The following is a 43,758-nucleotide window of genomic DNA, read 5'->3' as shown; positions in this document are numbered from 1 at the left end:
CGGCGGGTCAGGCTCATGCCGCCGCGGGCCGCGCCCGGCCCAGCAGCCCGCGCTGCGGATCATAGGCCAGAGAGGCGAGCAGGAAGGCCGCGAGCCCGGTGCCGGCCACCACCACCAGCGCGACGCTATCCACCCTGCCATAGGCGGCGAAGCGGATCAGCTCGACGGCCTGGGTGAAGGGGTTGACGAGGCAGAGGTAATAGACCGGCGCCGCCGCCGCCTCGCCGATCTTCCACAGGGGATAGAGCGCGCTCGACAGGAAGAACATCGGGAAGATGACGAAATTCATCGCCCCGGCGAAATTCTCGAGCTGGCGAATGGTCGCCGACAGCAGCAACCCGACCGCCCCCAGCATCAGCGCCGCCAGGATCAGCGCCGGCAGCACCGTGAGATAGCCGAACCAGGGTAGCCGCACGTCGAGGAGCGCCGCCACCCCGAGGAAGACATAGACCTGCACGAGGGACAGCACGACCCCCGCCACCAGCTTGGCGAAGAGCAGCCACCAGCGCGGCAGGGGCGCGGTCAGCAACAGCCGCATCATGCCCATTTCCCGGTCGTAGACGAGAGAAAGCGAGGACTGCATGCCGTTGAACAGCAGCACCATGGCGGCAAGCCCCGGCAGGACATAGACCTGATAGGTGACATAGGTCCGGTAGGGCGGAATGATCGAGACGCCGAAGACATTCTGGAAGCCGGCGGCGAAGACCATCAGCCACAGCAGCGGCCGCACCAGCGCCGAGACGAGGCGGCTGCGCTGCAGGATGAACCGGCGCAGGTCGCGCCGGATGATCGCCAGACCCGCGTCCAGCCGATGACCGATGCCGCTCATGGCCGCCCTCCCTTGCCGGTCAGGGCGAGAAAGGCCTCGGTCAGGCTGGCCCGTCCCGAGGCGGCGACGACATCGGCGGGCGCGCCGGTGGCGACCACGCGCCCGTCGTCCAGGATCACCACCCGGTCGGCGTTGCCCACCTCCTCGACCAGATGGGTCGCCCAGAGCACGCCGCAACCCGTCAGGTGACGCAGCCGGTCGATTTCGGCGCGCAGCGCGATACGGCTGGCGGGATCGAGCGCGTCGCTCGGCTCGTCGAGGAGGAGAAGCGCGGGATCGCCGATCAGCGCTCGCGCCAGCTCGACCCGTCGGCGAAGCCCGCCCGAAAGTTCACGCGCCTTCGCCCGCGCCCGGTCGGCGAGGCCAAGACGGCTGAGCGCCTGCCGGATCGCGGATTTGCGCCGCAGCCGGGGCACGCCCCGCAGCGCGGCGTAATAGGCCAGATTGTCGAAGACCGAAAGGTCGAGATCGAGGGTCGTTTCCTGAAAGACGATGCCGAGGGCGGCCAGCGCCGCGACCGGCGCGGCCGCGACATCGAAGCCGGCCACGCGCACCTCGCCGCCATCGGCCGGGATCAGGCCTTCGATGATGCGGAACAGCGTCGTCTTGCCGGCGCCATTGGGGCCGAGCAGGGCGACGATCTCGCCCGGGCCGACGGTCAGGTCGACGCCGGCCAGGGCCTGACGGGTGCCGTAATGGCGGCTGACGCCGGTGGCGCTCAGCACACCGGCCCCGGCATTTCGGCGCGGCAGGGTGACGAGATCGCCCACGCCCATGCCCCGCCTATTTCAAGGTCGCGAGATAGGCGATGATGGCCGCCCGATCCTCGGCTTTCTTCAGGCCCATGAAGCTCATATGCGTCCCCGGCACCGCCTGTTTGGGATTGAGCAGATAAGGGTCGAGTTCCGCCTCGGTCCAGGCGCCGCCCTTGGCTTTCATCGCTTCGGAATACTTGAAGCCTTCGACCGAGGCAACGGGCCGGTCGACAATGCCGAACAGGCTGGGTCCCACCTTGTTTTCACCCGCCTTCACCGAATGACAGGACATGCATTTCTTGAAGACCTTTTCGCCGTCCGTCACATCCTGCGCCACGGCAAGGGTGGGCGCGACGAAAACGGCGGCAAAGGCGAGCGAGCGAATGGCAGGCACGGAAACATCCTCCCCCGGGGACTGTCGTTGGCGCCGACGCTAGGGAGGATCGCCCGCAGGGCCAATTGCACTTTCGATCAGTAGACTTGGCGGAGCCGCGCGCGCCATGATCACGACAAGACGCGGGCCGCGCAGACGCCCGCGACCGGGGAGAGCATGTCGACACACGCAACGGAAGACGGGGCAACGGAAGACGGGGCACCCCAGGGCGGACAGGCCATCCGCCGGGCGACGAGCGAGGCGATGGATGTCGATACCGCGGTCGCCGATATCGTCGCCGGCATCGGCCGGGCGCCGGTCGCGCTGCTGCTCCTGTTCTGTTCGCCCAGCCACCCGCTGGCCGGGGTCGCCGCCGGGATCGAGGACGAATTGCCGGGCATCGCCATCGCCGGCTGCACCACGGCCGGGGAAATCACGCCCTTCGGCTATCGCACCGGCACCGTGACCGCCGTCGCCTTTTCGGCGCCGCAGTTCATCGCCACCTCGCGCCTGATCGAACCCATGTCGGCCTTCAGCTTCGAGGAAGGACACAGTCTCGTCCGCTCCCTGCGCCAGATCCATGCCGAGGCCTGTTCGGGCCGCGGCGGCCAGACCTTCGCCCTTCTCGTCTCCGACGGCCTGTCGATGAGCGAGGAGCGGCTGGTGTCCGTCCTCGGCGATGCCCTCGACGAAATCCCCCTGGTCGGCGGCTCGGCCGGGGATGACCTGATGTTCCGCGAGACCCGGGTATTGCTTGGCGATGTCACGCGGAAGGACGCGGCGATCGTCACCCTGATCACCACCGACCTGCCGTTCCAGGTGTTCCAGACCCAGCATTTCGTCTCGTCCAGCGAGAAGCTGGTGGTCACCAGGGCCGATCCCACCCGCCGCCTGGTCGCCGAGATCAACGCCGAACCGGCGGCCGAGGAATATGCCCGCCTGATCGGCCTGAAGACCGGCGACCTGACGCCGCCCGTCTTCGCCGCCCGGCCGCTCGTCGTCCGGGCCGGCGGGCGGGACTATGTCCGTTCCATCCAGCGCGTCCATGGCGACGGTAGCCTGTCGTTCTTCTGCGCGATCGACGAGGGCATCGTGATGACCGTCGCCAATTCGATCGATCTCGTCGCCAATCTGATCGACACTTTCGACGGGCTGAAGCGCGCGGTCGGCGGCAGGATCGAGGCGGTGCTCGGCTTCGACTGCGTCTTTCGCTATCTCGAGATGGAACAGCGCCAGTTGCTCGGCACCGTGTCGCGGCTTTTCATCGAGAACCGGGTGATCGGCTTTTCGACCTATGGCGAGCAGTTCGGCATGATGCATGTGAATCAGACCTTCACCGGCATCGCCTTCGGCGGCGGAGGCGAATGATGAATGACGCCGCCAGGATCGCCGAACTCGAGAAGCGCGTCGCCAAGCTGACCGAGATCAACCGCGCCCTGATGGGCCGGGTGGAGCGCAGCCTCGATTTTCACGGCAATGCCTTCGCCCTGTTCGAATCGGCGATCTTCCTCGATCGCAAGGTGAACGACCGCACCCGCGAGCTGACCGAGGCCATGCGCTCGCTCGAGACGACGAACAACGAGCTGAACGCGGCGATCATCACCAGCCAGACCGCGCAGAACCGCCTGCACGACGCGATCAACTCGATGTCGGAAGGCTTCGCCCTGTTCGATCGCGATGACCGACTGATCCTGTTCAACCAGAAATTCCTCGATTACTGGCCGTCGATGCGCGAGCGGATCCGCGCCGGCATCACCTATCACGAAATCCTGACCCAGGCCTTCCGCCACGGCGACATCGCCATGGCCCAGGAACTCGCCGCCGACTGGATCAAGACCCGCCTCGGCGAGCGGGTGAACGTCCGCCGGGGCCAGCAGGCGCGCGGCATCCACGCGCTGCGCGACGGCCGCTGGGTGCAGATGAACGACCGCCTGTCGGCGGAAGGCGGCATCGCCTCGGTACTGACCGACATCACCGACCTGAAACGGGCCGAGCGTGAGATGCGCGAACAGGCGCTGGCCGAGCGGTCGCTGCATCTTCAGGCGACGATCGAGAGCATGTCGCTCGGCGTCGCCGTCTTCGATGCCTCGGGCATGCTGGTCCATGCCAACGAGAGGTTCTGGCGCCTGCTGGACCTGCCGCCGGTCTTCGCCATGCCGGGCGCGACCTTCGAGGAATTCAAGGCCTACAACCGGCGCCGGGGTTCCGCCGCGCTGATCCCCGAGGGCGGCGCCACCGACGAGCGGCACTGGGCCGGGCGCTGGTTCTCGATCAAACGCGACCGCATGCCCGACGGCGGCTTCGTCTGCTCCTTCGACGACGTGACCGTGCGGAAGGAGGCCGAGGTCGCCCTGATCGACAGCGAACGCCGCATCCGCCTCGTCACCGACGCCATGCCGGCCATGATCTGCTATGTCGACGCCGGGCTGATCTACCGCTTCACCAACCGGCCCTACCGCGAGGCTTTCGCATCCGGGCGCGACCCCGTCGGGCTGCATGTCGCGCAGATCCTGGCGCCGGCCGATTTCGGCGCGCGCAAGAGCCACATGGAAGGCGCCCTCGGCGGGCGTTTCACAACCTTCGAGCTGAACCTGCCGGGCCAGGGCCGCTTCGGCATCGCGACCTATGTCCCCCATATCGCCGACGACGGCAGCGTGATCGGCTTCTTCACCCTGATCCAGGACATCACCGAACGCCGCCGCGCCGCCAGTCTCCTGGCGGAGGCCAACGAGATGCTGGAGCGGCGCGTCGCGGAGCGGACGGCCAGCCTCGTCACCCTGAACGAGACCCTGCGCAGCGAGATCGCCGAGCGCGAGCGGGTGACGGTCGAATTGCAGCAGGCCAAGCTCGACGCCGAGCGGGCGAACCAGTCGAAGACCAAATTCCTGACCGACGCCAGCCACGACCTGTTGCAGCCGCTGAACGCCGCCCGTCTCTTCGTCTCGTCGCTGACCGATCAGGCCCTGCCGGCGCAGAGCGCCAATCTGACCCGCAAGCTGGACAATTCCCTGACCGCGGTCGAGGACCTGCTGGGCACGCTGCTCGACATCTCGAAATTCGATGCCGGCCGCGTGACCATCGAGGAACAGGTGGTGTCGCTCGATTCGCTTCTGTCCGGCCTCGTCGACGAGATGGCGCCGGTGGCGCGCAGCCGGGGCCTCGATCTGCGGCTGGTGCCGACCTCGCTCTTCGTGCGGACCGATCCCCGGCTGTTCCGCCGCATCCTGCAGAATCTCGTCTCCAACGCCATCCGCTACACGCCGCGCGGCCGCATCCTGCTGGGTGTTCGCCGGGGCCGCAACCAGGCGCGGGTGATCGTCCTTGATACCGGCGTCGGTATCCCGGCCGACCGCATGGAAGACATCTTCGAGGAGTTCAAGCGCCTCGACCAGCCGGAAGGCATGGTCAACGGCTTCGGCCTCGGCCTGTCGATCGTGCGGCGCATCGCGCGTCTGCTCGGCCATGGCATCAGGGTCCACTCCACCCTGGGCCATGGATCCGCCTTCTCGATCGATCTGCCGGTCGCGGCGGCCCGGCCGGCGCTTCGGCCCATTGTCGTCATGCCGGCGGTCGCGCCGGTCGCCCGCATCGGCACCCGCGTTCTCGTCATCGACAATGAACAGGCGATCCTCGACGGGATGCGCTCGCTGCTTGAAGGCTGGTCGTGCGAGGTTTCAGTGGCAAGAGGCCTGCGCGACGCGATGAATGCCATCGGCCAGCGCCCGCCCGACATCGTCCTCGCCGATTTCCACCTCGACCGGGGCGAAACCGGCATCGAGGCGATCGGCGCCTTGCGCCGCCGCCTCGGCGGCACCGTGCCCGCCGCCCTGCTGACCGCCGACCGCAGCGCCGAATTGCAGCAGAACATCTCGGCGATGGAGCGCTGCGCCCTCCTTTACAAGCCGGTGAAACCCGCCAAGCTGCGCGCCCTGATGACGGCCTTGCTGGACGGCTAGGCGTCCGCCTATGCCCCGACGTCCTGCACTTCCTTCATCCGGCGCAGGGCCAGCACCGCCTGGGTGCGGCTGGCGACGCCCAGCTTGTGCAGGACGGCCGAGACATGGGCCTTCACCGTCGTCTCGGAGACCGTGAGGATATGGCTGATTTCCTTGTTCAGCCGGCCCTCGCCCATCAGTTCCAGCACGCGCATCTGCTGCGGTGTCAGGGTGCCGATCTTGGCGAAGGGTTCGTCGGTGGTGCGGCCCTTGGGCACCGGCCGCGTCGGCGCCGCGAGATGGGCGGCGTCGGGCACGAAAATGCCGCCGGCCAGCACCTGCTCGACCGCCGCGCGGATCTTCTCCCGCCCCAGGGATTTCGGGATATAGCCGGCGGCACCGCAGGCCAGGCAGCGCGCCACCGTGTCCTCGTCGGCCAGGGCCGAGACGATGACGATGGGCAGGTCGGGCCGCACCTTGCGCAGGTTGACGAGGCCGGCGAGCCCGTCCATGCCCGGCATCCGCAAGTCGAGGAGCGCCAGGTCGAAATCATCGTCGTCCCGCACGAGATCGAGAACGCCGCCCAGACTGGCGGCCTCGACCACCAGGGCATCGCCGCGCACCGCGACGACGGCCCCCTGCAGTGCCTCGCGGAACAGCGGATGGTCGTCGGCGATCAGGACTTTCAGCATCAGGCATATCCCCCCGGGTATCGACATGAACGCCGGCTTCTTGCTGGCCGGCCTTTTCGTCATTTGAACGCTTGCCGCCCCGCTTGGCAACGGGACCAAAGGCAAGGACCGGGGTGGCGGCGCCACCCCGGTCCAAACGCGCGTGACTGTAAGATCAGGACTTCCTGGGCAGTTTGAAGACCCAGAGCATCCCCCCCTGGTTGAAGCTCTTCACATAGTCGGCGACATCGCCACCCCACAGCGGCACGGCGCCGCCCCAGCCCGAGACGACGGCGATATATTGTTCGCCATCCATGTCCCAGGTGATCGGGCTGGCGACGACGCCCGAGCCCGTGTTGAAGCTCCACAACTCCTTGCCGGTCTCGTCGTCGAAGGCCTTGATATAGCCCTCGGGGGTTCCGGTGAAGACGAGGCCGCCGCCGGTGGTCAGCACCCCGCCCCAGAGCGGCGCGCGGTTCTTGTATTCCCACTTGATCTTGCCGGTCGCCGGGTCCATCGCGCGCAGCACGCCGATGTGATCCTCGTAAAGCGGCTTGATGGTGAAGCCGGCGCCCAGATAGGCCGCGCCCTTGCGATAGGTGATCGGCTCGTTCCAGATATCCATGCCCCATTCGTTCGACGGAATGTAGAACAGGCCGGTGTTCTGGCTGTAGGCCATCGGCATCCAGTTCTTGCCGCCGAGGAAGGACGGCGCGGTGAACACCGACTTGCCCTTGCCATCCGCACCGCCGCCCTTGGAAGGATCGCCCGGACGGAAGTCGGGATTGTAGATCGGCCGGCCCTTGTCGTCATAACCGGAAGCCCAGTCGTGGCGGGTCACGAAGGGGCTGGCGCTGATGAATTTGCCCGTGGTGCGGTCGAGGACGAAGAAGAAGCCGTTGCGATCGGCGGTCGCCGCCGCGTCGATGGTCTTGCCGTCGGCGCCCTTCAGCGGGAAGGAGATCAGCTCGTTGACGCCGTCGAAATCCCAGCCGTCATGCGGGGTGGTCTGATAGGACCATTTGATCTCGCCGGTCTTGGGATCGATCGCGAGGCGGGACGACGAATAGAGATTGTCGCCTGGGCGCAGCCAGGAGTTCCAGGGCGACGGATTGCCGGTGCCATAGAACAGAAGGCCGGTCTTCGGATCATAGGTGCCGCCCAGCCAGGTGCCGCCGCCGCCGGTCTGCCACTGGTCGCCTTCCCAGGAGGCATTCTTGGTACCGGTCATGGTCGAGGGCTTGCCATCCACCGTGCCGACATTGCCTTCGATCACCGGACGGGTCCATTTGGATTCGCCCGTCTCGGCGTCGAGGGCATAGACCTTGCCGACGATGCCGAATTCGCCGCCGCCGATGCCGGTGATGACCATGCCGTTCACGATCAGCGGCGCATTGGTGATCGAATAGCCGGCCTTGTAATCCTCGATCGCCTTCGACCACACGACCTTGCCGGTCTCGCGGTTGAGGGCGACGACCTTGGCATCCAGCGTGCCGAAATAGACCTTGTCGCCATAGACGGCGGCGCCGCGATTGATCACGTCGCAGCACGGCATGATGCCGTCGGGCAGGCGGTGGTTATATTCCCAGAGCTCCTTGCCGGTCTTGGCGTCGATCGCCCACATGCGGCTGTAGGAGCCGGTGACATAGATCACGCCGTCGACCACCAGCGGCTGGCTTTCCTGGCCGCGCTGCTTCTCGCCGCCGAAGGAGAAGGCCCAGACCGGGACCACGCCCTTCACCGTTTCCTTGTCGATCAGTTTCAGCGGGCTGAAGCGCTGGCCCTGCGAGCCAAGGCCATAGGTCAGGACGTCGCCGGTCGATTCGACATCGCCCAGGATATCCTTGTCGGTTACAGGCTTGGCGTGGCCAAGGCCCGCGAAGCCCATGGCTGCGATCGCGAGCGTTGCCGCCGCGACCGACCGCCTGAATGTCGTTGCCATCCCAGTCTCCCTTGCGTCATGGCGCCCCTGCGGGGCATCTCCAGCTTCCGGCGGAGTCCTCCCCTCCGATCGAAAGCCTGCGAATACTGGGCTTTCGGCCAGAACGCGCCTATTGCCCAATAGTACGACACCAATATTGTTACTTGTCCGAAAGTACCGATCGTTCGAAAGTCGGATAGAGATGCGCGACCGTGCGGGCGAATTCGGCCCGGGCGACGGCGAGACCCGCGAATTCTTCGGGCAGTTTCATGTCGATGACTTCGGGCGCGTCCAACCCCCTGGCCGCCGCCGCGAAGAGAGCCTGGCGCAGCCAGGTCAGATAGGCCGCGGTCTGATCGAAGGCCTGGGGCGGCGGCGCCACCGGGCCATGGCCGGGCACGACGAGTTTCGCCGGCAAGGCGCGCAGGCGATCGAGCGCCGCCAGCCAATGGTCGATATCGGCCTGGGGCGTCGTCGGCGTCCGGTCGAGAAAGGCGATGTCGCCGGCGAAGAGAGTGCCGGTGGTCCGGTCGAAGACCGCGAGATCCGCCCTGGTGTGACCATCGAGGGCGAGCAGCTCGAGGTCATGATCGCCGACGACGAGCGGCCCTTTGGCCACGACGCCCGTTGGCGGAATCAGCGTGGTTCCCGCCATGGCATCGCCCACCAGCCGGTAAATGCCGTCGAGCAGGGCGGGCGGCGTTCCGGCGATCTCGGCCCTGGTGCCGTCGAGGGCGGATATGGCGACGTCGCCGAAGGCGCTATTGCCGAGATAATGATCCGGATGGGCATGGGTGATCAGCACGAGCCGGACGGGCCGGTCGGTGACCGTGCCGATCAGCTGGCGCAATTGCCGCCCGTAATCGAGGGACGGGCCGCTGTCGATGACGACGACGCCCGCCGAGGTCACGACGAAGCCCGTGTTGACGATATTGCCGCCATTGGCGCGGTTGAAATGCTCCATCCGGCCCGGCACCACATAGGTATCCGGGGCGATTTCCCGCGCCGTCAGCTGGTAATCGAAAGCCAGCGCCTGAAGCGGCGCCAGCATGAGGGCGATGCCTGCCGCCAGCGCCCTCATGACAGGGCGACCTTTCGCCGGAAGATATTGCCGTTGTTGTCGCGCGCGGTGACCGTGATGTCGCCGCCGATGCCGGCGGGAACCTCGAAGGTCAGCAAGGGATTTTCCGACACCGGCTCGAAGGTCGCCAGCTCGCCCAGCAAAATGCCGCCCGCGTCCTCGACCATCACCTTCTCGATGAAGAAGGCCGGAATGCCGGCGGCGAGGCCGGTATCCATCGGATGGCGGATGGACAGGCGGACGCGGCGGCGGCCGTCGCGGTCGAAGACGCGGGCCTCGGTCTCGCCGAGACGGGCGGTCCAGTCCGCTTCGCCATGGGCGAGGGCGGGCGTGGTGCAGCCGCCGCCCATGGCATCGACCCATTGCCCCGCGACATGCCAGATTCCCTTCAGGTCGAGGGCGGCGGCGCGCAGGGGCGTCGCCTGCTGGATCTTGAAGCGGGTGGCGATCAGCGGCGCCAACCGGCCGGGGGCGAAATCGAGGATCAGCGGAATGGGGTTGAGATCGGCGAAGACGAGGATGCGCTGAACCCGGCCAAGGCCCCCCGCGTCGACGAGAAAGGGCACCTGCAGCGCGTCTTCGGCCGCTGTTGGCGCGGCGACGGCGATCCTGTCGTCGAAGACGACGGGCCCCTTGCCGAGCAGCAGCGCCCGCATATCCTCCCAGGCGACCGATTGCAGCGGATCCATGGGCGCGGCGCCCCACGCCCGGCCAGCCGCCAACGCGGCGACGCCGGCCCCATGGCCAAGGAGGGCGCGGCGCGTGATCATCGCTGGGGCGCCAGCCAGGTGACGCCGGCCTCGGCGAATATCCGCGCCATCGTCCCGTCCCCGGCCATGGCGCCGAGGGCATCGCCCACCTCGTAGACGAAGGGCCGGCAAGTCTCGCGCACGGCGCAGCCGACGGTCCAGCGCGAGCGGAACATGCCGCCCATCAGGAAGGGTTTCACGCTGGCCTTTGGCGCATGATGGGGCGCGAAAGCCTCGATCTGCGCCGCCTGCAGGATGATCGCGTCGACCTCGCCCGCGCCGAGCGCCTTCACCGCGTCGAGCGGGCGGGCGAAATGCACCGCCGCGTTGCGCAGGCGCCCGCCATTGGCCGACGACAGCCAGAAATCCGGCATGGTGTCGATCTCGACCCCGATGCGCCGTCCCTCGTCGCTTTCCGGATCGAAGCCGCCGGGCAGGACCTCCGGGTTGCTGGCGATCGCGAAGCCTTCCTCGAAATAGGGGCCGAACAGGACGACGAGGTCATTGTTCAGCTGGATCTGGCGGTCGTAGGGCACATGGAACATCAGGTCGCCGACGCTGCGGTCGATGACATTGCCGCGCCAGATGCCGTTGCGCAGGTCGTCGTCGATCTTCTCGCCGGCGACCAGCGGATAAAAGTGGGGCTGGAGGCCGATCCGCTTCGCCACCTCGCGCGCCACGTCGATATCGATACCCCGCGGCCCCTCGGCCGTGGTGATCGAATAGGGCGCGAAATCCTCGTAATAGGGAATGCGCAGGATGCCGCGCTCGCGGATCGTGTCGTAGCGCAAGGGGCCGACGGGATCGTCGTCGGACCGGGCGCTCCGGCCCCCCAGCACGAGGCCGGCGCCGAGGGCGCCCGCCAGCTTCAGGACATCGCGGCGGCGCGGCATCTCAATCCTCGTGCACGCTTTCGATGTAGCTGCGGATGGCCCAGAGCGCTTCCTGGCTGAGCACGCCATCGAACACCGGCATGTAGACCTTGCCGTCGCGCACCGCGCCATGTTTCATCCGCTCGACGAACCAGGCATCGCCATCGGGGCCGAGATCGAGCAGGCGCAGGTCCGGCGCGATACCGCCCGACTTCGCCTCGAGGCCATGACAACGCGCGCAGTTCTGATTGTAACCCGAAGCGCCAATCTCGATCGCGCGCTTGTTGCCGGTATAGGGGTTGGTCTCCAGCCATTCCTTGCCGACAGGGTCAAGGCCGGCGGTATCGACAGGTTGCGGCGTCACATCGCCATGAGCGAAGGCGCCCGAGACGGCGCCGATGGCGATCCCCGCGGCGCCAAGGGCCGCCAGGACAAGAGTGCGCGATGGATGCCGGTACGCGGCCATGGTGGTCATTCCTCCCCAGGAGCTGTTGCAGGCAAGCTAGGAGGGGAAGGGACGAGGCACCATTGTACTTTGGATCGATCGTCATCCGCATCTCGTCCTAAAGTGCGATGGCGCCCCCGCCGGCCGCCGCTATCGTCGATCGCAGGAAAAAGGGGGAGGACAGAATGCCGGATCGCCGAATCCGGGCGGGGCACTTCGCCGTGGCCGCCCTGGCCGCGTTCATGATGCCGATGACCGCCGGGGCCGAGACCATCTATGTCACGAACGAGCGCGACAACACCATCAGCGTGATCGATGGCGCGACCCTGGCCGTGACCGGAACCATCAAGGTGGGCAAGCGTCCGCGCGGCATCCTCGCGGATTCGAAATTCACCCGACTTTACATCTGCGCCAGCGACGACGACACGGTGCAGGTCCTCGACCTCGCGACCGGAAAGATCATCGGCGAATTGCCCTCGGGCGACGATCCCGAGCAGTTCGCCCTGCACCCGGACGACCGCCATCTCTATATCTCGAACGAAGACGACAATATCGCGACCGTCGTCGATGTCGAGACGAGGTCCGTGGTCGCCCAGATCGAGGTCGGCGTCGAGCCGGAGGGCATGGCAGTCAGTCCCGACGGCGCCTGGGCGGTGAACACATCCGAGACCACCAACATGGTGCATTGGATCGACACGGCGCAGCAGAAGCTGGTCGACAACACGCTGGTCGGCCAGCGCCCGCGTCACGCCGAATTCAGCGCCGATGGCAAGACCCTGTGGGTCTCGTCCGAGATCGGCGGCACGGTGACGGTGATCGACGTCGGCACCCGCAAGGTGATCAAGACCATCGATTTCGCCGTCAAGGGCGTGCCGGCGGACCAGATCCAGCCCGTCGGCGTCAAGCTGACCAAGGACGGCAGCCTCGCCTTCGCCGCCCTCGGCCCCGCCAACCGGGTCGCCGTCATCGATGCCCGGACCTTCGCGGTGAAGGACTATCTGCTCGTCGGCCGCAGGGTCTGGCACCTCGCCTTCAATGGCGACGAAAGCCGGCTCTATACCACCAACGGCGTCAGCAACGATGTCTCGGTGATCGATGTCGGCGCGCTCGAGGTCGTGAAGTCCATTCCCGTGGGGCGTGCCCCATGGGGGGCCGTGGTCGTGCCCTGACCCCGGTCAGGCCGCGGTGATGCTCCCATTCCGCACGGCATCATCGCAGCCCCCCGCCTGACCCCTCGTCGCAAGCCGAGGGGTCTCTTTTTTGGCAGACGCCCACCTCACCCCCTCAGCGGGTGTTCATCCGGCGATAGGCCCGCACCACCGCCTCGCCGGCCGAAGCGCCGCGGGCGAGATCGAACAATTCGGCATGGGCGGGCGAGCGGTCGCAGGCGGGATCGATGGCGCCGGCATCACCGGTCAGGGCCAGGGCCTGGCAGCGGCAGCCGCCCCAGTCGATCTCGCGCCGGTCGCAGGCGCGGCAGGTCGCCGGCATCCAGTCGGTGCCGCGAAAGGCGGCGAAGGCGGGATCGCCGGCCCAGATCTCGGCCAGGCTGTGCTGGCGGAGATTGGCGAAGACGAGGTTGGGAATGGTCTCGGCCGCGTGACAGGGCAGGACATGGCCCGAGGGCGAGACATTGATGAAGCGACGGCCCCAGCCGCCCATGCAGGCCTTGGGACGCCGGGCGTAATAGTCGGGGATCACGTAATCGATCACCAGCCGGCCGCCCAGCCGCGCCCGCTCCGCTTCGACAAGGGCGGTCGCGGCATCGAGCTGGTCGAGGGTCGGCATCAGGAAATCGCGGTTCTTCAACGCCCAGCCGTAATATTGGACATGGGCGACCTCGATCCGCTGCGCCGCGACGCTTTCCGCGAAGGCGATCATCTCGCCCAGCCGGTCGAGATTCTGGCGGTGGACGACGGCATTGATGGTCAGCGCGAGGCCCGCCTCGCCGACCAGCAGCGCCGCCGCGCGCTTCTTGGCGAGACCGTCCGGATAGGCGCTGATGCGCAAGGCCCCGGCGGGATCGGTGTCCTGGACCGAGATCTGCACATGATCGAGCCCGGCCGCCACCAGCGCATCGCATTTCGCGCGGTCGAGCATCACGCCCGAGGTGATGAGATTGGTATAGAGCCCGGCCGCCCTCGCGTGGGCGACGAGACGCGGCAGGTCGCCCCGCGCCATCGGCTCCCCGCCCGAGAAATGGATCTGCAGGATGCCGAGGGCCGCCGCCTCGTCGATGAGGCGCAGCCATTCGTCCGTCGCCAGTTCGTCCGCCGCCTTCACCAGCTCGACCGGGTTCGAGCAATAGGGGCATTGCAGCGGGCAGCGATGGGTGATCTCGGCCAGCAGCGCCAGCGGCGGCTCGACCCCCGCCCCCGCCGATGGCATGACAGGGGTCACGGGCGCCACGCGCCGGGCGCGATCAGGCCCGGCTCGACATAGGCGAAATGCAGGGCATCGAGCTGGGCCCAGAGCACGTCGCACTTGAAGGTCAGGGCGTTCAGCACCGCCTGCTGCTGGTCCGGGCGGCGGGCTTCGCGCTTCACGTAATCTAGGGCGAAATTGGCGTCGCGCGGCGCCTGGGTCAGGCGCTTGTCGAAATAGGCCAGGGTCTCCTTCGAGACGAAGTCGTAATGCGACAGCATGCCGGCGACCCGCGTGGTGATGATGCCGGGGGCGAACATCTCGGTCAGGGACGAGGCGATGGCGTCGAGCAGCGGCTTTTCCGCGACGAAATGGACATAGGCTTCGACGGCGAATTTGGTCGCCGGCAGGATGCCCCGGCCGGACATGACGTAATCCCGGTCGAAACCGAAGGAATCCGTCAGCTTCAGCCAGCGCTCGATGCCGCCGTCGCCTTCCCGCTCGCCGTCATGATCGACGATGCGCTGGCGCCAGGCGCGGCGCAGCGCCGGGTCTTCCAGCCGGGCCAGCAGGGCGGCGTCCTTCAGCGGGATCCGGCTCTGGTAATAGTAACGATTGAGGGCCCAGGCGGCGACCTGATCGCGGCTCAGATGGCCGCTGTGCAGCAGGCCGTGGAACGGATGCTTGTCGTGATAGCGCGCGGCGCCGATCGCCCGCAGCGCCGCTTCCAGCTCGTCCGGTGTCATGATCGCGTTCATGGGTGAAGTTCCTCCCCGTCGACGGGAATGTGCCAGCCTTCCGCCTCGGCCGCGGCACGCTCCGGCGTGTCGGCGGCAAGGACCGGGTTGGTCGTATTGATATGGATGAAGACGCGGCGACCGATGTCGAGGCCGGCGAGGCGGGCCATCGCCCCGCCCGGCCCCGACATGCTGACATGGCCCATGCGCTGGCCGGTCTTGGCCGAAACGCCGAGGGTCACCATCTCGTCGTCGCGCCACAGCGTGCCGTCGAACAACAGGAGGTCGCAACCATCGATCCGGGCGCACAGATCCTGGTCGATCGCGGCGCAGCCCGGAACGAACAGCACGCGGCGCCCGCCGCCCGTGATCTCGAGGCCGACGGTGGTGCCCCTTCGCCCGGCCAGCGAGCCCTGCCCCTCGAGATAGAGCGGAACCTTGCCCGGCACATCGAAGGCCGTGATGGCGAGACCGGGCAGCACCTCGAAGCCGGCGTCGAGCTCGAAGGCATGGCGCGGCACCCGGTCCCTGGGCAGGGCGCCGAAGATCGGGTTGGCGTCGATCGTCGCCAGCGTCTCGGCCGAGCCGTGCAGGGTGAAGGCATGGCCTTCGCGCAAGGTCAGCAGACCGGTGATGAAATCGATCTCGCCCCCGGTCAGCACCACGTCGGTGATCGGCGAATGACGAAGCCCCTGCGCCGGCCACAACGCGGGATTGGCCAGGATCTGGCTGCGCAGGTCCGGGGAAGCGTTGATCAGGACCCAGGATTTCCCGTCCAGCGTGACGGCGATGGAGGTCTGGGTACGGGCCGGCGCGGCGGGGTCACCCGACCAGGCGCGCAGCGAATTCGGCGTGCGGCAGTTCCACTGGGGAAAGCCACCGCCGGCCGCGGTTCCAAGAAGCAGGATGCGCATGGCGCCTCACGGCCGGCGATGGTCAGGAAGCTCAGCGCTCGGCGCAGGCGTAGCAGTTGATTTCCATGCCGACGCGGACTTCGGAAATCTTGGGCTTGGTCCACTTCTTCATTCGTTCTACTCCCTCGTTTGCGGGTTCTGTCGCCTCACGACGCCAAACTCTAGCCGTGATGCCGACCCTTTTGGATTGTCCTTTAGGACGAGCACCGGGCGCGCGGCCCGATGCCGTCAGCCATACACCATTCAGATCGCGCTTTCAGCCCATTCCTCGCCGGTCGCGGGCAGGGTCAGGCCTTCCGATTCGTCGTCGGAAAAGACCCGGCTGCGGGTCAGGAAACGCACGCCTTCCGGCGCCTCGAGCGAGAAGCCCGAGCCGCGCCCGGGCACGACATCGATGATCAGCTGGGTATGGGACCAATATTCGAACTGGGCGGCGCCGATGAAGAAGGGTGTCCCGGCGATGGTGCCGAGATAGACATCCTGCGCGCCCACCCGGAATTCCTTGCGCGGGTAGCACATGGGGGCGGAGCCGTCGCAGCAACCGCCCGACTGGTGAAACATCAGGGGCCCGTGCAGGGCCTTCAATTTTTCGATGACCGCCTCGGCGGCCCCGGTCACTTCGACACGAGAGACCATTGTTGTTCCTTTCCTGGACATGTCCTCCTGGCCCCACATTAGGGAGAGGCCAGGAGGCTCGCCGATCAAGGATTATTTTCGCGGTCTCGTCGCGAGGCCCCGGCCTTGGCCGGGACAGCGCCGTTACAGGGCGACCTCGAAGGGTGCCTGCGTCTTGGAGGTGATTTCGTCGAGGGTGACGCCCTCGGCGAGTTCGATCAGGGTGAGGCCGGTGCCGCCCTGCTTGTCGATCTTGAAGACGCCGAGGTCGGTGACGACCATATCGACGACCCTGGTGCCGGTCAGCGGCAGGTCGCAGGCCTTCAGCAGCTTCGGGCTGTTGCCGGCGACATGTTCCATGACGACGACGACCTTCTTCACCCCGGCGACGAGGTCCATGGCGCCGCCCATGCCCTTCACCATCTTGCCCGGGATCATCCAGTTGGCGAGATCGCCGTTCTCGGCCACCTGCATGGCGCCGAGGATCGACAGATCGATATGGCCGCCGCGGATCATCGCGAAACTGTCGGCCGAGGAAAAGAAGGACGAATCCGGCAGCTCGGTGATGGTCTGCTTGCCGGCGTTGATCAGGTCCGGGTCTTCCTCGCCCTCGAAGGGGAAGGGCCCCATGCCGAGCATGCCGTTCTCGGACTGCAGGGTGACATGCACGCCTTCGGGAATGTAATTGGCGACCAGCGTCGGAATGCCGATGCCGAGGTTCACGTAGAAACCGTCCTGCAGCTCCTTGGCGGCGCGGGCGGCCATCTGTTCACGGGTCCAGGCCATGGCGGTCTCCTCAGATCTTCTTCCGGGTGGTGCGCTGCTCGATGCGCTTCTCGTAGGTCGCGCCCTTGATGATGCGCTGGACGAAGATGCCGGGCGTGTGGATGTGGTCGGGGTCGATGGTGCCGGGCTCGACCAGGTTTTCCACCTCGGCGACGGTGACCTTGCCGGCGGTCGCCATCATCGGGTTGAAGTTCCGGGCGGTCTTCCGGTAGACGAGATTGCCGGCGGTATCGCCGCAATGGGCCTTCACGATGGAAAGATCGGCGACGAGGCCGGTTTCCATCACATAGGTCTCGCCGTTGAACTGGCGCAATTCCTTGCCTTCGGCGACCAGGGTGCCGACGCCGGTCTTGGTGAAGAAGGCGGGGATGCCGGCGCCGCCGGCACGGATCCGCTCCGCGAGCGTCCCTTGCGGGTTGAACTCGAGCTCGAGCGCGCCCGAGAGATATTGCTGGGCGAAGAGCTTGTTCTCGCCGACGTAGGACGAAATCATCTTCCTGACCGACTTGGTCTCGAGGAGGACGCCAAGACCGAAACCGTCGACGCCCGCGTTGTTCGAGATGAAGGTGAGGCCCTTCACGCCCGCGAGGCGGATGCCCTCGATCAGGTTTTCGGGAATGCCGCAGAGGCCGAAGCCCCCGGCCATGATCACCATGTCGTCGCGCAGCAGCCCCGCAAGGGCCGTTACCGCGTCCGGGTAGACCTTTTTGCTCATCGTCGCCTGTTTCCCGTCCATCTGCCTTACGCAGGGGATTCCTTCCCCACCGACAGGATGCAGCGCGGGGAGATTTCGCGCAACGCGGCAAAGGTCATTGCTCGATCGGGCAATTGAGTGTTGCGAAACAGCGCCAGTTGTGCTGCCTGATGCTTCGTTTTCGCGAGGGGTGAATCCCCTCCCTTCCCCGTGTCCTGGAGATCCATGATGGCAAAAACTCCCGTCCGCGTAGCGGTGACCGGCGCCGCCGGCCAGATCGCTTATTCGCTGCTGTTCCGCATCGCCAATGGCGACCTTCTCGGCAAGGACACCCCGGTCATCCTGCAGCTTCTCGACCTGCCCCAGGCGATCAACGCCGTCGGCGGTGTCGTCATGGAGATCGAGGACTGCGCCTTCCCGACGCTGGCCGGCGTCGTCATCACCGATGATCCGGAAGTCGCCTTCAAGGACGCCGACATCGCCATCCTCGTCGGCGCCCGTCCCCGCTCCAAGGGCATGGAGCGCGCCGACCTGCTGGCCGCCAATGCCGCCATCTTCAAGGTTCAGGGCGCGGCCCTGAACAAGGTCGCCTCGCGCGATGTCAAGGTCCTGGTGGTCGGCAACCCGGCCAACACCAATGCCTATATCGCGATGAAGTCGGCCCCCGACCTGCCGGCCAAGAATTTCACCGCCATGCTGCGCCTCGACCACAACCGTGCCCTGTCGCAGCTCGCCGCCAAGGCCGGCGTCGCCGTCTCCTCGCTGGAGAAGCTGGCGGTGTGGGGCAACCATTCCCCGACCATGTATGCCGACTACCGCCTGACCACCTCGAACGGCGAATCGGTCAAGGCCAAGATCAACGACGAAGCCTGGAACCGCGACACTTTCCTGCCGACCGTCGGCAAGCGCGGCGCCGCCATCATCGAAGCGCGCGGCCTGTCCTCGGCCGCCTCGGCCGCCAATGCGGCGATCGACCACGTGCATGACTGGGTGCTGGGCACCAAGGGCGGCTGGGTCTCGATGGGCGTGCCCTCGGACGGTTCCTACGGCGTGCCGGAAGGCATCATCTTCGGCATGCCCTGCGTCTGCGAGAATGGCGAATACAAGGTCGTGAAGGGCCTCGAGATGGACGACTTCTCGAAGGAGCGCTTCAAGATCACCCTCGACGAGCTGCTGTCGGAAGCCGAAGGCGTCGCCGACCTGCTGAAGTAAGCGGAGACGGGCCGGGGCATCCCCCCGGCCCCTGTCCCGGCCATGATCTATCTGCCCGCGCTCGACGGTCTGCGAGCCATCGCCGTCCTGATGGTCATGGTCTTTCACGCCGGGGCACCGCTCCTCCGCGGCGAATTTTACGGCGTCGATGTCTTTTTCGTCCTCAGCGGCCTGTTGCTCGGCGCGGCGTTGCCCGCCTATCTCGGGCGCTTGTCCTATGGACTTTACCTGTTCCACGATCCGGTGATGCTCTACCTGCGGCAGACGGCGGGCCGGGAGGTCGCGCTGATCGCCCTGTCCTTCCACACCCTCGAAGCCTGGATCAGGCCTCGGCGACGAGCCCTTTGATCCCCCGTACTTTAGTTGCATTGCAGAAAACGATTGTGCACCGCGACAAAATGGCTGTTGTCGCGGCGGCGTCAAAACCTACCTAATGGACCCATTACGCTTGTTCAGGTGATGCCATGTCCATGTTGCGTCTCTTCGCCAATCGTGCCGACGACGCTTTGTTCGGCAATTTCCTCGCCCGCGCGGGCTGGGCGCTGGTCGGCCTCGCGCTCGGCCTGTGGCAGGGTCCGCTCGGCCTGATCGGCCTGACGGTCGGCCTTGTCCTGCTCAGCAGCCTGCTCGGCCTCATCGGCAGCCTGCCGGCCGCGCCGCGCCTGGCGCGGACCGGCCATGCCGCCATGGGCCTCGCGCGGCCGCACGGCGCCTGATCGCAGGCTTTGGCCGCCGTCCCTTGACAGCGGCCTGTCGCCTCAGCGCAGCAATTCGCCGGCGATGATCAGCTTGCGCACTTCCGACGTGCCGGCACCGATTTCCAGCAGTTTCGACGCGCGATAGAGGCGGTTCACCTCGGACTCGCGCATGTAGCCGGCGCCGCCGAAGATCTGCACCGCGTCCGAGACCACGCGGGTGCAGCCCTCCGCCGCATAGAGGATGCAGGCGGCGGTCAGCTTGTGAATATCGCCTCGGCCGCCGGCGCCTTCCTCCAGATCATTGGCTTCCGCCAAGGTCCGGTAGCAGAAGGTCTTCATCGTCTCGATCGTCGTCCACATTTCGGCGAGCTTCGCCTGGATCATCTGGAACTGGCTGATCGGCTTGCCGAACTGCTGGCGCGTCTTGGCATAGTCGAGGGCGAGGTCGAAGGCCCGCTCCGCCATGCCGAGGTTGATCATGGCGACGATGGCCCGTTCGAGATCGAGGCCGGACATGACGACGGCGACACCCCGGTTCTCGACCCCGACCAGGTTTTCCGCCGGCACGCGGCAATCCTCGAACACGAGTTCGGCGGTGGTCGAGCCGCGGAAGCCCATCTTGTCCAGCTTCTGGGCGACCTTGAAGCCGGGGAAATGCTTCTCGATCACGAAGGCGGAAATCCCCTTGGCGCCCGCCGCCTTGTCGGTCTTGGCATAGACCAGCAGGTAATCGGCGACCGGCCCGTTGGTGATATAGAGCTTGCTGCCGTTCAGGACATAGTGGTCGCCGTCGCGCCGCGCCGTCGTCGCCATGGAGCCGAGGGCATCGGAGCCCGCGCCCGGCTCGGTCAGACCGAGGGCGCCGATCTTGCTGCCGTCGATCAGCCCGGGCAGGTAGCGCTTGCGGATGTCCTCGCTGCCGTTGCGGGCGATATTGTTCAGGCACAGGTTTTCATGGGCGACATAGGACAGCGCGACCGCGTGGTTCCAGCGCGCCAAACCTTGCGCGATCAGGCCCGAGGTGAAGAAATCGCTGCCGGCGCCGCCCAGATCCGGCTCGGCGGTGACGCCGAGGAAGCCCATGCGGCCCAGCGCCGGCATCACCTGCGGCGGCCACCATTCCTCATTGTCCATCCTGGGCGCGAGGTCGAACAATTCACCCTTGGCGAACCTGTCGGCCTGATCGAGGATTTCCTGCTGGTCCGGGGTCAGGCGGTATCCGTTCAGGCTGCTGCTGTTCACGCGCAGGTCTTCGGCGGCGGCACTCGCGCTCATTTCTATCTCCTCCCGTCCCGGGGCGACGGCTTTACCGCATGTCCCCGGTTGACATGTCTAAAATGAAGCATATTCAATATGGCGACGGAAACAAGGGGGGACATGCACGCCATGCCCGTGATCAGCGCCGAGAGAATGCAGAGTCGGATCGACGCCATCGTCGAGGCCGCGTCGGCGACTTTTTCCGCCAAGGGCTTCGAGGCCGCCTCGATCGCCGAGATCGCCCGTGCCGCCGAGGTCTCGGACGGCCTGATCTACCGCTATTTCTCGAACAAGCGCGACCTGCTGCTGCGCGTGCTCAAGGTCTTCTACGAGCGGGTCGTCGCCGATCTCGAGGCCGAATCGGCCAAGGGCGCGAATTTCCGCGAGCGCCTGCACCATCTGATCCGCCGCCATCTGGGCAATTTCGTCGCCGACCGGGAACTGTGCCGCCTGTTCCTGTCGGAGGTTCGGGTCGCCGGTGATTATAAGGGCTCGGACATCCAGGCTCTGAACCGGCGTTACGCCAATGTCCTGAAGACCCTGATCGAGGAAGGCATCGCCCGGGGCGAGGTGCGGCCCGACGTTTCCCCCCGCCTGGTGCGCGACGTCATCTTCGGCGCGGTCGAGCATATCAGCTGGCCCTATGTCACCGGTGTCGGAACCCTCGATGTCGCGGCGACGGCCGATACGGTCACCGCCCTGATCTGCGGCGGCATCTGCCTGCCGGCCCCCGTCTGACCAGAATATTCCGACAAGAAAAAGAAAGTCCGAGGCGATGCCCCAGTCCTTTCCCTTCGATACCGTCCTCGTCGCCAATCGGGGCGAGATCGCGCTGCGCATCCTGCGCACCCTGCGCCGGCTCGGTCTCAAGGGTGCGATCGTCTATCACGCCGCCGACAAGGGCGCGCCGGCCATCGCCGCCGCCGATATCGCGATCGAGATCAAGGGCGTGACGCCGGTCGCCGCCTTCCTCGACGGCGCCCAGATCATCGCCGCCGCCAGGACGGCCGGGGCCGGCGCGATCCATCCCGGTTACGGTTTCCTGTCGGAAAACGCCGGCTTCGCCCGGGCGGTCGCCGCCGCCGGCATCGCCTTCGTCGGCCCCCTGCCCGATGCCATCGAATTGATGGGCGACAAGGTGCGCGCCCGCAGGTTCGTCGCCGACCGGGGCTTTCCCGTCGCCCCCTCGGCGATCGAGGACGACGATCCCGCCAGCTTCAATGCCCGTGCCCGGGCGGTCGGCACGCCCTTGCTGATCAAGCCGTCGGCCGGCGGCGGCGGCAAGGGCATGCGCATCGTCCGCGACCTTGCCCTCCTGGACGAGGAGATCGAGCGCGCCCGTTCTGAAGGCCAGCGCTATTTCGGCGACGGCCGGCTTTACGTCGAGCGTTTCGTCGAGAACCCGCGCCATATCGAGGTGCAGGTGATGGGCGACGGCCATGGCAACGTCATCCATCTGTGGGAACGCGAATGTTCCGTCCAGCGCCGCTTCCAGAAGGTGGTGGAGGAGACCCCATCGCCCGCCCTGACGCCTGAACAGCGCCGCGACATCTGCGAGACCGCGGCCGGCATCGCCCGGGCGGCCAACTATCGCAACGCCGGCACGGTCGAATTCATCTATGGCAACGGCGAGTTCTTCTTCCTCGAGATGAATACCCGCCTGCAGGTCGAACATCCGGTAACCGAGGAGGTTACCGGCCTCGACCTGGTCGAGGTGCAATTGCGCGTCGCCGCCGGTGAGGTTCTGCCGCTGACGCAGAGCGAGGTGCCGTCCAGCGGCCATGCCATCGAATTGCGCATCTACGCCGAAAGCCCGTCGCGCGGCTTCGTGCCGACCACCGGGCGCCTGCTCAGCCTCGACTGGCCGGAGGGCCCCGGCATCCGCGTCGATGCCGGCATCGCCAGGGGCCAGGCCGTCACCACCGCCTTCGATCCCATGCTGGCCAAGCTGATCGTCCATGGCGCCACCCGGGCCGAAGCCATCGCCCGCGCCCGCAAGGCGCTGGCCGAGACTGTCGTGCTGGGCTGCGAGACCAATATCGCCTTCCTCGACCGGCTGCTGGCCGACGCGGTCTTCGCCGCGGGGGAGGTTCATACCGGCACCCTCGACGCAAGGCCCGACCTCGCCGCCGAACCGGCGCTGGACGAAGGCTTGCGCCGCCGCCTGCTGGCCGCCGCCGCCCTCACCATCCGGCCGGTGCGCGACGCCGCCGATCGTATTCCCGCCCTGCACGCCGCCATGGGCGGCTGGCGGAACTAGCGTCGCTTCGCGGGCCATGGACGCTCTCCCCAATTCTCGTCATGCCGGCGAAGGCCGGCATCTTGTGAAGGCCTGGGCGCCCTGCTCGGCACAAGGTCCCGGCCTGCGCCGGGACGACGATCTTCAATATTCAATCATTCGAACATCAGCTTCGGAAAGACGCGGGAAACGCCCATGCGCCATCTCTTCCTGATCGACGAGGCCGAGCATGAAGCCGGACTCGTCCCGGCCGGCGACGGTCTTCACCATCTGCTTGTCGGCGATGACACCTTGGCCGTCGCCTTCGACGGCACGCAGCTCGTCACGGACGGCCGGCGCGACCGGGTCCATGTCGCGGTCGAAGGCAATGTCGCCCATATCCACCTGGACGGCCGCGCCTTCCGCGTCGAATTCCGCGAGGCCATGGCCCGCTTCGCCAAGGGGGGCGCCGAGGGCGGTGCCGACACGCTGGTCGCGCCCATGCCCGGTTCGGTCGTCGCCGTCAATGTCGAGCCGGGCGCGAATGTTTCCGCCGGTCAGATCATGATGGTGATCGAATCCATGAAGCTGGAGACCGCGATCAAGGCCCCGCGCGACGGCATCGTCGCGACGACCCATGTCGCCGCCGGCAAGACCTTCAACAAGGGCGCCGCCCTGATCACCCTCGCCCCCCTCGAGGAGTCTTAAGCCATGCGCCTCATTCACAGCCAGATCGACACGACCTCGGCCGAGTTCCAGGCCAATGCGATCCACAACCGCAACCTCGCCGAAACCTTGCGCGACAAGCACCGCAAGGCCCGCTTCGAGCGGCCGCAGCGTGACCTCGATCGTCTCGCCCGCCAGCACAAGCTGTCGGTGCGCGAGCGGATCGAGGCCCTGCTCGATCCCGGCACGCCCTTCTTCGAACTCTCGACCCTCGCCGCCAATCAGGCTTACGGCGGCGACGTGCCGGGGGCGGCCATCGTCACCGGCATCGGCATCGTCGCCGGCCAGGAGGTGGTGATCCACGCCGACGATCCCAGCGTGAAGGGCGGCTCCTGGTATCCCCTGTCGGTCAAGAAGATCGTCCGCGCCCTCGACATCGCGATCGAGAACCGCCTGCCGGTCGTTCATCTGTGCGATTCCGCCGGCGGCTTCCTGCCGCTCCAGGCCGATCTCTTCGCCGACAAATATCTGGCCGGCCGCATTTTCCGCAATCAGGCCACCCTGTCGAAACTGGGCATTCCCCAGGTCGCCATCGTGCTCGGCCATTGCACCGCGGGCGGCGCCTATATCCCCGCCCTGTCGGAATATAATGTCATCGTGCGCGGCACGGGCGCCATCTTCCTGGGCGGCCCGCCGCTGGTGAAGGCGGCGACCGGCGAGGTCGTCACCGTCGACGAGCTGGGCGGCTGCGACACCCATACCCAGATTTCCGGCACCGCCGACTATCCGGCCGATACCGAGATGCACGCCATCGCCATCGCCCGCGACATCGTCGGCACCTGGAAGCGGGTGGAGAAGCTGAAGATCGAGCGGATCGCGCCGGAAGCGCCGCTCTACGACCCGGCCGAGCTTTACGGCATCATCCCGCGCGACATCAAGGTGCAGTTCGACATGCGCGAAGTGATCGCCCGCGTCGTCGACGGCAGCCGCTTCCACGAGTATCAGCCAGCCTATGGCACCACCCTCGTCTGCGGCTTCGCCCATCTCTGGGGCATGCGAGTCGGCATCATCGGCAACAATGGCGTCCTGTTCAACGACAGCTCGCTGAAGGGTGCCCATTTCATGCAGCTGTGCGACCAGAACCGCACGCCGATCCTGTTCCTGCAAAACATAACGGGTTACATGGTCGGGCGCGAATACGAGCACCGCGGCATCACCAAGGACGGCGCCAAGATGATCATGGCGGTCTCGGGGCTGGAGGTGCCGAAGATCACGGTGATCGTCAACGGCTCCTTCGGCGCGGGCAATTACGGCATGTCGGGCCGGGCCTTCGACCCCCGCTTCCTATTCATGTGGCCGCAGAGCCAGATTTCGGTCATGGGCGCCGACCAGGCGGCCAATGTCCTGACCGAACTGAAGGTGAAACAGGCGACGCGGGGCGGCGGCGAGCTTTCGGCCGAGGCGATCGCGGCGATCCGCGAGCCGATCCTCGACGACTACCGCCGCCAGTCCAGCGCGCTCTACTCGACGTCTGAAATGTGGGACGACGGCATCCTCGATCCGGTCGACACCCGCAACGCCCTCGGCGTCGCCTTCAGCGCCACCCTGAACCGCCCGATCGACCGCCCGCATTTCGGCGTCTTCCGGATGTGAGGGCAACCCGGCCCGCCTCGAAAGGGGCGGGCCGGGGGCAAGATCCCGGGGCTCGCGCCCCCCCTCATTGATGCGTCTCGGGTTGCCCCGCGCCTTGGGCCTTGTGTAAGCTGATCAGGCCAGTTCGATGCGCAATGTGCGGCCGACGGCGGATGCGGCTCGCTGTACGGTATCGAGTTGCACTTTCTCGTTGTTCGGGTCCAGCAGACGATCCAACTGGGCCCGGCTGGTCTTCATGCGGCGCGCCATGGCGGTCTTCGTGAGGCCTTCGGCATCCATGGCTTCGGCAATCTGCGTTGCCAGCACACGCTTGAGGGCGTGGGCGGCGGCTTCCTCGAACATTCCCTCTTCCTTCAGGAAGTCGTCCAGGGAGGAGCCAATGTGCTTGTTGGTCACGCCATTACATCCTTTTGACGGGTTTTGGCCGTGTTCAGGTCTCCGGCCGGTGTCTTCTGCGTCTTCTTGATGAAGCCGTGCAGCAGCACCATCCGGCCTTCCGCGATACAGAAAATTACCCGCGCGATGCGTCCCCGCGGCAAGTTGCTACGAACTTCCCAGAGACCGCTTCCCAGGGAGCGACAAACGGGCATACCGATCGGCCAGCCGAATTCCACGGTGGCAAGATCGAAGCCAACGACCCGCCGATCCTCGAAAGCAAGATCCTTCAGCCATTCGCGCACCGGCTCGGCACCGCCAGAGGAGCGATAGAAACTGGCATTGATCTTCTTCGCTTGCCGGTCCATTTCGTACCGTACATGATACAGATTGCCTCAGGCGACCGCCCCGGTCAACCGGCCGGCTTCGACAATCCGCAGGCAAAATGTCCTGAGTGTCCGGGCCGTCAGGCCCCACCCAATACCTCGCGGCCCACCGAAGACCGCGCCGACCTCAAACCGGCTCGAAGCGGGCGACCAGCTGTTCGACCCGGGCCGCGGCCTTTTCGAGCCCCTGGGCAGAGCGCGTCTCGTAGGAAGAGACGCGGTTGCTGTGCTCGTGATGCAGACGGGAGATTTCGCCGCGGAGTTGCTCGACCTCGGCCTGCAGGGCCTCGATCTCGTTCAGCCGGTCCGACAGATCGTCGGCGGCGAGAAGTCCGACGAGCAGCAGGACCTGCGCCTCGGCGACCGGGGTATTGGCGGGAATGCCGAGGGATTCGACCTTGGCCTGGAGATATTCCGCGAGGTCGGCGATCTTGGCTTCGTCGCCCTGGGCACAGGACACGCGATAGTCGCGGCCGTTCACCCGCACCTTCATCTGCCGCATGGGCATCCTCACTCGGCAATGGCGCGGTCGAGCCGCCCGATGGTCTGGTCGAGCCGCTTGGTGGCGGTCTCATTGGCGGTCTCGAGCCGGAACAGATCGGCCTGGCGCTGCGCCCCGAGCTTTTCGGCCTGGACGAGGGCGGCCTTCAGCTCGGCCATTTCCTTCCGCGCGAGGTCGAGCTCATTCAGGGCTTCATCGGCGAAGGCCTCGGCATCCATGAGGCGGCGTTCCATCTCGGCATCGAGGGTGGGGGTGGGAACCGCGCCCTGCTCCCTGAGGGCGACATTCTCGGCCGCGAGCTCGGCGATGCGGGCTTCGAGCTGGCGATTGTCCGACCGGGCATCCTCGAGCGCCTGGGCCAGTTCGTCGATATCGCGGGTCAGGCGGTCGTATTCGTCGACCAATGTGGCGTGCACCATCGGGTCGACCGCCGACGGCATGGCGCCGGTCGCCGCCTCCAGGCGATCGAGGGCGACGGCAAGTCTTGCTTCGGCGGCGGCCAGACGGTCCATGGGCGACCTCAAATCAATATGTGCGAAGGGTTGCGCACGAATCATTCTATAGAATGTGCCTGCTTCGATTCCGGGTCAATTCCCGCGCGGCCGAAATCGGCGCTTTCCATACCTTGTCATGGCCCTTGCGCGCCCATGATGGTTGACAGTCGCGCGCCTGTCTGTAATGCAACGCCGCGATCCGTCATCGCGCGCGCGGGGCACGGAATTTCGCGAATTTCGCAAGTAATCGGGCGATTTCCCCATGAACGAGACCAGCACCCCCCTTTCGTCGTCGGCGCCGACCAAGAGGGACATGGCCAATGCGATCCGCGCCCTGGCGATGGATGCGGTCGAGGCGGCGAAGTCCGGCCATCCGGGTATGCCGATGGGCATGGCCGACGCGGCGACCGCGCTCTTCACCGAACATCTGCGCTATGACCCGAAGAACCCCGGCTGGCCCGACCGCGACCGTTTCGTGTTGTCGGCCGGTCATGGCTCGATGCTGCTCTATGCCCTGCTCTATTTGACCGGCTATCCGGACATCGACCTCGACGAGATCAGGAAATTCCGCCAGCTCGGCGCCCGCACCGCCGGCCATCCGGAATATGGCCACGCCGATGGCATCGAGACGACGACCGGCCCCCTCGGCCAGGGCATCGCCAACGCGGTCGGCATGGCGATGGCGGAGGCGCATCTGCGCGCCCGTTTCGGCGACGCGCTGATGAGCCATTTCACCTATGTCATCGCCGGCGACGGCTGCCTGATGGAAGGCATCTCGCAGGAGGCGATCTCGCTCGCTGGCCACCTGAAGCTGAACAAGCTGATCGTGCTCTGGGACGACAACAAGATCACCATCGACGGCGCGACCGATCTGTCCACCTCGGAAGATACGCCACTGCGCTTCAAGGCGGCCGGCTGGGCGGTCGACGCGGTCGACGGCCATGACGCCGCCGCGGTCTCGGCCGCCATCGCCAGGGCGAAGCTGTCGGCCGACAAGCCGACCATGATCGCCTGCCGGACCACGATCGGTTTCGGCGCGCCGACCAAGGCCGGCAAGTCGTCGGCCCACGGCAGCCCGCTCGGCGCCGCCGAAATCGAAGGCGCGCGCAAGGCGCTGGGCTGGCCCCATGGCCCGTTCGAGATCCCGGACGCCATCCTGTCGGCCTGGCGGGATGCCGCCACCGCCCGCGCCGCCGAGGGCAAGAGCTGGGGCGACCGTTTCCTGGCCGCGCCCAAGGCGGTGCAGGAAGACTTCGAGAATGCCTTCTCGGGCTTCGTGCCCGGCGCCCTGATCGGCGAGATCAATGCCTTCAAGGCGAAAATTTCCGAGGGCAAGCCGTCGGTCGCCACCCGCAAGTCGTCGGAAATGACGCTTGAGGTGATCAACAAGGTGGTGCCGACCACGATCGGCGGCTCGGCCGATCTGACCGGCTCCAACAACACGCTGACCAAGGGCCTCGGCACCTTCGCGCCCGGCTCCTACGAAGGCCGCTACGTTTACTGGGGCGTGCGCGAACATGGCATGGCCGCCGCGATGAACGGCATGGCCCTGCATGGCGGTGTCATCCCCTATGGCGGCACCTTCCTCGCCTTCGCCGACTATTGCCGGCCCTCGATCCGCCTCGCCGCCCTGATGGGCATCCGCTCGATCTTCGTCATGACCCATGACTCGATCGGCCTTGGCGAAGACGGCCCGACCCACCAGCCGGTCGAGCAGATTGCCTCGCTGCGCGCCATTCCGGGGCTCAATGTCTTCCGCCCCTGTGATACGGTCGAGACGGCGGAAGCCTGGGCGGTCGCTGTCGCCTCGCAAACAACGCCGTCACTGCTCGCCCTGTCGCGCCAGAACCTGCCGACCCTGCGCACCACCCACACGGACGTGAACCTGACGGCCAAGGGCGCCTATGAACTGCTGCCGGCGACCGGCGGCATCGCGCGGGTCAGCCTGTTCTCGTCGGGCTCCGAGGTCGAAATCGCGGTCAAGGCGCGCGACATTCTGGCGCAGGAGGGGATCCCCGCCCGCGTCGTCTCCGTGCCCTGCATGGAGCTGTTCGCCGCGCAGGATCAGGCCTATCAGGAGACCGTGGTCGGCAGCGCGCCCTGCGTCGGTGTCGAGGCTGGTATCGCGATGGGTTGGGAACCGATCCTGGGGGTACCGACTTACTTCGTCGGCATGGACGGGTTCGGGGCCTCTGCGCCCGCATCCGACCTTTACAAGCATTTTGGCATTACCGCGGAAGCGGTCGCCGAAGCGGCCAAGGCCGCGATCGGCAAATGACCGGCGGCCTTTGCCGCCATCCGCAAGTGATAGGCTGACAGGAGGATTGAATGACGGTTCGGGTAGCGATCAACGGTTTCGGGCGTATCGGCCGCAATGTTCTGCGCGCCATCGCCGAATCCGGCCGTAAAGATGTCGAAGTCGTTGCCATCAACGACCTCGGCCCGGTCGAGACCAACGCGCATCTGCTGCGCTTCGACTCGGTGCACGGCCGCTTCCCGGGCGAGGTTTCGGTCGACGGCGACTTCATCGTCGTGAACGGCCAGAAGATCCGCGTGACCGCCGTGCGCAATCCGGCCGAGCTGCCGCACGCCGAACTCGGCGTCGACATCGCCATGGAATGCACCGGCATCTTCACCTCGAAGGACAAGGCCTCGGCGCATCTGACCGCCGGCGCCAAGCGCGTCCTCGTCTCGGCCCCGGCCGACAACGCCGACCTCACCGTCGTCTATGGCGTCAACCATAACGCCCTGAAGGCCGAGCATCTGGTGGTCTCCAACGCCTCCTGCACCACCAACTGCCTCGCCCCGGTGGCCAAGGTCCTGAACGATGCCATCGGCATCGACAAGGGCTTCATGACCACGATCCACAGCTACACCAACGACCAGCCGTCGCTCGATCAGATGCACAAGGATCTGTACCGCGCCCGCGCCGCCGCCCTGTCCATGATCCCGACCTCGACCGGCGCCGCCAAGGCCGTCGGCCTCGTGCTGCCGGAGTTGAAGGGCAAGCTGGACGGCGTCTCGGTCCGCGTGCCGACCCCGAACGTCTCGGTCGTCGATCTGAAGTTCGTCGCCAAGCGCGCGACCACGGTCGAGGAAGTGAACAACGCCATCATCGCGGCCGCCAACGGCCCGCTGAAGGGCGTTCTCTGCTTCACGGCGGCGCCGAATGTCTCGATCGACTTCAACCATGATCCGGCGTCCTCGACCTTCGCCCTCGACCAGACCAAGGTCATGGACGGTACCCTCGTCCGGATCCTGACCTGGTACGACAACGAATGGGGCTTCTCGAACCGCATGAGCGACACCGCCGTCGCCATGGCGAAGCTGATCTGAGGAGCATCCGATGAGCGTGCAAACCGCCAAGCGTGACGAGCCCGCCGCCACGGCGGGGAGCCGCTTTCTCGGCATCGACGATCTCGGCGACCTTCACGGTCGCCGGGTGCTCCTTCGGGTCGACCTGAACGCCCCGATGGTGGACGGCGTCGTCACCGACCTGACCCGCCTGCAGGCCAATGCCGTCACCATCAAGGCCCTGGCCGCCAAGGGCGCCAAGGTCATCGTGCTGTCGCACTTCGGCCGGCCCAAGGGCTGGGACGCCTCGCAGAGCCTGCGCGCCGTCGCCGACGCCCTGCCGGTGATCATCGGCCTGCCGGTCGCCTTCGCCGCCGATTGCGTCGGCCCCGTGGCCAAGGCCGCGGTCGATGCCATGGCGCCCGGCGCCGTGCTGGTCCTCGAGAACACCCGCTTCCACGCGGGCGAGGAAAAGAACGATCCCGAATTCAACGCCCAGCTCGCTTCGCTCGGCGAATTCTATGTGAACGACGCCTTCTCCTGCGCACACCGCGCCCATGCCTCGACCGCGGGTCTGGCCAAGCTGCTGCCCCATGCCGCCGGCATCTGGATGAAGAAGGAACTCGACGCCCTCGAAGCCGCCCTCGGCAATCCGGCGCATCCCGTGGTCGCCGTCGTCGGCGGCGCCAAGGTCTCGTCCAAGCTCGAGGTCATCGGCAATCTCGTCGGCAAGGTCGACTATCTGGTGATCGGCGGCGGCATGGCGAATACTTTCCTGTTCGCGCAGGGCAAGGCCATCGGCAAGAGCCTCGCTGAACGCGACATGGCCGATACCGCCCTTGCCATCATCGCCAAGGCGAAGGCGGCGGGCACGGAAATCGTCCTGCCGGTCGACGGCGTCGTTGCCCGCGAGTTCAAGGCCTATGCTCCTTGCGAGACCGTTTCGGTCGATGCCCTGCCTGAAGACGCGATGATGCTGGACGTCGGCCCCGAATCGGTGAAGCGGGTCGCCGAGGTTTTCGCCAAGGCGAAGACCGTCGTCTGGAACGGCCCCTTCGGCGCCTTCGAGATCGCGCCCTTCGACACGGCGACCAACGCGGCCGCCCGCGAAGTGGCCAAACTGACCCGCGAGGGCAAGCTGCTGTCGGTCGCCGGTGGCGGCGACACCGTCTCCGCCCTCAACCATGCCGGCGCGGCCGACGATTTCTCCTTCGTCTCGACCGCGGGCGGCGCCTTCCTCGAATGGCTCGAGGGCAAGGACCTGCCGGGCGTGAAAGCGCTGGCGAAGTAGCAAGATTTCAGAAGCCGGCGGGAACGAAATCCCCGCCGGCTTCTTTCTTTTCCGATGCGCCGCAGCATGGACGACTCCGCCGCACCTTGCTAAAAGCGCGCCCATTCCACTGAAGCAGTCCATCATTGGGGGACCAAATGTCGAAGATCACCAAGAAGGTGAAGGACATCCTTTCGTTCTACGAAAGCGACAACCCGGGTACCAAGACCAACCTCGCCCGCATTCTTGGCGCCGGCCGCCTGGGCGGCACCGGCAAGCTGATCATCCTGCCGGTCGATCAGGGCTTCGAGCATGGTCCCGCGCGCAGCTTCGCGCCGAACCCCGCCGCCTATGACCCGCATTACCACTTCCAGATCGCGATCGACGCCGGCCTGTCGGCCTATGCCTCGGTCCTCGGGATGCTGGAAGCCGGCGCCGATACGTTCGCCGGCCAGATCCCGACCATCCTGAAGGTCAATTCGTCCAACTCGCTGTCGCGCGCCAAGGAAGCCCCCGACCAGGCGGTGACCGCAAGCGTGAAGGACGCCATCCGTCTCGGCTGCTCGGCCATCGGCTTCACCATGTATCCCGGCTCGGACCAGATGTTCGACCAGATGGAAGAGCTGCGCGAGCTGACCGCCGAAGCCAAGGCCTGCGGCCTCGCCGTCGTCGTCTGGTCCTATCCGCGCGGTGGCAACCTGTCGAAGGACGGCGAACTGGCGCTCGACGTCGGCGCCTATGCCGCCCATATGGCCGCCCTGACCGGCGCTCATATCATCAAGGTGAAGCTCCCCTCCGACTTCATCGAGCAGAGCGAGGCCAAGAAGGTCTACGAGAAGCACCCGGTGCCGACCGCGACCCTCGCTGACCGCGTACGCCATGTGACCCAGGCCTGCTTCGCCGGCAAGCGCATCGTCGTCTTCTCGGGCGGCGCGGCCAAGTCGGAAGATTCGGTCTATGACGACGCCCGCGCGATCCGCGACGGCGGCGGCAACGGTTCGATCATCGGCCGCAACACCTTCCAGCGCTCGCGCGAAGACGCGCTCGCCATGCTGGACAAGCTGGTCCGCATCTACAAGGGCCAGGAGTAAGACCTTGGCGGCAGGAAAGCCGGTGCAGGACGACCCCAAGGCCCCCTGCCGCCTCTATCTGATCACGCCGCCCGCGCTCGAGGTGAAGGCTTTCAGCGAAGAGCTGAAGGCCGCCCTCGACGCGGGCGACGTCGCCTGTGTCCAGCTGCGCCTGAAGGACGTCACCGACGATCACATCATGCGCACCGCCGATGCTTTGATGCCCATCGTCCAGCGGGCGGGCGCCGCCTTCATCCTGAACGACCGGCCGGACCTCGCCCAGGCGCTGGGCGCCGACGGCGTCCATGTCGGCCAGGACGACACGCCCTACGCCGAGGCCCGCCGCATCATGGGGCCGAGCGCCATCGTCGGCGTGACCTGCCACGACAGCCGCCATCTCGCCATGGAAGCGGGCGAGGCCGGGGCCGATTACGTCGCCTTCGGTGCTTTCTTCCCGACGACGACCAAGGACCCCAGGGCTCGCGCGCCCTTCGAACTGGTCACCTGGTGGTCGGAAATGATGACCGTGCCGCAGGTCGCCATCGGCGGCATCACTGTCGAGAACTGCCGCCCGCTGGTCGAGGCCGGCGCCGATTTCCTGGCGGTTTCCGCCGGCATCTGGCAGCACCCCGAAGGCCCGGCCGCGGCGGTGAAGGGCTTCAACGCCATCTTCGGTTCGTAGCGCCCCCTTTCATATCGCCAACGTCGCCCCGGCGAAGGCCGGGGCCTCGATCAGGCAAAGGCGCCCGCCCCTCACGAGACTCCGGCCTTCGTCGACGTGACGAAAAGGGGAGCGCCCGCCATCTTCGGTTCGTAGCGCGCCTTTAGGCCCGGCTCGCCTAGCCTTCGATCATCCAGCAACGATCGGAGGAATGATCATGCCGGGAACCATGCCGCATCAGGTCGTCGCGCCGCGCACCTTCTTCGAGATCGAGGTCGGCCGGCGCGACGGCGAGATCCTGGGTCATTTTCACGGCCGCGCCATCTACGAACAGGTGCGCGACAAATATGGCGCCCGATTCGCCTTCCTCGGCCTTGCCCCTGTCCTGCCGGACGGAAGGGTCGATATCCGGGCGATCGGCCGCGACCAATGGCTGGTCGACGGGGCCTTGCTCTATGTCCGCCAGGGCCGGCCGCGACCGGCCTGACGGCGCGGGGCGTCACGGAAATTGACGCGGGAGCCAACTCCGTCTGTCATGTCCGCCACAACGGGGACTGGGGATCGGGGCGGGCATGTCGGATGGTTGGCGTATCCTGATCGGGGTCCTCGGCGGTGTAACCCTTGTCGCCCTGCTTTATGTCTCCGCCTTCTATCGCGCGGCGGCGGTGGCCCGGCGGCGGCGGCGTGAGGGTCTGGGTCTGCGCATTCCGATCCATGTCCATGCCCCGCACAGCGGGCGGGGCGCCGGCCTCATCGACGAATGGCGGGTCCTGTGGTCGGGCCTGTCGGGCCTCGTCATCGACCAGCCGCGCGCCCTGCCGCTGATCGCCGCCCTCATCGTCGGCGTGCCGGCCTTCCTGCTGCTGATCGATCCCATCCTGTCCGAGCCGCTGTTCTGGGGCGGCCTGCTGTCGCCCGAGACGCGGGGCGCGATCCCCGGCTGGCTGCGGCTGCTGTGGCTGGCGCTGGCGATCACCCTGGTCGTCGGCCATGTCCTCTTCATCTGGTACCGGGCGCCCCGGCTCCTGTCGCGCCACTGGCTGGTGCTGAACGACGATGGCGTGATCGAGGCGACGGGCACCGCCCTGCCCGCCCTCGACCCGGCGCGGGCCTTCGACCTGACCGACGAACTGCCGCCCGCGAGGGGCGAGCCGGCCCCGGCCGAGACCCTGGCGACGGTGATCACGCAAGGGACGCTGGCCGTCGCCTTCGTCCATCTGCCGGGCCAGCCGCGCTGGTATCAGTTGCGCTATGCCGGGATCGTGCCGGCCGACTGGTGGCGGGTCGATGTCGGCCCTGGCTTCGACCTGTTCGACGATTTCCTCGACCAGCATTACCGCGACGAGACGGGCAGCGCCCGGCGTCCGCCGCCCGCCGCCACCGAGCCTTTCCTGCCGCCGGCCCCCGCGCTCGCCCTCCAGGGGCCCCCGGCCCTCGATCTCGACCTCGATCTCGATCGCCATATCCTGATCATCTATGCCGGCGGCACCATCGGGATGCGCCCCTCGCCCGACGGGCTGGTGCCGCAGGACGACCTGCCCGTCGCCCTCGCCGAACGCCTGGCGCCCATGGCGGCGGAATTGCCCGGCTTCAGCTTCACCGCCCTGCCCCGGACGATCGACAGCGCCGAGGCGACCCCGGCCGACTGGGGCACCATCGCCCATGTCATCGCCGCCCATCACGAGCATTACGACGGCTTCATCGTCCTCCATGGCACCGACACCATGGCCTATACCGCCTCGGCCCTGTCGTTCCTGCTGCGCGGCCTGGACCGGCCGGTGATCGTCACCGGCGCCCAGCGGCCGCTGGAAGCGGAGGGCAGCGATGCCCTCGGCAATGTCGTCGCCGCCCTGAGTTTCGCCGCGACCGATATCGACGAAGTCTGCCTCGCCTTCAACGGGCTGCTGCTGCGCGGCAACCGGGCGACCAAGGTCTCGTCCCATGATTTCGCCGCCTTCGACAGTCCCAATCACCCGCCGCTGGCCCGGCTCTCGCCCCGGCTGATCGTCGATCCCGCCGCCCTCGACCGGCCGGCCGCCCCGCTGTCGCTCGAAATTCCAGCGGCGCTTGGCCGGGCGACCGTGTTCAGCCTGCGTCTCGTGCCGGGCTTTCCGCCCGCCGTGCTCGATGCCGCGCTGGCGGTTCGGCCGGATGCCATCGTGCTGGAATGCTATGGCAGCGGCACCGTGCCCTCGCTCGACGGGCGGATGCAGGATTTCCTGCAGCGGGCGCGGCGGGCCGGCGTCGCCGTCGTCGCCCTGAGCCAGGCGCCACACGGCGGCACCCGGCTCGGCACCTATGCCGCCGGCTCCGTTCTGCTGCGCGAAGGCGTGATCGACGGCCACGACATGACCGTGGAAGCGGCGATCGCCAAGCTGCACTGCCTGATCGCCGCCGGTCATCGGGGCGACGGACTCGCCACAGCCATGGCGAGAAACATCGCTGGCGAACGCGGGTAGATTTCCGCCCCCTTCGTCCGGTCTGGGGATACGCTGAAACTTCCGCCGCCTGGTGATTCGATTTCCTTGTCCCGTTGCTTTGCCTCGAGACCCGCCTCGACAGGGTGCCGTCCCGGCCCTCCACGGGGAGCCCTCAAGAAACGACGATGGATCACTTCTCAGCCTTACTCTCAGCCGGGGGTCTGTCCCTCGCCCTTTTCGTGGCGTTCCTCGCCGTCGACACGCTGATCGCCGAACGGCTGCGCCCCGAGCGGCAGCAGCTTTCGCGCGACGTGACCATTTTCGCCCTCTCTGCCGCTGTGATGTTTCTCCATTTCCACAGCGCCGAGGGGATCATGCTCGACCAGCGGGGGTCCGTGATCGCAATCGCCACGCTGTTCGGCGGACCGCTCATGGGCCTATTCGTGACCATCGAAATCGCCTGTATCCGGGCCGCGATGGGGGGCATCGCGGTCTATGCCGGCGTTGCCGGGGTGATCGCGGACTTCATCGCCTGCACGGCCGTCGCCCGCCTGACCGGCGCCCGGGTGCTCGGCAGGCCGGTGCCCTTCTTCAGCATCCTGGCCACGGGTGTCGCGGCCGGCGTCACCGAAGCCCTGTCCCTCCTCCTGGTCCCGCCCCGCGACGAGGCCGTTGGCCTTCTCCTCAAGTACGGGGTCGATCTCTTTGGCGTGCAGGTGGTCGCGACCTGCATGTTCGGCTGGTTGTTGACCATGCAGCTCGAGCGCCGGGCCGGACGCCGGGCACAGTCGATGATCGACCTCGAGGAACTCGCGCTCAGCCACGGCCTTGTTTCGTCGCAGGTCGAATTCACCCTGAAATTCGCCCTCGATGGCCGTATCCTCGACGCCAATCAGGCCTATGCCCGGCGCAGCGGCTATTCGCTCGAAGAACTGTCCAGGATGAATCTGACCAGCCTCAAGGTGATGGTCCCCGGCGACAATGTGCGCGACCTCTTCGCCCGCATTCGCGCCGCCGGCAAGACCACCTATGAGACGAGACACCGCACCCGCACCGGCGAAATCTGGCCGCTCGAGGTGACGGCGGTCTATGACGACGTCGGCGACTATGTCCTCGCCTTCGTCCGCGACATCACCGAGCGCAAGGAAGCGGAGCGCCACCTGGCCGAAAAAAGCGCGGACCTGCGCCAGGCCCTGGAACAGACGATCGACGCCCTAGCCTCGGCCCTCGTATACCGGGATCTGGCTTCGGAAGGCCATGCTCACAGAGTTCGCGATCTGGCGGTTCGGATCGGCGAGACCCTGGGCCTCGACAGGGACAGGATCGAAGGCTTGCGCCTGGCGGCGACCGTGCAGAATGTCGGGCAGATCCAGACCCCGGCCGAGATCCTGAACCGGCCGCGCGCCCTCGGCCCCGAGGAAATGGACCTGATCCGCCTGCACCCCGCGGCCGGCCACGCCATTCTGCGCGACATCCATTTTCCCTGGCCGATCGCCGACATCACCCTGCAGCACCACGAGAATTTCGACGGCAGCGGCTATCCTTCAGGCCTCGCGGGCGACGAGATCCTGCTGGATGCCCGGATCATCCGGGTCGCCGACAGCGTCGCCGCCATGATGGCGCATCGTCCCTTTCGGCGGGCTCACGATCGCGACTACGCGGTCGCCGAACTGCGTCGCCATGCCGGCGGCTTGTACGATCCCGCCGTCGCCGACGCCTGTCTGCGCCTGTTGGTCGACGAGCACTACGACTTTCCACCGACACCGAAAAGGGCCGCGCCATGACCCGCGACAAGGAATTGCTGGCGGCCTGGCTGGGACAGGGCGGCGGCATCGTCTCGGTGCTCGACGAATTGCCGCAGCGCCTGATGATCAAGGACCGCCGGTCGGTCTATGTCACCTGCAACCGGGCCTATGCCCGGGATCTCGGCCGGCCGGTCGCCGATATCGTCGGCAGGACCGACGCCGATTTCTTCGCGCCCGAACTCGCCGCGCTCTACGTCCAGGCCGATCAGCATGTCATGACGACGGGCGAGGCCCTGACGCTCGAGGAGCCCTTCGTGATCGGCGACCGCCATTCCTGGCTGCGCACCTCGAAAAGGCCGCTCCACGACGAAGCAGGCGAGGTCATCGGTGTCCTGGTGAGTTTCGAGGATGTCACCGAACAGCACCTTCTGACGGAATCGCTGCGCCGCCACGACTGGGCCCTGACCGCCCTGCACCGCGCGGGCGAAGCCCTGGTCCGCGCCGGCAGCGATCAGGAACTGATCGAGAATGTCTGCGCCGCGCTGACCCATGACGACGAATATCCACTGTGCTGGATCGGCTGGGCCGTCGATGACGCGGATCATTCGGTGCGCGTCGCGGCGAGTGCCGGCCGGGCCGCCGCCTATGCCGAAGGGCTGAACATTTCCTGGGGGGATGGCCCCCTGGGGCTTGGACCGACCGGCAGCGCCATCCGTGAAAACCGGGTGATCGTCAATAACCGGGCGGCGTCGCAGCATAGTTTCGCCCCCTGGAAGGAGCGAGCCCGCGAGCATGGCATCGCCGCCTCGATCGCGATCCCCCTGCAGGCGCAGAACCACGCCGCCGGGGCCCTGACCGTCTATTCCCGCAGCGAGGACAGTTTCGGCGACCGGGAGATCGGACTGTTCAAGGAATTCGCCGACACGCTGATGTTCGGCATCGAGGCACGGCGCAACGCGGCCGCGCTCGACGCGGCGACGCGCAGCCGCGTGCTGCAGGAAGAAAAGCTGCGCACCGCCCTCGAGGATGCCCTCGGCGCCATCGCCGGCGTCCTCGAACAGCGCGACCCCTATACCGCCGGCCACCAGAAGCATGTCGCCGCACTCGCCATCGCCATCGGCCGCGAGCTGGGCCTCGACGCCGAGAAGCTTCACGCCCTGCTTCTCGCCGCGACGGTCCACGACCTCGGCAAGATCGAGGTGCCGGTCGAAATCCTGACCAAGCCCGCCCGGCTGAACGCCGCCGAATTCGCCCTGGTGAAGCGCCACCCGGAAGTCGGTTATCAATTGCTGAAGCGGGTGGATTTTCCCTGGCCCATCGCCGACATCATCCGCCAGCACCATGAATCGATCGACGGCAGCGGCTATCCCCAGGGCCTGAAGGGCGACCAGATCCTGCTCGAGGCCAAGATCCTGACCGTCGCCGATATCGTCGAATCGATTTCGTCCGACCGGCCCTATCGTCCGGCGCTCGGCCTTGACCAGGCGATCACGGAAATCGTGAAGATCAGGGGCAGCAAGCTGGAACCCGCGGTGGTCGATGCCTGCCTGCGCGTGCTGTCCCGGGGCGAATTCGTGCCCCACACGCTTTAGCCCTCGGCGGGGCGCCGGGCGCGCAGGGCCGCCGCCAGCGTGCCGTCGTCGAGATAATCGAGCTCGCCGCCCACCGGCACGCCATGGGCCAACCGGGTCATGGCGATCCCGCGCGGGGCGATCAGGCCGGCGACATAATGGGCCGTAGTCTGGCCGTCGACCGTCGCGTTGAGGGCGAGCACGATTTCCCGCACCTCGCCGCCATCGAGCCGGGCCAGCAGCTGACCCATGTGCAGGTCATCGGGCCCAACGCCCGCGATCGCCGACAGATGCCCGCCCAGCACATGATAGCGCCCGCGAAAGGCCCCCGACCGCTCCACCGCCCAGAGATCGCCGACATCCTCGACGACGCAGAGGATGGCGGGATCGCGCGAGCCATCGCGGCAGATCGCGCAAGGATCGGCGGTATCGAGATTGCCGCAGATCGAGCAGGGGCGAACCCGCTCCAGCGTCTCGGCCATGGCGGCGGCGAGCGGGGCCATCAGCGTCTCGCGCCGGCCAAGCAGATGCAGCGCCACTCGCCGCGCCGACCGGGGGCCGAGCCCGGGCAGCCGGGACAGCAGCTGGATCAGCCGGTCGAGCGCGCCGCCGGGCTCCGGCCCCGCCACGGCCATCAGACGGGGACCGCCATCAGAACGGCAGCTTGAAACCGCCGGGCAGGCCGAGGCCAGCGGTGGCCTTCTGCATTTCCTCGGCCATGCGGACCTCGATCTTGGTCTTGGCGTCGCGATGGGCGGCGACGATCAGGTCCTCCAGCACCTCGGCCTCCTCGGCCAGGATCAGGCTGGGGTCGATCTTCACCCGCTTCAGGTCGCCCTTGCCGGTCATCACCACCGTCAGCAGACCGCCGCCGGAGCGCCCCTCGATCTCGATATGGTCGAGGCCGCTCTGCATTTCGGTCATCCGGGCCTGCATGGCCTGGGCCTGCTTCATGATTTCGTCGAAGTTCATGGGGCGGGCTCCTTCAAGTCCTCAGTCGTCTTCATTCTCGAGGTCGAAGATGTCGAGAATGGGGGCATCCTCGTCGTGGACTTCCTCCACCTCGGGCACATCCTCGGCCGGCCCCGCCGCCTTCCGCGCACGGATATCGACAAGGCGGATGCCGGGAAAGGCGGCTTCCAGCGCCCGCACCGGGGCGGAAGCCTTCAGCCGCTCGGCGATCGCGTTCTTCTCGGCCCGGGCGCGATCGCCCAGGGTCTCGCCGCCTTCATCGAAGGAGGTCTCGATGATCCACGGCCGTCCGGTCCAGTCCTTCAGCTTGTCGGAAATCTCGCGCAGGCGATGCTTCGGCGCGTTCTGGGACAGGCGCACCACGATCTTGCCCGGCGCGAAATTGACAGGATGCACGTCGTTCATCAGCAGGGCGTGCAGCATGATTTCGCGGTGCTGGCCGAACAGCGCCACCAGCGCCTCGAAATTCTCGGGCTGCGGCCGGGCGTCCGGATTTTCCACCTTGTTCAGATAGACGACATTGCCTTCCGCGCTGGCGACCGGCGCCCGCTCCGGCGAAGCGGACACGGCGACGGTGGAAACCGCCAGCGCGGTCGCGCCACCCCCGCCATTGCCGCCCCCCATGGGGGCGCGGGGCGCGGGGGCGCCGCCTGCCCGCTCCTCCTGATATTGCTTCACGAGATCGCCCGGCGTCGGCAGGTCGGCGGCATAGGCGAGGCGGATCAGGATCATCTCGGCGGCGGACAGCGGGCCGGGCGCCTGCCGCACCTCGCCGAGGCCCTTCAGCAGCATCTGCCAGGCCCGCGCCAGCACCGGCATCGACAGGGAGCGGGCAAGATCGAGGCCCCGGGTGCGATCATGTTCCGAAGCCGTGGCTTCGCTCGCCGCTTCCGGCACGATCTTCAGCCGGGTCAGCCAATGGGCGAGTTCGAGCAGGTCCTGCAGCACGACGGCGGGATCGGCGCCGGTATCATATTGATCGCCGAGTTCGGCGAGGGCCGCCTTGGCATCGCCCCGCATCACCATCTCGAACAGGTCGAAGACCCGGGCGCGGTCGGCGAGGCCGAGCATGTCGCGCACCGCCATCTCGTCGACCTGGCCCGCCGCATGGGCGATCGCCTGATCGAGCAGGGAGAGGGCGTCGCGCACCGAGCCTTCGGCCGCGCGGGCGATGAGCGCGAGGGCGGCGGGGGCGACGCTCGCCCCTTCCTTGCGGGCGATGCCATCGAGATGGGCGACCAGCCGTTCCTGTTCGATGCGGCGCAGGTCGAAGCGCTGGCAGCGCGACAGGACCGTGACCGGCACCTTGCGGATCTCGGTCGTCGCGAAGATGAATTTCACATGGGCCGGCGGCTCTTCAAGGGTCTTCAGCAAGGCGTTGAAGGCACTGGTCGAGAGCATGTGCACTTCGTCGATGATATAGACCTTGAAGCGCGCCTGGACGGCGGCGAAGCGCACGCCCTCGATGATTTCGCGGATGTCGTTGACGCCGGTGCGGCTGGCGGCGTCCATTTCCTGGACGTCGATATGCCGGCTTTCGGCGATGGCGACGCAGTTCACGCAGACGCCGCAGGGCTCGACCGTGGGGCCGCCCTTGCCATCCGGGCCGATGCAGTTCAGCCCCTTGGCGATGATGCGCGCCGTCGTCGTCTTGCCGACACCGCGCACGCCGGTCAGCATGAAGGCATGGGCCAGCCGGCCGGCGGCGATCGCATTGGTCAGGGTGCGAACCATCGCCTCCTGACCGATCAGCTCGGCGAAGTTCGAGGGCCGGTATTTCCGGGCCAATACGCGGTAAGGTTCGGCCGGAACGTCGGCCGGAATCACAGGGTCCGTCATCGGGCGCGATTGTGGCGGGGCGGGACGCCCAGGGCAACAGAATGCGCATTCATCCCTGCTGACAATCGCAAGGCAGACCACCACCTTCTGATGGCTTTGCATGACTTCCCGAGGGCGCGAATGACCATCCTTTCGCTATTGGCCGGCCTGGTGCTTCTCTGTGTCGGGGGGGAAATCCTGGTGCGGGGCGCCGTCCGCTCTGCCCGGGCCTTTCGGGTTTCGCCCTTGCTGATCGGCCTGACCGTTGTCGGCTTCGGCACCTCCACGCCTGAACTGGCAACCAGCGTGATCGCGGCGACGGAGGGCTCGCCCGGGATCGCCGTCGGCAATGTGGTCGGCTCGAATATCGCCAATATCCTGTTGATCCTCGGCATCTCGGCCCTTATCGCGCCGCTGGCCGTGAAGCCCGCCGCCTTTCACCGCGACGGGGCCGTGCTCGCGGCATCGACCTTCGCCTGCCTGCTGGCGGTTGTGGCCGGCTTCCTCTCGTCGCTGATCGGCGGCGTGCTGGTCGCCCTGCTGGTCGCCTATGTCGCCTGGGCCTATATCAAGGAGCGCTCGCCCCATGATGGCGGCCGCGAAACCCACGAGCACACGGCCGAGAACGCGGCGCCCCCGCCCCGGACCAGGCTCGCCCTGTCCATCGGACTGACCATTGGCGGTATCGCCGGCACGATCCTGGGCGCCCGCCTGCTGGTCTCGGCGGCGATCGAACTGGCGACGGGCATGGGCATTTCGCAGACCGTGATCGGCCTTACCGTGGTCGCGGTCGGGACATCGCTGCCGGAGCTGGTGGTCTGCGTCATCGCCGCGCTCCGCGGGCATGGCGATGTCTGCCTCGGCAATATCATCGGCTCGAACATCTACAATGTCTTCGGCATCCTGGGCCTGACCGCCATCATCCACCCGATCGCCGTGCCGGCGGAAATCGCCGCCCTGGACATATGGGTCCTGGTCGGCGCCACCTTGCTGCTGATGGTGTTCCTGCGCACATCCTGGCGCCTGAATCGTATCGAGGGTGGGGTTTTCGTCGCGGCCTACGCGGCCTATCTCGGCTACCTTGCTTCGGTAGCCTGAGCGCCATGGCGCGGGGTGGGAGGCTGGACAACGACCCAGATCGAATTCGTTACGGCTGCTTCCTTCCGGATCTGACCGGGTTGGCGAGAGACCTGTCCACCGCCAACCTCCCGGCCCCTATATCGTCGAGTTGAGCGTTTTCGGCAAGAGGTTTGCGCAAATTTCCCCCATACCCTTGATTTCCTTTCTTTTTTGGTTGTGTTCCCGGTGGACGGCAGGGCCTGTATTGGTGACAGTTGCGCCATGAAACGGACACGCGGCCCGCTCGGAACCCGGACGGCGGTGGCTTTGGCCCTCGCCCTCGTGGCCGTTTTGTCCTTCGAGGCCCGGGCTGCCGATCCGAACGAGCCCGCGCCCTGCCGCCGCCTGATCAAGGAGAAATGGGAAAACTCCCGTCCCCTCGATCTCGAAGGCTGCCTCGACCGGCTCGCCGGCTCGCCCTCGCCCTATGATGGCAATGGCTACAAGCTCGCGCTCTGGGGCACTGTGATGCTGGCGACAGACGGCACCGCGCTCTATCAGTCCGACGATGGCGGCCTGTCGTGGTCGGTGGCGCGCCAGCCGGCCGATGTCACCCGCGCCGCCCTGACCTTCGCCCCCAGCGACCCGCCGCCGCTCGCGCCCGAGACCCCGGCCC

Annotated in this window: 45 protein-coding genes, 1 other RNA gene and 1 pseudogene; 21 read left to right on the top strand and 26 right to left on the bottom strand. The window is 66.9% G+C overall.

All coding sequences use genetic code 11. The features are described 5' to 3' along the window. Window positions 1-13 precede the first annotated feature (13 nt). The 3 genes and pseudogenes from WAZ62_RS19690 to WAZ62_RS19680 all read right to left on the bottom strand — a co-directional run bounded on the left by WAZ62_RS19690 (window position 14) and on the right by WAZ62_RS19680 (window position 1,978). Window positions 14-829 carry an ABC transporter permease gene (locus WAZ62_RS19690; protein WP_422645234.1) on the bottom strand — a complete coding sequence of 272 codons (816 nt, stop codon included), beginning with the start codon at window positions 827-829 and terminating at the stop codon, window positions 14-16. A gap of 230 nt (window positions 830-1,059) precedes the next feature. Further along, window positions 1,060-1,605 (bottom strand): annotated as a pseudogene (locus tag WAZ62_RS19685) (ABC transporter ATP-binding protein); the annotation flags it as partial. A 7-nt stretch (window positions 1,606-1,612) separates the two neighbouring features. After that, the gene (locus WAZ62_RS19680) at window positions 1,613-1,978 is read right to left on the bottom strand and encodes a c-type cytochrome (RefSeq protein ID WP_422645233.1); all 366 of its coding nucleotides are present in this window, start codon (window positions 1,976-1,978) and stop codon (window positions 1,613-1,615) included. A 156-nt stretch (window positions 1,979-2,134) separates the two neighbouring features. Here WAZ62_RS19680 and nosP point away from each other — a divergent pair, with 156 nt between their 5' ends. Both nosP and WAZ62_RS19670 read left to right on the top strand, forming a co-directional pair. Further along, window positions 2,135-3,325, top strand: a complete 1,191-nt coding sequence (gene nosP, locus WAZ62_RS19675; protein ID WP_422645232.1) for a nitric oxide-sensing protein NosP — start codon at window positions 2,135-2,137, stop codon at window positions 3,323-3,325. Further along, on the top strand, window positions 3,322-5,913 hold the full coding sequence (locus WAZ62_RS19670) for a NahK/ErcS family hybrid sensor histidine kinase/response regulator (protein ID WP_422645231.1): 2,592 nt from the start codon (window positions 3,322-3,324) through the stop codon (window positions 5,911-5,913). Before nosP ends, WAZ62_RS19670 begins: the two co-directional genes overlap by 4 nt. 8 nt (window positions 5,914-5,921) lie before the next feature. On the opposite strand, the gene WAZ62_RS19665 is transcribed toward WAZ62_RS19670, so the two are convergent. The 6 genes from WAZ62_RS19665 to pedF all read right to left on the bottom strand — a co-directional run bounded on the left by WAZ62_RS19665 (window position 5,922) and on the right by pedF (window position 11,652). Beyond that, window positions 5,922-6,584, bottom strand: a complete 663-nt coding sequence (locus WAZ62_RS19665) for a response regulator (RefSeq protein ID WP_422645230.1) — start codon at window positions 6,582-6,584, stop codon at window positions 5,922-5,924. A 154-nt stretch (window positions 6,585-6,738) separates the two neighbouring features. Next, window positions 6,739-8,505, bottom strand: coding sequence for a PQQ-dependent methanol/ethanol family dehydrogenase (locus WAZ62_RS19660; protein ID WP_422645229.1), 1,767 nt, complete (start codon window positions 8,503-8,505; stop codon window positions 6,739-6,741). 139 nt (window positions 8,506-8,644) lie between these two features. Further along, a complete protein-coding gene (locus WAZ62_RS19655) occupies window positions 8,645-9,565 on the bottom strand; it encodes a quinoprotein relay system zinc metallohydrolase 1 (RefSeq protein ID WP_422645228.1) in 921 nt (306 codons plus the stop codon). Then, window positions 9,562-10,335, bottom strand: coding sequence for a quinoprotein dehydrogenase-associated SoxYZ-like carrier (locus WAZ62_RS19650; protein WP_422645227.1), 774 nt, complete (start codon window positions 10,333-10,335; stop codon window positions 9,562-9,564). Before WAZ62_RS19650 ends, WAZ62_RS19655 begins: the two co-directional genes overlap by 4 nt. After that, window positions 10,332-11,207: a substrate-binding periplasmic protein gene (locus WAZ62_RS19645; protein WP_422645226.1), complete on the bottom strand. Its 876-nt coding sequence runs from the start codon at window positions 11,205-11,207 to the stop codon at window positions 10,332-10,334. The genes WAZ62_RS19650 and WAZ62_RS19645 overlap by 4 nt, the downstream gene beginning before the upstream one ends. A 1-nt stretch (window position 11,208) precedes the next feature. Beyond that, window positions 11,209-11,652 (bottom strand): cytochrome c-550 PedF, encoded by a 444-nt coding sequence (gene pedF, locus WAZ62_RS19640; RefSeq protein WP_422645225.1) that lies wholly within the window; start codon window positions 11,650-11,652, stop codon window positions 11,209-11,211. Window positions 11,653-11,816: 164 nt separating this feature from the next. On the opposite strand from pedF, the gene WAZ62_RS19635 reads away from it, so the two are divergent. Next, entirely contained in the window at window positions 11,817-12,800 is a 984-nt protein-coding gene (locus tag WAZ62_RS19635; RefSeq protein WP_422645224.1) for a YVTN family beta-propeller repeat protein, read from the top strand. Between the two features lie 115 nt (window positions 12,801-12,915). Here WAZ62_RS19635 and pqqE read toward each other — a convergent pair whose 3' ends face one another. The 8 genes from pqqE to WAZ62_RS19595 form a co-directional block, all read right to left on the bottom strand. Next, entirely contained in the window at window positions 12,916-14,031 is a 1,116-nt protein-coding gene (pqqE, locus tag WAZ62_RS19630) for a pyrroloquinoline quinone biosynthesis protein PqqE (RefSeq protein WP_422645223.1), read from the bottom strand. Continuing rightward, complete coding sequence (pqqC, locus tag WAZ62_RS19625) at window positions 14,028-14,753, bottom strand: pyrroloquinoline-quinone synthase PqqC (protein WP_422645222.1); 726 nt, start codon at window positions 14,751-14,753, stop codon at window positions 14,028-14,030. The genes pqqE and pqqC overlap by 4 nt, the downstream gene beginning before the upstream one ends. After that, complete coding sequence (gene pqqB, locus WAZ62_RS19620) at window positions 14,750-15,646, bottom strand: pyrroloquinoline quinone biosynthesis protein PqqB (protein ID WP_422645221.1); 897 nt, start codon at window positions 15,644-15,646, stop codon at window positions 14,750-14,752. The genes pqqC and pqqB overlap by 4 nt, the downstream gene beginning before the upstream one ends. A 31-nt stretch (window positions 15,647-15,677) precedes the next feature. Beyond that, the gene (gene pqqA, locus WAZ62_RS19615) at window positions 15,678-15,758 is read right to left on the bottom strand and encodes a pyrroloquinoline quinone precursor peptide PqqA (protein WP_422645236.1); all 81 of its coding nucleotides are present in this window, start codon (window positions 15,756-15,758) and stop codon (window positions 15,678-15,680) included. 131 nt (window positions 15,759-15,889) lie between these two features. Beyond that, complete coding sequence (locus WAZ62_RS19610; protein WP_422645220.1) at window positions 15,890-16,282, bottom strand: DUF779 domain-containing protein; 393 nt, start codon at window positions 16,280-16,282, stop codon at window positions 15,890-15,892. A gap of 123 nt (window positions 16,283-16,405) precedes the next feature. Continuing rightward, window positions 16,406-17,047 (bottom strand): 3-oxoacid CoA-transferase subunit B, encoded by a 642-nt coding sequence (locus WAZ62_RS19605; RefSeq protein WP_422645219.1) that lies wholly within the window; start codon window positions 17,045-17,047, stop codon window positions 16,406-16,408. 10 nt (window positions 17,048-17,057) lie between these two features. After that, window positions 17,058-17,762 (bottom strand): CoA transferase subunit A, encoded by a 705-nt coding sequence (locus WAZ62_RS19600; protein ID WP_422645218.1) that lies wholly within the window; start codon window positions 17,760-17,762, stop codon window positions 17,058-17,060. 26 nt (window positions 17,763-17,788) lie between these two features. Beyond that, window positions 17,789-17,968 carry a hypothetical protein gene (locus WAZ62_RS19595; protein ID WP_422645217.1) on the bottom strand — a complete coding sequence of 60 codons (180 nt, stop codon included), beginning with the start codon at window positions 17,966-17,968 and terminating at the stop codon, window positions 17,789-17,791. Window position 17,969: 1 nt separating this feature from the next. On the opposite strand from WAZ62_RS19595, the gene WAZ62_RS19590 reads away from it, so the two are divergent. From WAZ62_RS19590 to WAZ62_RS19580, 3 genes are all read left to right on the top strand, one after another. After that, window positions 17,970-18,953, top strand: coding sequence for a malate dehydrogenase (locus WAZ62_RS19590; RefSeq protein WP_422645216.1), 984 nt, complete (start codon window positions 17,970-17,972; stop codon window positions 18,951-18,953). Window positions 18,954-18,995: 42 nt separating this feature from the next. Further along, window positions 18,996-19,301, top strand: coding sequence for a hypothetical protein (locus tag WAZ62_RS19585; RefSeq protein ID WP_422645215.1), 306 nt, complete (start codon window positions 18,996-18,998; stop codon window positions 19,299-19,301). A gap of 116 nt (window positions 19,302-19,417) precedes the next feature. Beyond that, on the top strand, window positions 19,418-19,669 hold the full coding sequence (locus WAZ62_RS19580; RefSeq protein ID WP_422645214.1) for a hypothetical protein: 252 nt from the start codon (window positions 19,418-19,420) through the stop codon (window positions 19,667-19,669). A 42-nt stretch (window positions 19,670-19,711) separates the two neighbouring features. Here WAZ62_RS19580 and WAZ62_RS19575 read toward each other — a convergent pair whose 3' ends face one another. Next, the gene (locus tag WAZ62_RS19575; RefSeq protein WP_422645213.1) at window positions 19,712-20,926 is read right to left on the bottom strand and encodes an acyl-CoA dehydrogenase family protein; all 1,215 of its coding nucleotides are present in this window, start codon (window positions 20,924-20,926) and stop codon (window positions 19,712-19,714) included. Between the two features lie 111 nt (window positions 20,927-21,037). Here WAZ62_RS19575 and WAZ62_RS19570 point away from each other — a divergent pair, with 111 nt between their 5' ends. From WAZ62_RS19570 to WAZ62_RS19555, 4 genes are all read left to right on the top strand, one after another. After that, a complete protein-coding gene (locus WAZ62_RS19570; protein ID WP_422645212.1) occupies window positions 21,038-21,646 on the top strand; it encodes a TetR/AcrR family transcriptional regulator in 609 nt (202 codons plus the stop codon). A 37-nt stretch (window positions 21,647-21,683) separates the two neighbouring features. After that, window positions 21,684-23,168, top strand: a complete 1,485-nt coding sequence (locus tag WAZ62_RS19565; RefSeq protein ID WP_422645211.1) for a biotin carboxylase N-terminal domain-containing protein — start codon at window positions 21,684-21,686, stop codon at window positions 23,166-23,168. Between the two features lie 174 nt (window positions 23,169-23,342). After that, window positions 23,343-23,834 (top strand): acetyl-CoA carboxylase biotin carboxyl carrier protein subunit, encoded by a 492-nt coding sequence (locus WAZ62_RS19560; RefSeq protein WP_422645210.1) that lies wholly within the window; start codon window positions 23,343-23,345, stop codon window positions 23,832-23,834. Between the two features lie 3 nt (window positions 23,835-23,837). Continuing rightward, window positions 23,838-25,445, top strand: coding sequence for an acyl-CoA carboxylase subunit beta (locus WAZ62_RS19555; RefSeq protein ID WP_422645209.1), 1,608 nt, complete (start codon window positions 23,838-23,840; stop codon window positions 25,443-25,445). Between the two features lie 114 nt (window positions 25,446-25,559). Here the strand turns inward: WAZ62_RS19555 and WAZ62_RS19550 are convergent, their stop codons facing one another. The 4 genes from WAZ62_RS19550 to WAZ62_RS19535 form a co-directional block, all read right to left on the bottom strand. After that, window positions 25,560-25,841, bottom strand: coding sequence for an XRE family transcriptional regulator (locus WAZ62_RS19550; RefSeq protein WP_422645208.1), 282 nt, complete (start codon window positions 25,839-25,841; stop codon window positions 25,560-25,562). Then, a complete protein-coding gene (locus WAZ62_RS19545; protein ID WP_422645207.1) occupies window positions 25,838-26,188 on the bottom strand; it encodes a type II toxin-antitoxin system RelE/ParE family toxin in 351 nt (116 codons plus the stop codon). The genes WAZ62_RS19550 and WAZ62_RS19545 overlap by 4 nt, the downstream gene beginning before the upstream one ends. 145 nt (window positions 26,189-26,333) lie before the next feature. Further along, window positions 26,334-26,708: a cell division protein ZapA gene (locus WAZ62_RS19540; protein ID WP_422645206.1), complete on the bottom strand. Its 375-nt coding sequence runs from the start codon at window positions 26,706-26,708 to the stop codon at window positions 26,334-26,336. Between the two features lie 8 nt (window positions 26,709-26,716). Then, complete coding sequence (locus WAZ62_RS19535) at window positions 26,717-27,220, bottom strand: hypothetical protein (protein WP_422645205.1); 504 nt, start codon at window positions 27,218-27,220, stop codon at window positions 26,717-26,719. 244 nt (window positions 27,221-27,464) lie between these two features. On the opposite strand from WAZ62_RS19535, the gene tkt reads away from it, so the two are divergent. The 9 genes from tkt to WAZ62_RS19490 all read left to right on the top strand — a co-directional run bounded on the left by tkt (window position 27,465) and on the right by WAZ62_RS19490 (window position 39,254). Continuing rightward, window positions 27,465-29,480 (top strand): transketolase, encoded by a 2,016-nt coding sequence (tkt, locus tag WAZ62_RS19530; protein WP_422645204.1) that lies wholly within the window; start codon window positions 27,465-27,467, stop codon window positions 29,478-29,480. 50 nt (window positions 29,481-29,530) lie between these two features. Continuing rightward, on the top strand, window positions 29,531-30,538 hold the full coding sequence (gap, locus tag WAZ62_RS19525; protein WP_422645203.1) for a type I glyceraldehyde-3-phosphate dehydrogenase: 1,008 nt from the start codon (window positions 29,531-29,533) through the stop codon (window positions 30,536-30,538). A gap of 10 nt (window positions 30,539-30,548) precedes the next feature. Then, on the top strand, window positions 30,549-31,787 hold the full coding sequence (locus WAZ62_RS19520) for a phosphoglycerate kinase (protein WP_422645202.1): 1,239 nt from the start codon (window positions 30,549-30,551) through the stop codon (window positions 31,785-31,787). Between the two features lie 137 nt (window positions 31,788-31,924). Beyond that, the gene (locus WAZ62_RS19515; protein WP_422645201.1) at window positions 31,925-32,857 is read left to right on the top strand and encodes a class I fructose-bisphosphate aldolase; all 933 of its coding nucleotides are present in this window, start codon (window positions 31,925-31,927) and stop codon (window positions 32,855-32,857) included. Between the two features lie 4 nt (window positions 32,858-32,861). Beyond that, entirely contained in the window at window positions 32,862-33,518 is a 657-nt protein-coding gene (gene thiE, locus WAZ62_RS19510) for a thiamine phosphate synthase (protein WP_422645200.1), read from the top strand. Between the two features lie 196 nt (window positions 33,519-33,714). After that, window positions 33,715-33,984, top strand: a complete 270-nt coding sequence (locus WAZ62_RS19505) for a hypothetical protein (protein WP_422645199.1) — start codon at window positions 33,715-33,717, stop codon at window positions 33,982-33,984. 85 nt (window positions 33,985-34,069) lie between these two features. Further along, on the top strand, window positions 34,070-35,956 hold the full coding sequence (locus WAZ62_RS19500; RefSeq protein ID WP_422645198.1) for an asparaginase: 1,887 nt from the start codon (window positions 34,070-34,072) through the stop codon (window positions 35,954-35,956). 200 nt (window positions 35,957-36,156) lie between these two features. Continuing rightward, the gene (locus WAZ62_RS19495; RefSeq protein WP_422645197.1) at window positions 36,157-37,701 is read left to right on the top strand and encodes an HD domain-containing phosphohydrolase; all 1,545 of its coding nucleotides are present in this window, start codon (window positions 36,157-36,159) and stop codon (window positions 37,699-37,701) included. Then, window positions 37,698-39,254 (top strand): HD domain-containing phosphohydrolase, encoded by a 1,557-nt coding sequence (locus tag WAZ62_RS19490; protein ID WP_422645196.1) that lies wholly within the window; start codon window positions 37,698-37,700, stop codon window positions 39,252-39,254. Before WAZ62_RS19495 ends, WAZ62_RS19490 begins: the two co-directional genes overlap by 4 nt. On the opposite strand, the gene recR is transcribed toward WAZ62_RS19490, so the two are convergent. The 3 genes from recR to WAZ62_RS19475 are packed head-to-tail and all read right to left on the bottom strand — an operon-like array spanning window position 39,251 to window position 42,044. Next, entirely contained in the window at window positions 39,251-39,862 is a 612-nt protein-coding gene (gene recR / locus WAZ62_RS19485; protein ID WP_422645235.1) for a recombination mediator RecR, read from the bottom strand. The genes WAZ62_RS19490 and recR overlap by 4 nt on opposite strands. 22 nt (window positions 39,863-39,884) lie before the next feature. Continuing rightward, a complete protein-coding gene (locus WAZ62_RS19480; protein ID WP_422645195.1) occupies window positions 39,885-40,205 on the bottom strand; it encodes a YbaB/EbfC family nucleoid-associated protein in 321 nt (106 codons plus the stop codon). A 21-nt stretch (window positions 40,206-40,226) separates the two neighbouring features. After that, complete coding sequence (locus WAZ62_RS19475) at window positions 40,227-42,044, bottom strand: DNA polymerase III subunit gamma/tau (RefSeq protein ID WP_422645194.1); 1,818 nt, start codon at window positions 42,042-42,044, stop codon at window positions 40,227-40,229. Window positions 42,045-42,164: 120 nt separating this feature from the next. On the opposite strand from WAZ62_RS19475, the gene WAZ62_RS19470 reads away from it, so the two are divergent. Beyond that, window positions 42,165-43,121, top strand: coding sequence for a calcium/sodium antiporter (locus WAZ62_RS19470; RefSeq protein ID WP_422645193.1), 957 nt, complete (start codon window positions 42,165-42,167; stop codon window positions 43,119-43,121). A gap of 14 nt (window positions 43,122-43,135) precedes the next feature. On the opposite strand, the gene ffs is transcribed toward WAZ62_RS19470, so the two are convergent. Continuing rightward, window positions 43,136-43,233: signal recognition particle sRNA small type (gene ffs, locus WAZ62_RS19465), an RNA gene on the bottom strand. A 131-nt stretch (window positions 43,234-43,364) separates the two neighbouring features. On the opposite strand from ffs, the gene WAZ62_RS19460 reads away from it, so the two are divergent. Then, on the top strand, window positions 43,365-43,758 hold a 394-nt coding region (locus tag WAZ62_RS19460; protein WP_422645192.1), incomplete at its 3' end, for a hypothetical protein.

This window comes from Zavarzinia sp., assembly GCF_049306435.1.
Classification (GTDB): Bacteria; Pseudomonadota; Alphaproteobacteria; order Zavarziniales; family Zavarziniaceae; genus Zavarzinia.
Note: the sequence above shows the minus strand (reverse complement) of the source record. Positions and strands in the feature narration are given on the sequence as shown.

Coding starts and splice junctions, on each gene's coding strand:
- WAZ62_RS19570 (WP_422645212.1), top strand. CDS start 21,038: ATGCCCGTGATCAGCGCCGAGAGAATGCAGAGTCGGATCGACGCCATC.
- WAZ62_RS19580 (WP_422645214.1), top strand. CDS start 19,418: ATGTCCATGTTGCGTCTCTTCGCCAATCGTGCCGACGACGCTTTGTTC.
- WAZ62_RS19605 (WP_422645219.1), bottom strand. CDS start 17,047: ATGGCCTGGACCCGTGAACAGATGGCCGCCCGCGCCGCCAAGGAGCTG.
- WAZ62_RS19665 (WP_422645230.1), bottom strand. CDS start 6,584: ATGCTGAAAGTCCTGATCGCCGACGACCATCCGCTGTTCCGCGAGGCA.
- nosP (WP_422645232.1), top strand. CDS start 2,135: ATGTCGACACACGCAACGGAAGACGGGGCAACGGAAGACGGGGCACCC.
- WAZ62_RS19610 (WP_422645220.1), bottom strand. CDS start 16,282: ATGGTCTCTCGTGTCGAAGTGACCGGGGCCGCCGAGGCGGTCATCGAA.
- WAZ62_RS19690 (WP_422645234.1), bottom strand. CDS start 829: ATGAGCGGCATCGGTCATCGGCTGGACGCGGGTCTGGCGATCATCCGG.
- WAZ62_RS19560 (WP_422645210.1), top strand. CDS start 23,343: ATGCGCCATCTCTTCCTGATCGACGAGGCCGAGCATGAAGCCGGACTC.
- WAZ62_RS19555 (WP_422645209.1), top strand. CDS start 23,838: ATGCGCCTCATTCACAGCCAGATCGACACGACCTCGGCCGAGTTCCAG.
- WAZ62_RS19600 (WP_422645218.1), bottom strand. CDS start 17,762: ATGAGCAAAAAGGTCTACCCGGACGCGGTAACGGCCCTTGCGGGGCTG.
- WAZ62_RS19595 (WP_422645217.1), bottom strand. CDS start 17,968: ATGGATCTCCAGGACACGGGGAAGGGAGGGGATTCACCCCTCGCGAAA.
- gap (WP_422645203.1), top strand. CDS start 29,531: ATGACGGTTCGGGTAGCGATCAACGGTTTCGGGCGTATCGGCCGCAAT.
- WAZ62_RS19470 (WP_422645193.1), top strand. CDS start 42,165: ATGACCATCCTTTCGCTATTGGCCGGCCTGGTGCTTCTCTGTGTCGGG.
- WAZ62_RS19535 (WP_422645205.1), bottom strand. CDS start 27,220: ATGGACCGTCTGGCCGCCGCCGAAGCAAGACTTGCCGTCGCCCTCGAT.
- WAZ62_RS19545 (WP_422645207.1), bottom strand. CDS start 26,188: ATGGACCGGCAAGCGAAGAAGATCAATGCCAGTTTCTATCGCTCCTCT.
- WAZ62_RS19475 (WP_422645194.1), bottom strand. CDS start 42,044: ATGACGGACCCTGTGATTCCGGCCGACGTTCCGGCCGAACCTTACCGC.
- WAZ62_RS19565 (WP_422645211.1), top strand. CDS start 21,684: ATGCCCCAGTCCTTTCCCTTCGATACCGTCCTCGTCGCCAATCGGGGC.
- tkt (WP_422645204.1), top strand. CDS start 27,465: ATGAACGAGACCAGCACCCCCCTTTCGTCGTCGGCGCCGACCAAGAGG.
- WAZ62_RS19575 (WP_422645213.1), bottom strand. CDS start 20,926: ATGAGCGCGAGTGCCGCCGCCGAAGACCTGCGCGTGAACAGCAGCAGC.
- WAZ62_RS19505 (WP_422645199.1), top strand. CDS start 33,715: ATGCCGGGAACCATGCCGCATCAGGTCGTCGCGCCGCGCACCTTCTTC.
- WAZ62_RS19515 (WP_422645201.1), top strand. CDS start 31,925: ATGTCGAAGATCACCAAGAAGGTGAAGGACATCCTTTCGTTCTACGAA.
- WAZ62_RS19635 (WP_422645224.1), top strand. CDS start 11,817: ATGCCGGATCGCCGAATCCGGGCGGGGCACTTCGCCGTGGCCGCCCTG.
- pqqC (WP_422645222.1), bottom strand. CDS start 14,753: ATGAACGCGATCATGACACCGGACGAGCTGGAAGCGGCGCTGCGGGCG.
- WAZ62_RS19590 (WP_422645216.1), top strand. CDS start 17,970: ATGGCAAAAACTCCCGTCCGCGTAGCGGTGACCGGCGCCGCCGGCCAG.
- WAZ62_RS19490 (WP_422645196.1), top strand. CDS start 37,698: ATGACCCGCGACAAGGAATTGCTGGCGGCCTGGCTGGGACAGGGCGGC.
- pqqA (WP_422645236.1), bottom strand. CDS start 15,758: ATGAAGAAGTGGACCAAGCCCAAGATTTCCGAAGTCCGCGTCGGCATG.
- WAZ62_RS19660 (WP_422645229.1), bottom strand. CDS start 8,505: ATGGCAACGACATTCAGGCGGTCGGTCGCGGCGGCAACGCTCGCGATC.
- WAZ62_RS19670 (WP_422645231.1), top strand. CDS start 3,322: ATGATGAATGACGCCGCCAGGATCGCCGAACTCGAGAAGCGCGTCGCC.
- WAZ62_RS19480 (WP_422645195.1), bottom strand. CDS start 40,205: ATGAACTTCGACGAAATCATGAAGCAGGCCCAGGCCATGCAGGCCCGG.
- WAZ62_RS19650 (WP_422645227.1), bottom strand. CDS start 10,335: ATGATCACGCGCCGCGCCCTCCTTGGCCATGGGGCCGGCGTCGCCGCG.
- WAZ62_RS19655 (WP_422645228.1), bottom strand. CDS start 9,565: ATGAGGGCGCTGGCGGCAGGCATCGCCCTCATGCTGGCGCCGCTTCAG.
- WAZ62_RS19540 (WP_422645206.1), bottom strand. CDS start 26,708: ATGCGGCAGATGAAGGTGCGGGTGAACGGCCGCGACTATCGCGTGTCC.
- pedF (WP_422645225.1), bottom strand. CDS start 11,652: ATGGCCGCGTACCGGCATCCATCGCGCACTCTTGTCCTGGCGGCCCTT.
- WAZ62_RS19500 (WP_422645198.1), top strand. CDS start 34,070: ATGTCGGATGGTTGGCGTATCCTGATCGGGGTCCTCGGCGGTGTAACC.
- WAZ62_RS19585 (WP_422645215.1), top strand. CDS start 18,996: ATGATCTATCTGCCCGCGCTCGACGGTCTGCGAGCCATCGCCGTCCTG.
- pqqB (WP_422645221.1), bottom strand. CDS start 15,646: ATGCGCATCCTGCTTCTTGGAACCGCGGCCGGCGGTGGCTTTCCCCAG.
- WAZ62_RS19520 (WP_422645202.1), top strand. CDS start 30,549: ATGAGCGTGCAAACCGCCAAGCGTGACGAGCCCGCCGCCACGGCGGGG.
- WAZ62_RS19645 (WP_422645226.1), bottom strand. CDS start 11,207: ATGCCGCGCCGCCGCGATGTCCTGAAGCTGGCGGGCGCCCTCGGCGCC.